The sequence below is a fragment of the Kitasatospora sp. NPDC059599 genome (assembly GCF_042735125.1).
Taxonomy (GTDB): domain Bacteria; phylum Actinomycetota; class Actinomycetes; order Streptomycetales; family Streptomycetaceae; genus Kitasatospora.
Window position 1 is genome coordinate 1 of the sequence record NZ_JBHWCL010000063.1, and the last position, 48,474, is coordinate 48,474.

At 71.4% G+C, this 48,474-nt stretch carries 40 protein-coding genes and 6 pseudogenes; 22 read left to right on the top strand and 24 right to left on the bottom strand.

Going from position 1 to position 48,474, the window contains the following annotated elements; all coding sequences use genetic code 11:
* From ACFV04_RS22175 to ACFV04_RS22185, 3 genes and pseudogenes are all read right to left on the bottom strand, one after another.
* Window positions 1-468 (bottom strand): annotated as a pseudogene (locus ACFV04_RS22175) (hypothetical protein); the annotation flags it as partial.
* Complete coding sequence (locus ACFV04_RS22180; protein WP_380531428.1) at window positions 381-1,127, bottom strand: HEAT repeat domain-containing protein; 747 nt, start codon at window positions 1,125-1,127, stop codon at window positions 381-383. The gene ACFV04_RS22180 and the pseudogene ACFV04_RS22175, both read right to left, overlap by 88 nt.
* 206 nt (window positions 1,128-1,333) lie before the next feature.
* Entirely contained in the window at window positions 1,334-1,765 is a 432-nt protein-coding gene (locus ACFV04_RS22185) for a hypothetical protein (RefSeq protein WP_380531431.1), read from the bottom strand.
* A 246-nt stretch (window positions 1,766-2,011) separates the two neighbouring features.
* Between ACFV04_RS22185 and ACFV04_RS22190 the strand changes: the two genes are divergently transcribed.
* A complete protein-coding gene (locus ACFV04_RS22190) occupies window positions 2,012-2,176 on the top strand; it encodes a hypothetical protein (RefSeq protein WP_380531434.1) in 165 nt (54 codons plus the stop codon).
* 121 nt (window positions 2,177-2,297) lie between these two features.
* Here the strand turns inward: ACFV04_RS22190 and ACFV04_RS22195 are convergent, their stop codons facing one another.
* Window positions 2,298-3,164: a methyltransferase domain-containing protein gene (locus tag ACFV04_RS22195; RefSeq protein ID WP_380531437.1), complete on the bottom strand. Its 867-nt coding sequence runs from the start codon at window positions 3,162-3,164 to the stop codon at window positions 2,298-2,300.
* 92 nt (window positions 3,165-3,256) lie between these two features.
* On the opposite strand from ACFV04_RS22195, the gene ACFV04_RS22200 reads away from it, so the two are divergent.
* On the top strand, window positions 3,257-3,865 hold the full coding sequence (locus tag ACFV04_RS22200; RefSeq protein ID WP_380348136.1) for a TetR/AcrR family transcriptional regulator: 609 nt from the start codon (window positions 3,257-3,259) through the stop codon (window positions 3,863-3,865).
* A 264-nt stretch (window positions 3,866-4,129) separates the two neighbouring features.
* Here ACFV04_RS22200 and ACFV04_RS22205 read toward each other — a convergent pair whose 3' ends face one another.
* From ACFV04_RS22205 to ACFV04_RS22215, 3 genes are all read right to left on the bottom strand, one after another.
* Window positions 4,130-4,828: a restriction endonuclease gene (locus ACFV04_RS22205; protein WP_380531440.1), complete on the bottom strand. Its 699-nt coding sequence runs from the start codon at window positions 4,826-4,828 to the stop codon at window positions 4,130-4,132.
* 60 nt (window positions 4,829-4,888) lie between these two features.
* A complete protein-coding gene (locus tag ACFV04_RS22210) occupies window positions 4,889-5,089 on the bottom strand; it encodes a hypothetical protein (protein WP_360268252.1) in 201 nt (66 codons plus the stop codon).
* Window positions 5,090-5,412: 323 nt separating this feature from the next.
* Window positions 5,413-8,337 (bottom strand): BTAD domain-containing putative transcriptional regulator, encoded by a 2,925-nt coding sequence (locus ACFV04_RS22215; protein ID WP_380531443.1) that lies wholly within the window; start codon window positions 8,335-8,337, stop codon window positions 5,413-5,415.
* Window positions 8,338-8,688: 351 nt separating this feature from the next.
* Here ACFV04_RS22215 and ACFV04_RS22220 point away from each other — a divergent pair, with 351 nt between their 5' ends.
* From ACFV04_RS22220 to ACFV04_RS22230, 3 genes are all read left to right on the top strand, one after another.
* A complete protein-coding gene (locus ACFV04_RS22220; RefSeq protein WP_380531446.1) occupies window positions 8,689-9,972 on the top strand; it encodes an FG-GAP repeat domain-containing protein in 1,284 nt (427 codons plus the stop codon).
* A gap of 56 nt (window positions 9,973-10,028) precedes the next feature.
* The gene (locus ACFV04_RS22225; protein ID WP_380531448.1) at window positions 10,029-11,132 is read left to right on the top strand and encodes an FG-GAP-like repeat-containing protein; all 1,104 of its coding nucleotides are present in this window, start codon (window positions 10,029-10,031) and stop codon (window positions 11,130-11,132) included.
* An 80-nt stretch (window positions 11,133-11,212) separates the two neighbouring features.
* On the top strand, window positions 11,213-13,774 hold the full coding sequence (locus ACFV04_RS22230) for an FG-GAP-like repeat-containing protein (RefSeq protein WP_380531451.1): 2,562 nt from the start codon (window positions 11,213-11,215) through the stop codon (window positions 13,772-13,774).
* A 53-nt stretch (window positions 13,775-13,827) separates the two neighbouring features.
* Here the strand turns inward: ACFV04_RS22230 and ACFV04_RS22235 are convergent.
* From ACFV04_RS22235 to ACFV04_RS22245, 3 genes and pseudogenes are all read right to left on the bottom strand, one after another.
* Window positions 13,828-14,268 (bottom strand): annotated as a pseudogene (locus ACFV04_RS22235) (phenylalanine 4-monooxygenase); the annotation flags it as partial.
* A gap of 158 nt (window positions 14,269-14,426) precedes the next feature.
* On the bottom strand, window positions 14,427-15,974 hold the full coding sequence (locus tag ACFV04_RS22240; RefSeq protein WP_380346052.1) for a DEAD/DEAH box helicase: 1,548 nt from the start codon (window positions 15,972-15,974) through the stop codon (window positions 14,427-14,429).
* Between the two features lie 366 nt (window positions 15,975-16,340).
* The gene (locus ACFV04_RS22245; protein ID WP_099897249.1) at window positions 16,341-16,544 is read right to left on the bottom strand and encodes a cold-shock protein; all 204 of its coding nucleotides are present in this window, start codon (window positions 16,542-16,544) and stop codon (window positions 16,341-16,343) included.
* A gap of 519 nt (window positions 16,545-17,063) precedes the next feature.
* On the opposite strand from ACFV04_RS22245, the gene ACFV04_RS22250 reads away from it, so the two are divergent.
* Window positions 17,064-17,291 (top strand): hypothetical protein, encoded by a 228-nt coding sequence (locus tag ACFV04_RS22250; RefSeq protein ID WP_380346054.1) that lies wholly within the window; start codon window positions 17,064-17,066, stop codon window positions 17,289-17,291.
* A gap of 333 nt (window positions 17,292-17,624) precedes the next feature.
* Entirely contained in the window at window positions 17,625-18,188 is a 564-nt protein-coding gene (locus tag ACFV04_RS22255; protein WP_380346056.1) for a hypothetical protein, read from the top strand.
* Between the two features lie 267 nt (window positions 18,189-18,455).
* Here ACFV04_RS22255 and ACFV04_RS22260 read toward each other — a convergent pair whose 3' ends face one another.
* Entirely contained in the window at window positions 18,456-19,340 is an 885-nt protein-coding gene (locus tag ACFV04_RS22260; protein WP_380531453.1) for a UbiA family prenyltransferase, read from the bottom strand.
* A 78-nt stretch (window positions 19,341-19,418) separates the two neighbouring features.
* Here ACFV04_RS22260 and ACFV04_RS22265 point away from each other — a divergent pair, with 78 nt between their 5' ends.
* The 4 genes and pseudogenes from ACFV04_RS22265 to ACFV04_RS22280 all read left to right on the top strand — a co-directional run.
* Complete coding sequence (locus tag ACFV04_RS22265) at window positions 19,419-20,483, top strand: type III polyketide synthase (RefSeq protein ID WP_380346060.1); 1,065 nt, start codon at window positions 19,419-19,421, stop codon at window positions 20,481-20,483.
* Between the two features lie 6 nt (window positions 20,484-20,489).
* Window positions 20,490-21,011 (top strand): isoprenylcysteine carboxyl methyltransferase family protein, encoded by a 522-nt coding sequence (locus ACFV04_RS22270; RefSeq protein WP_380346062.1) that lies wholly within the window; start codon window positions 20,490-20,492, stop codon window positions 21,009-21,011.
* Window positions 21,008-22,021 carry an NAD(P)/FAD-dependent oxidoreductase gene (locus ACFV04_RS22275; RefSeq protein WP_380346064.1) on the top strand — a complete coding sequence of 338 codons (1,014 nt, stop codon included), beginning with the start codon at window positions 21,008-21,010 and terminating at the stop codon, window positions 22,019-22,021. Before ACFV04_RS22270 ends, ACFV04_RS22275 begins: the two co-directional genes overlap by 4 nt.
* A 402-nt stretch (window positions 22,022-22,423) precedes the next feature.
* A pseudogene (locus ACFV04_RS22280) lies at window positions 22,424-22,501 on the top strand (AAA family ATPase); the annotation flags it as partial.
* 601 nt (window positions 22,502-23,102) lie between these two features.
* On the opposite strand, the pseudogene ACFV04_RS22285 reads toward ACFV04_RS22280, so the two are convergent.
* Both ACFV04_RS22285 and ACFV04_RS22290 read right to left on the bottom strand, forming a co-directional pair.
* Window positions 23,103-23,462, bottom strand: a pseudogene (locus tag ACFV04_RS22285) (ArsI/CadI family heavy metal resistance metalloenzyme); the annotation flags it as partial.
* Between the two features lie 268 nt (window positions 23,463-23,730).
* Window positions 23,731-25,212 carry an IPT/TIG domain-containing protein gene (locus tag ACFV04_RS22290; RefSeq protein ID WP_380531457.1) on the bottom strand — a complete coding sequence of 494 codons (1,482 nt, stop codon included), beginning with the start codon at window positions 25,210-25,212 and terminating at the stop codon, window positions 23,731-23,733.
* 389 nt (window positions 25,213-25,601) lie between these two features.
* Here ACFV04_RS22290 and ACFV04_RS22295 point away from each other — a divergent pair, with 389 nt between their 5' ends.
* Window positions 25,602-25,982, top strand: a complete 381-nt coding sequence (locus tag ACFV04_RS22295) for a hypothetical protein (protein WP_380531504.1) — start codon at window positions 25,602-25,604, stop codon at window positions 25,980-25,982.
* A gap of 29 nt (window positions 25,983-26,011) precedes the next feature.
* Here the strand turns inward: ACFV04_RS22295 and ACFV04_RS22300 are convergent.
* Window positions 26,012-26,882: pseudogene (locus ACFV04_RS22300) on the bottom strand (lyase family protein); the annotation flags it as partial.
* 912 nt (window positions 26,883-27,794) lie between these two features.
* A complete protein-coding gene (locus tag ACFV04_RS22305) occupies window positions 27,795-28,775 on the bottom strand; it encodes a GlxA family transcriptional regulator (RefSeq protein ID WP_380531460.1) in 981 nt (326 codons plus the stop codon).
* A gap of 71 nt (window positions 28,776-28,846) precedes the next feature.
* Between ACFV04_RS22305 and ACFV04_RS22310 the strand changes: the two genes are divergently transcribed.
* Window positions 28,847-29,521, top strand: coding sequence for an HD domain-containing protein (locus ACFV04_RS22310; RefSeq protein ID WP_380346074.1), 675 nt, complete (start codon window positions 28,847-28,849; stop codon window positions 29,519-29,521).
* Between the two features lie 49 nt (window positions 29,522-29,570).
* Window positions 29,571-29,993 (top strand): RidA family protein, encoded by a 423-nt coding sequence (locus ACFV04_RS22315; protein WP_380346076.1) that lies wholly within the window; start codon window positions 29,571-29,573, stop codon window positions 29,991-29,993.
* Window positions 29,994-30,108: 115 nt separating this feature from the next.
* Here the strand turns inward: ACFV04_RS22315 and ACFV04_RS22320 are convergent, their stop codons facing one another.
* Window positions 30,109-30,270 carry a hypothetical protein gene (locus tag ACFV04_RS22320; protein WP_380346078.1) on the bottom strand — a complete coding sequence of 54 codons (162 nt, stop codon included), beginning with the start codon at window positions 30,268-30,270 and terminating at the stop codon, window positions 30,109-30,111.
* A 360-nt stretch (window positions 30,271-30,630) separates the two neighbouring features.
* Between ACFV04_RS22320 and ACFV04_RS22325 the strand changes: the two genes are divergently transcribed.
* Entirely contained in the window at window positions 30,631-31,788 is a 1,158-nt protein-coding gene (locus ACFV04_RS22325; RefSeq protein ID WP_380531465.1) for a HEAT repeat domain-containing protein, read from the top strand.
* A gap of 162 nt (window positions 31,789-31,950) precedes the next feature.
* On the opposite strand, the gene ACFV04_RS22330 is transcribed toward ACFV04_RS22325, so the two are convergent.
* The 3 genes from ACFV04_RS22330 to ACFV04_RS22340 form a co-directional block, all read right to left on the bottom strand.
* Complete coding sequence (locus ACFV04_RS22330; protein WP_380531468.1) at window positions 31,951-32,775, bottom strand: hypothetical protein; 825 nt, start codon at window positions 32,773-32,775, stop codon at window positions 31,951-31,953.
* A 31-nt stretch (window positions 32,776-32,806) separates the two neighbouring features.
* A complete protein-coding gene (locus ACFV04_RS22335; RefSeq protein ID WP_380531471.1) occupies window positions 32,807-34,672 on the bottom strand; it encodes a serine/threonine-protein kinase in 1,866 nt (621 codons plus the stop codon).
* Between the two features lie 944 nt (window positions 34,673-35,616).
* On the bottom strand, window positions 35,617-36,459 hold the full coding sequence (locus ACFV04_RS22340) for a PH domain-containing protein (protein WP_380346086.1): 843 nt from the start codon (window positions 36,457-36,459) through the stop codon (window positions 35,617-35,619).
* A gap of 682 nt (window positions 36,460-37,141) precedes the next feature.
* Between ACFV04_RS22340 and ACFV04_RS22345 the strand changes: the two genes are divergently transcribed.
* The gene (locus tag ACFV04_RS22345; protein ID WP_380531474.1) at window positions 37,142-37,690 is read left to right on the top strand and encodes an RICIN domain-containing protein; all 549 of its coding nucleotides are present in this window, start codon (window positions 37,142-37,144) and stop codon (window positions 37,688-37,690) included.
* Window positions 37,691-37,713: 23 nt separating this feature from the next.
* Window positions 37,714-38,268, top strand: coding sequence for an RICIN domain-containing protein (locus ACFV04_RS22350; protein ID WP_380531477.1), 555 nt, complete (start codon window positions 37,714-37,716; stop codon window positions 38,266-38,268).
* 278 nt (window positions 38,269-38,546) lie between these two features.
* On the opposite strand, the gene ACFV04_RS22355 is transcribed toward ACFV04_RS22350, so the two are convergent.
* Entirely contained in the window at window positions 38,547-39,131 is a 585-nt protein-coding gene (locus tag ACFV04_RS22355) for a hypothetical protein (protein ID WP_380531480.1), read from the bottom strand.
* A gap of 197 nt (window positions 39,132-39,328) precedes the next feature.
* On the opposite strand from ACFV04_RS22355, the pseudogene ACFV04_RS22360 reads away from it, so the two are divergent.
* Both ACFV04_RS22360 and ACFV04_RS22365 read left to right on the top strand, forming a co-directional pair.
* Window positions 39,329-40,264, top strand: a pseudogene (locus ACFV04_RS22360) (IS256 family transposase); the annotation flags it as partial.
* A gap of 61 nt (window positions 40,265-40,325) precedes the next feature.
* The gene (locus ACFV04_RS22365) at window positions 40,326-41,318 is read left to right on the top strand and encodes a hypothetical protein (RefSeq protein WP_380346094.1); all 993 of its coding nucleotides are present in this window, start codon (window positions 40,326-40,328) and stop codon (window positions 41,316-41,318) included.
* A gap of 535 nt (window positions 41,319-41,853) precedes the next feature.
* Here ACFV04_RS22365 and ACFV04_RS22370 read toward each other — a convergent pair.
* The gene (locus ACFV04_RS22370; protein WP_380531483.1) at window positions 41,854-43,155 is read right to left on the bottom strand and encodes a hypothetical protein; all 1,302 of its coding nucleotides are present in this window, start codon (window positions 43,153-43,155) and stop codon (window positions 41,854-41,856) included.
* A gap of 219 nt (window positions 43,156-43,374) precedes the next feature.
* On the opposite strand from ACFV04_RS22370, the gene ACFV04_RS22375 reads away from it, so the two are divergent.
* On the top strand, window positions 43,375-44,049 hold the full coding sequence (locus tag ACFV04_RS22375; protein ID WP_380531486.1) for a DciA family protein: 675 nt from the start codon (window positions 43,375-43,377) through the stop codon (window positions 44,047-44,049).
* A 436-nt stretch (window positions 44,050-44,485) separates the two neighbouring features.
* On the opposite strand, the gene ACFV04_RS22380 is transcribed toward ACFV04_RS22375, so the two are convergent.
* The 3 genes from ACFV04_RS22380 to ACFV04_RS22390 all read right to left on the bottom strand — a co-directional run bounded on the left by ACFV04_RS22380 (window position 44,486) and on the right by ACFV04_RS22390 (window position 46,758).
* Window positions 44,486-45,304, bottom strand: coding sequence for a hypothetical protein (locus ACFV04_RS22380; protein WP_380531489.1), 819 nt, complete (start codon window positions 45,302-45,304; stop codon window positions 44,486-44,488).
* 464 nt (window positions 45,305-45,768) lie between these two features.
* Complete coding sequence (locus ACFV04_RS22385; RefSeq protein ID WP_380531492.1) at window positions 45,769-45,975, bottom strand: hypothetical protein; 207 nt, start codon at window positions 45,973-45,975, stop codon at window positions 45,769-45,771.
* A 429-nt stretch (window positions 45,976-46,404) separates the two neighbouring features.
* Complete coding sequence (locus ACFV04_RS22390; protein WP_380531495.1) at window positions 46,405-46,758, bottom strand: beta/gamma crystallin domain-containing protein; 354 nt, start codon at window positions 46,756-46,758, stop codon at window positions 46,405-46,407.
* 426 nt (window positions 46,759-47,184) lie between these two features.
* Here ACFV04_RS22390 and ACFV04_RS22395 point away from each other — a divergent pair, with 426 nt between their 5' ends.
* Both ACFV04_RS22395 and ACFV04_RS22400 read left to right on the top strand, forming a co-directional pair.
* A complete protein-coding gene (locus ACFV04_RS22395) occupies window positions 47,185-47,310 on the top strand; it encodes a hypothetical protein (protein WP_380531498.1) in 126 nt (41 codons plus the stop codon).
* Window positions 47,311-47,430: 120 nt separating this feature from the next.
* The gene (locus tag ACFV04_RS22400) at window positions 47,431-48,045 is read left to right on the top strand and encodes a hypothetical protein (protein WP_380531501.1); all 615 of its coding nucleotides are present in this window, start codon (window positions 47,431-47,433) and stop codon (window positions 48,043-48,045) included.
* Window positions 48,046-48,474: the final 429 nt, after the last annotated feature.

Consider the following 48,474-nt stretch of genomic DNA (forward strand, 5'->3'; position numbering starts at 1 on the left):
GTACAGGACCGGCGCCCCGGCGCGGTCGAGCACGCCCGCGTCCTTCGGCAGCCGGCCGAGCCGGGGCCGCAGGGTCACCGCGATCACCAGCACCACCGCGCCGACGCAGCGCTGCACGACGGTCCCGGCGATCAGCAGCCAGAACGCCAGGGCGAAGGTGCCGACGGTGACGAGGTGGATCACCCCGGCTGCGGCGGAGGCCAGCAGCCAGTCCCGGCGGGCAGTGGGGGAGCCGCCCCCGGCGGCCTGCTCCTCGTAGAGCCGGTCGGTGCGGGCGACCGCGACCCGCTCGCGCCGGGTGGGCTCGGGGGCGGCGTCCTCGCCGGGCACGAGGTTCCAGTCGCAGGCCGGGCACCAGACGAGGAAGCGCGGGTCGTCGGTCAGGGGGGCGACGCAGCGCGGGCACGGCGAACCGTGGACGGGCCTGTCGGCGGACGCCGCGGTGGGCGCCTCGGGGGAGGTGGACACGGTTGATCATGATGGCGGGCCGGGGCGCCGGTGGCCAGGGGGGTTATTCGTATCGTGACCATGCCCGTTCCCATTCGGGCCGCCCCCAGCTGCCGGGCGGCAGGCGCAGGGTGCGTCCGGACGGTGTGTGGCGGGCTCCGGCGGTCGGGGTGCCGGTGTTGATGGTCGAGGTCGATCGCTCGACCATGGCCCCGGCCGACGTCGCCGCCGTCGATCGGCCTGCCCCGGCTGCGCCGGTCGTCCTGGGGGCCTCGGTCGCTCCGGTCGCTGCTGCGCCGCGCCCCGTGGTCGAGGCCGGTCCGCATGGTGCGCAGGGTGTCCGGGACCGGGTCGTCGGTGAGGCACAGCCAGCCCAGGGCGGCGCTGACGCGGATTTCGGGCGGCCGGGCGGGGTCGGACCAGCAGGCGCGCATCCAGGCGGTGGTCGCTGTGTCCTGGTGTGCGCGGGACAGTTGGGCGATCGCCAGGACCAGGCCCGCGCGGACGGCGGGGTCGTGTTCGAGGAGCAGGCGGGTGTGGACGGCGGCCAGGATGTCGTGGGCGCGTCCGGCGGCGGCCAGGACGTAGGCGGCGGCGAGGCGCACGGCGGGGTCGGGGTCGTCGAGCGCGGGCAGGAGAAGGGCGGTGTCGGCGGTGATCGCCTCCCGGGCGGCCTGCACCGACCAGTTCTGCGGGTAGCCGGTTGGCTCGAAGAGCCAGTCGTCTCCTCTCGACCGGACCGCACTCCCGCATTCCCACTCACACCCCCCCGCTCACGCCATCGCACCATCATCGCAACCGGAACCGACACCAACCGCCGGGCCGGTACCCCGGGGAGCGGGCCCAGGAACAGCCTGTCGGCGACATGATCACGGACTCGCGGATCTCAGTAGCTGTAGCCCTCCTTGCAGAAGCTGGCGGTGACCTTGTGCGGCTTGAAGTCCGGAAGGACCGAGTGAAGGTTGGACACCTCCGGCGCGATGAGCAGCAGGTCGATGACGAGCGCGATCATCAGCAGCGGCTTGAGAGGCTGCGCCGCGGTGTTCTGACCCCGCGCCGCGGCCCACAGCAGCATGGAGAGGAACAGCGCAGCAAGTATGCCGATGGCAGGGCCGGCCCATGCGGCGACCTGTGCGGACACGGGTATCGCGGGGGTGGGAACGCACATCAGTCCGCCGACGTAGTGGCGCTGGGCCCAGAACGCGTAGACGGTGCAGGCCAGTCCGATCGGGACGGTCAGGATCGCCGTGGTGGTGAGCGGCAGCCATCGCGCGTTCGAGGATGAGCGAGCCGGGAGGGTGTTGGAGCTGTAAGCCATCTGACCAGTGCCAATCGGGATCGGGTTGCTTGTGCCCAACTTAGACTCTCGGCCGCGGCCACGATCTTCTCCCCTGCGGGCCGCGAGCCGGCAGACCGTCCCTTCGCCGAGACGGTCCGCCGGAGCGTGCGGGTCTTCGCCCACCGCACCACGACCGCGCACCCGGCGAGGCCTACCACGGCGGCGATGTCGCCGGCGGTGAATCCGGCCCGCGGGTGGGCCGCGGCCGGCGCGGGAATTCCGGCCATGGCGAGGGTGCCCATCGTCCGGATGACCGTCTGGTCGAGTGTCAGCAGCCGGCGCCGGGCGGCCGGTGGGAACTGCGCGAGGTGCGTGGACAGCGCGACCGCCAGGAACGGCGACGACGCCACCGTCCTCGGCAAGGTCGTCGCGGTCCTGCGCTGCCTTTGACGGAGATCGCGGTCCGGCGGATCGGATCCGAGAGTTCCGGTCGGCCGAGCCGCCCGGGGTCGGGGCGTTGCCGCGGCGAGATCCCGGTCTGCCGGATGTCGGCCGACGACGGCCGACCGGGTCAGGGACGGGCGGCGGTGACCAGCCAGGCAGAGGTGCGGAGCCGGACGCCGCCGGGCCCTTCGTACCCGGCGAGTGCGCCGGTCAGCGCGTCCCGGACCTGCCCGGCCGCGCTGGGGCCGTCGGTGCCGGCGGGATCGAGGAGACTCGCCAGGTGCCGCACCGGGCCCGAGCCCAGCAGGTGGTCGGCAGCGTCATCGATGTCGCGACCGAATTGTCCCCGGGCCTCGACGGGTTCGGTGCGCACGTCGGTGAAGGCTGCCTCGGCGAGGACCCGGTGGATCACCGCAGGGTCGGCGAGCGAGAACATCCCCGGCCCCGAGGGGATGCTGACGCCCTGCGCGGGGAGTTGCAGCACGGCGCGTACCGCGTCGAAGACCTGTACCCATTCCGTCCGGGCCGGGTCGGCCATGCAGACGAACGCGATCCGGCCGCCCGGGCGCAGGGCCCGGCCGATGTTGCCGAACGCCGCGACCGGGTCCTCGAAGAACATGATCCCGAAGCGGCTGATCGCGACGTCGAAGCCGGCGGTCGGCAGCGGGTGGATCTGCGCGTCGCCTTGCTCGAACGCGATCCGGTCGATGTCCTCCTCGGCGGCGAGGGCGCGGGCCCGGGCGAGCATCGGGGCGGAGAGGTCCAGACCCAGGGCCGACCCCGGCGTTGCCGCCAGGGCAGCGAGCCGGGTGGTCTGGCCGGCGCCGCAGCCCACGTCCAGCACGCGGTCTGCGGGGCGGATTCCGGCCGCCTCCAGAAGCGGGGCGTCGAACCCCTCGTTGACCGCGTTCCAGCGGTCGTGGTGATCGCTCCAGTGCCGGCCCTCGTCGCCGTTCCAGGCCTCGGACTGCTGGGTGTTGACGAGCTGACGCATGAGATCACTCCTGTCGGACAGCTAGTATGGGCATGTGCCCATATGAAGGTATGGGCACATGCCCATACATGCAACCCTGCCAGGAGGGCCTGATGTCACCACGCGGTGTAGCGATCGTCGATGTGCGGGAACGGCTCTTCGCAGCGGCCGAGCGCGTGCTGGCCCGGGAGGGGACCGCAGGCCTGACCAACCGTGCGGTCACCGCGGAGGCGGACTGCGCGAAGGGCCTGCTGTACAACCACTTCGCCGACCTGGACGACTTCATCGCGCAACTGGTCCTGGACCGCTTCGAGCGGCTCGCCGCCGAGGTTCGCCCCCTCCCGGAGCAGGCCGGACACGGCGACGTACGGGAGAACCTGTTCCGCGTGGCGCTCGCCATGCTCGGCACGCAGGGGCCGGCGCTCACGGCGACGGCGATGTCCAGGCAGGTGGTGGTGGAGCGGGTGCGGCAGGCCTGGGAGGCCGGGGCCCCCGGACCCGGCGCGGTCGAGGACGCGCTCGCCCGCTACCTGGAGGCAGAGCAACGGCTCGGCAGGATCCCCGCACACGCCGACTGCGGAATGCTCGCCCTCGCCCTCGCCGGAACGGTCCACCACCTGCGCATGCACGGCAGCACCCAGTCCGACGACAACCCCCGGCTGATCCACCGCCTGGTCGCCGCGCTCATCGCCGGACCGGACGCACCGGCCCCCTCGGCTTGACAGCCCCTGGCACAGGCGCAGCCGGCAGCGGTGCACCCGCCGCACACCGGATGCCGACGTGCGAGACGGGCGGCCGTCTCGGTCGCTGCGAGCCGGCCCGGGACGCGCGCCACCGCCCACCGGCGACGCTGCGAGCGCCGGCCACGCTCCCCGTGCAGGGCACGCCCATCCGGCGAGCGCGGCGTTCGTCGGTGGGACACCGCGCGCCGGCCGGCAGCACGGAACAGGGAGGCCGGGCCCGGACGGCGGTGCCGGATGTCCCGGTCAGTTCTGTCGGCCGTTGCGGGGGTGGGGGATGTGGGGCAGGAGGTTCCACAGGGGGCGGCCGTCGGCGGCCCAGCGGGCGAGGGCGGTGCGGTCGACGAGGTGGATGCCCTGCTCGGTTCCCCAGCGGTGGGCCTCGCGGGAGAAGCGGCCGTTGGTGACGACGACGGCGAGCTGGGCGTGGTGGGCGCGCTGGTAGGTTCCGGCGAGCGCGTACAGGACTCCGACTCCCACCGGCTTGCCGCTGATCGGGTCCCGTTTGTGCTTGCACTGCACGGCCCAGCGCCGTCCCGTCGGATCCTCGGCGAGCACGTCCACGCTCTGGTCGTTCGCCCTCCCGACCTTGCGCGCACGGCAGCCGTCGCGCTCCAGCAGGTCGCGCACCGCGAACTCGAACGCGTCCGGGGTCATGTGGTCGATCCCGCCCGGGCCGCCGAGCGCCAGGCGCAGCCGGGCGGCGCGCAGCCGGTCCTCGCGGGCGGCCAGGGCCCGGCTCCGCAGGACGACGACGGCGGCGGCGCCGGCCGTGAGGGCGACGGCGACCGGGATCCACCAGTTCGCGGCCAGCCACCGCAGGACAGCGGCCGCGGCACCGAAGGCCAGAAGTGTCAGGAGTCCGTAGGCGAGCCAGGTCGCGTCGTCGCGTCGTGCGGGTCCGCGTCCTCGGCGTCGTCGTGCCGGTGGCCTGCGGCTAGCCATGCGCTGCTCCGGGCCTGATCACGTGGGTGTCCTTCCTGCGGGCCGTCGTACCGGGAGGGGTCAGTGGGTGGCTTCGACGGCGATGCCGACGAGTTGGAGGATGGCGTGGCCCCAGGCGGTGGCGGCGATCAGGACGCCGAAGGTGACGGCGGTGAAGACGGTGAACGCCTCGTCGGTGCGGCTGCGGGCCTCGGTGCGGCGCCGGAGTCGGATGATGATGAGGATCGCGAGGAACGCCGTCGCGCTGATCGTGTACTGCACTGCCCACCCCGGCCCGTATTTGACTCTGTGTGAGGCCTCGGTCACCCGGAGCCTGCTGCATTCGGGTGAGCATGCCAGAGCGGCCACCTCGGCGGGGTCGGTTCTCTGAAATTGGCCGGACGCGAACGAGCGCGAGTTCGCGGCCGTCCGCTCCCCCCAACCGTCCTGCTTTGGTTCGCGCGGCACAGACTCGGTTCCAGGATCTCGTGGCGGCCGGGTCCGTGTCCGACTCGCCTGACCAGAGGCGATGAATTCTCCGGCCCCACAGGATGCGGGGCATGGCCCCGGCCGGGGGCGTTCGGTTCACCGGCCAGGGTCGCGTCCTACCCGCGGCGGAGCTCCAACTCCTCCAGTCCTTGGCGCGCCTGGTCGATCCAGGCCGTGAGCCGGTGCTGACGCGCGATCTGGAGAGCGCGGTCGAAGCAGTTCCTGGCGTCGTCCCACTGGGCGAAGTGAAGGTGGGCGCGGCCGGTGATGACCAGGCAGTCCGCGATGTAGCCGAAGTGTCCGAGGCGCTGCTGGATCGCCAGGGCTTCGCCGAGTGCGGTGAAGGCCTCCTCCCGGCGGTCGAGGGCGCGAAGCGCGTCGCCGAGATTGGCCAGGGTGATGGCGGTGTTGGGAAGGTTTCCGTGCGCGCGCCAGAGTTCGAGCGCACCGCGGAGGTGGGTCTCCGCGGCCGGGAAGTCGCGGGCCGCCAGGAGGGAGAGGGCCATGGTGCTCAGGACGAGGCCTTCGTCGTCGCGTGTGCCGCTCGCGCGTTGCCGCTCCAGGGCCTGCCGGGCGTAGCTCAGAGCCTGTGCGGTCCGGCCCAGCTGGTTGTGTCCGTTGGAGAGATCCGACAGCAGACTTACCGGGACGGATCCGTCGTCGATCTTCTCGAACAGAGCCAGGGCGGTATGCAGGGCTTCGACGGCCTGCTCGGTGCGGTACGCCATGCCGTGGCCGGCGCCGATCCGGCGGAGCAGCCAGGCCTGGCCCTCCAGGTCGTCGTGCCGTTCGGCGATCTGCAGGGCCAGGCGCAGACAGGCGTCCGCTTCGCCGGTCCACCAGTAGTGCCTCACGTATCCCATCAGCCCGATGGCGACGCGCCAGGCGAGGCCAGGGCGGCTGCAGTGCGCGGCCTGCCGGATCGTCTCCTTGATGTGGACGAGCTCCTGTACGCACCACTGCAGGGCTTGTTCCGCGCTGGTGAAGGCGGGCAGTGGGGCCGGGGGAGTTTCGGCTGCGAACGATGCACCGTGACCCTTTTGTATCGCGCGGCTGGCATCGGCCAGTGCCGCCGCGTACCAGCGCATCAGACGGATTCGGGCGGCGTCACGGGTTTCGTGGGTCTCCTCCTCCTCGACGCGTTCGGCGGCGTACTCGCCCAGCAGGTCGTGGAACCGGTACTGCAAGGGCCCGGGACTCTGCAGCAGGTGGACGTCGACCAGTTCTTCGAGCAGGTCTGCCGTCAGCCCGACGGAACGCCCGATGAGCGCGGCGGCGGACTCGACGGTGAACACGAAGCCCGGCCACAGTCCCAGCAGCCGGAATGCCCGGGCGGTTTCGAGCCCCGAGGAGTCGTCGCCGAGGGCGAGATAGCTGGAGGCGAATGTGGCACGCACACCCAGGTGGCCCGCCGACAGCGCCCGCAGCCGGCCGTCGCCCGCAGCCAGGCGCTGTGCCAGTGTCCCCAGGGGCCAGCCCGGCCTCGCGGCGAGACGGGCACCGGTGATCCGCAGCGCCAGGGGATGCCCCGCGCACGCAGCCAGCAGCCGCAGCGCGCCGTCCGGGTCCTGCGCCATCCGGCCCGGGCCGCACAGCGCGGAGAGCAGCGCGCGCTGCTCCTCGACGTCCAGCGGGTCCAGTCCGAACTGCGCGGCGCCGGGCAGCTCGGTGAGGGTGCTGCGGGTGGTGACGAGCACCGCGCAGGGGCCGCTGCCCGGCAGCAGCGGCAGCACCTGCTCGGCGTCGCGCGCGTTGTCGAGGACCAGCAGGACACGCCGGGCGGCCAGGACGGTGCGCAGCAGGGCGGAGCGTTCGTCGGTGTGTTCGGGAATCGGCCGGTTTCGGGTCTCGACCTGGTCCCCGTGGCCGAGACCGGTGAGGAAGCCCGCCAGGACGTCGTGCGGTTCGCGGGGCTCGCCCTTGCCGAAGCCGCGCAGGTCGACGTAGAGCTGCCCGTCGGGGAACAGGTGCCGCACCCGGTGGGCTGCGTGGACGGCGAGGGCGGTCTTGCCGATGCCACCCATGCCGGAGAGGACGAGCACGGCGGGGGAGCCGACGGTGGCGGCAGCCGTCAGACGGTCGGTCAGCTGCCTCAGTTCGTCCGCGCGGCCGGTGAAGTCCGCAGTGTCTGCGGGGAGTTGTGCGGGGGAGGTCGCGGAACTCGCCGCAGTGTCTGCGGCAAGTTGTGCGGGGGAGGTCGCGGAACTCGCCGCGAGCTGCTCGTCGGCGCTGCCGTCATCGTCGGCGGAGCTGTTCGCTGGTTCGTCGGGGACGGCGGCGAACGGTTCGGGTCGCCGGAGAAGCGCGGGGTCGCGAACCAGTACCTGCTGGTGGACGGTTCGCAGGGCCGGTCCCGGGTCGGTGCCCAGTTCTTCGGCAAGCCGGACACGGACCTCCTCGAAGACCGACAAGGCGTCGGCCTGGCGCCCGCCCTGGTAGAGCGCAGTGATCAACTGCACGTGGAACTCCTCGTGCAGCGGATACTCGGCGACCCGACGGGCGAGTTCGGGCACCGCCTCCGCATGCCGCCCCTGACACAGCTCCGCCTCGAACCGCCACTCCAGTACCTGCAGGCGGGCCTGCAGCAGATGCCGCACCTCGGGGTCGAGACCGAGAACAGCGGGCAGGTCGGACAGCGGCTCACCGCGCCAGAGCGCCGCCGCGGCCGCGGTGTGCCGGCTGACGGCCGGCCAGTCCCGCTCCTCGCGGGCGGCCCGGGCACGACCGAGCAACGCTGTGAAGTCCCGGACATCGAGCTCGCCGTCGTCGACCCGCAGCAGATAGCCGTTCGGCACCGAGCGAAGCCTCCCGCCCTCTGCAGCCAGGGCCTGACGCAGCCGCCTCACGTGGTTGTGCAACGACGCGGTCGCACTGGCCGGTTGTTCCTCGCCCCACAGCGCGTTGCGCAGGCTGCCGAGTGAGACCGGCCGGTTGGCCTGGAAGAGCAGTGCGGCGAGCAGCGCCCTGCTCTTGGCGCCGCGCACCTCCAGAGTCCGCTCGCCGTCGTGCACCGTCACGGTACCGAGCAGTCCGAACCTCATCCCTGTGCCCCCGTCGCCCCTGTGTCCCCACAGCCCGTCGCCCCCTGTGCCCCCACAGCCCGTTGCCCCTGTGTCCCCACAGCCCGTCGACCTTCGGCCGACAGCACACGTTGACGATCAGTTAGCCGGATGTTAGGTCCAGTCGAACGGCCCTGGCAAACCGCTCTGCCCGCGGCCCACCGAGCCGGTGAAAAAACCGGGATGACCGCCCTGACCAGCATCGATCCAGGCTCGACGACGCTGCGCGGCCCGTGGCGGCACTCGTTGACGGGTTGTTGTCGTGATGTGCGCGAGCGGCGTCAAGATCGTTGTGTCGGCTCCAGCCACCACCACCGAATCAGGAGTACTCCCTTGCCCGCCAAGACCCCCAAGCTCGTCCGCATAGCCCTCGCCGCCGTCGTCGCGGCCTCCGGAGCGATCGCCACCACGGCCGTCACGACCACCGCCGCCCACGCGGTCGGCACGTCCTCGACCGGCGGCCAGATCACGCGTTCCGAGATCATCGCCCGCGCCCAGTCCTGGGTCGACGAGGGCGTGCCGTACGACCAGGACAGCGACTGGAGCGACAGCAACGGCAAGTACCGCCAGGACTGCTCCGGTCTGGTGTCGATGGCCTGGCACATCGACACCAGCGGCACCAACTACGGTTTCACGACCGAGACGATGGAGCAGTTCGCCACCCAGCTCGGCAGCCTGGACGACCTCAAGCAGGGCGACGCCATCAACAACGTCAGGACGCACACCGTGCTGTTCGACCGGTGGACCGACTCCAGCCACTCCACCGCCATGGTCTACGAGGAGGCGCACAAGGGCACGAACGCCCGGTACCGGGCCATGGACCGCAGCGAAATGACCGCCGGTGGCTTCCTGCCCTTCCGCTACGGCAACGTCCTCGACGTCACGCTCCACTACTCGCAGACGGCGGCGGCGGACTTCACGGGTGACGGGAAGGCGGACATCATCGCCCGGGACGATTCGACCGGGAACCTGATGATGTGGGTGCACAACGCGGGTGCTTCGTACTCCTCGCCCAAGGTGGTGTCGGGTGGTTGGAACTTCTCCGGGACGACGGTGGGTGACTTCAACGGCGACGGGAAGGCGGACATCGTCGCGAAGGGCACGGACGGCAGCCTGTACATGTGGTACGGGAACGGTGACGGCACGTTCGGTGCGCCGCACAAGGTGACGGGTGGTTGGGACTACACGCAGACCGCTGCCGCCGACTTCGACGGGGACGGCAAGGTCGACCTGATCGCCAAGGGCTCGGACGGCAATCTCCGCATGTGGCCGGGCAACGGCGACGGCACCTTCGGTGCACCGCACGTGCAGACCGGCGGCTGGGACTACACGGAGACGCGGGCCGCCGACTTCAACGGCGACGGGAAGGCCGACATCATCGCCCGTGACGCGGGCGGCAACCTGGTGATGTGGCTGCACAACTCCAATGGTTCGTTCGGGGCGCCCCAGCAGATCACCGGCGGTTGGAACTACAGCCAGACGGCCGCCGCCGACATCGACGGCAACGGCAAGGCCGACCTGATCGGCCGTGACGACACCACCGGCAACCTCATGGTGTGGGCCGGCAACGGCGACGGCACCTTCGCCCGCTCCTTCACCCTCACCAGCGGTTGGTAGCACACCTCGTCATCGACTGACGCATCGCCATGCAATCCCTATCGAAGGAAACACAGTTGAAGAAGTCCACTGCAGCGCCCGTCGTCGCCGCATTCGTGACCGCCGCACTGGTGGGGGCCGCCGGGTCGGCGAACGCCGCCTCGCTGAGCACCTGGGACAAGGTCGCCCAGTGCGAGAGCAGCGGCCAGTGGGACATCGTCGATGTCGTCGGTGGAGTCACCTACTACGGTGGTCTGCAGTTCGACAGGGGAACCTGGGAAGCGTACGGGGGCACCGCGTACGCGCCCTACGCCAACCAGGCGACCAAGCAGCAGCAGATCCTGATAGCCGAGAAGGTCCTCGCCAAGCAGGGCGAAGGCGCGTGGCCTCAGTGCGGCCCGAAGTCCGGCCTTGGCGCAGACACCGCGGACCCGTACCCGGGGACGGTCCTCCACTACTCGCAGACGGCGGCGGCGGACTTCACGGGTGACGGGAAGGCGGACATCATCGCCCGGGACGATTCGACCGGGAACCTGATGATGTGGGTGCACAACGCGGGTGCTTCGTACTCCTCGCCCAAGGTGGTGTCGGGTGGCTGGAACTTCTCCGGGACGACGGTGGGTGACTTCAACGGCGACGGGAAGGCGGACATCGTCGCGAAGGGCACGGACGGCAGCCTGGACATGTGGTACGGGAACGGTGACGGCACGTTCGGTGCGCCGCACAAGGTGACGGGTGGTTGGGACTACACGCAGACCGCCGCTGCCGACTTCGACGGGGACGGCAAGGTCGACCTGATCGCCAAGGGCTCGGACGGCAATCTCCGCATGTGGCCGGGCAACGGCGACGGCACCTTCGGTGCACCGCACGTGCAGACCGGCGGCTGGGACTACACGGAGACGCGGGCCGCCGACTTCAACGGCGACGGGAAGGCCGACATCATCGCCCGTGACGCGGGCGGCAACCTGGTGATGTGGCTGCACAACTCCAATGGTTCGTTCGGCGCGCCCCAGCAGATCACCGGCGGCTGGAACTTCAGCCAGACGGCCGCCGCCGACATCGACGGCAACGGCAAGGCCGACCTGATCGGCCGTGACGACACCACCGGCAACCTCATGGTCTGGGCCGGCAACGGCGACGGCACCTTCACCCGCTCCTTCACCCTCACCAGCGGCTGGTAACACACGGTCGGCTGCCTCCCCGGACCGCCGGGGAGGCAGCCGGCCGTACCACTGATCGCCACATCACCTCGAAGGACCGTATGAACATCCTCCGCCGAACACCTCGCGCCGCCGAACGCCCGATCGCGGCGCTGGCGGCGCTGTCCGCCCTGGGCGCCTGCCTGATGTCCCTGGGAGCGGCCCCCGCACTGGCCGCGACCCAGGGCAGCCCGCTCACCGCCCTGTTCGACAACACCGCCGTCACCGCGGACACCGACACCTCGGCCGGTGACCTCGACGGCGACGGCGACACCCTCTCCGCCTCCGACCTCGACGCGGCGGGCTGGTCCCGGAGTGCGCGGATCACCGTCAGCGGCGCCACCTTCTCCCGGGCCGATGTGGATCCCGGCCGCCCGGACAACGTCCTCGCCTCCGGCCAGACCGTCGCGGTCAGCGGCAGCGGCAGCGCGCTGAGCTTCCTGGCCACCGCCGCCAACGGCCCCGTGACCGGCAGCGGAACGGTGCGCTACAGCGACGGAACGAGTAGTGGCTACCGCCTCACCGTGGGCGACTGGGCCCAGGGTGACGCCGCCGAAGCGGCTCTCACCCTCCCGCACCGCAACACCGCCTCCGGCCCGCGGACCGCTGACGCCCGGCTCTACGCGGTCTCAGTCCCGATCGTCCGGGGCAAGGCCGTCACCTCGGTCACCCTGCCGAACGTCGGCGGGGTACTCGGCAGCGGTAGGCCGTCCCTGCACGTCTTCGGCCTTGCCCTGCGCGACACCACGTCCGCCCCCGACGGAAAGACCTGGGAGGCGAGTTGGGCGGCAGCGATGGGTGTGGCCAGTCCCGTGCCGCAGAGCGGCGGCTGGACCGGGCAGACCCTGCGGATGACCGTCCACCCGAACCTCGCGGGGGACACGGTCCGGATCAGACTGACCAACGCCCTCTCACCGTCTCCGGTCACCTTCGGGCACGTCACCCTGGCCGTCCAGGCCGATCACGGAACCCCGAAGGCCACCCCGGTGTCGCTGACCTTCGACGGCTCCCAGCAGACCGTGGTGCCGGCCGGCGGCGAAGTCCACAGCGACCCGATCGCCTTCCCGATCAGCCAGGGCGACAACCTCCTGGTCAGCGTCTACCTGCCCGGACCGGTACGGGTCGCGCCGATGCACGACTGGGCACTGAGCACCTCGTACACCACCGAGCCCGGCGCGGGCGACCACAGCGCCGACGCCGACGCGACCGGGTACCCCGGGCAGTTCCAGTTCTGGACCTTCCTCACGGGTGTCGACGTCGCGAACGACAACGGCGGCGGCACCGTCGTCGCGCTCGGCGACTCCCAAACCGACGGTGGTCACACCGCCGTGGACGCCAACCATCGATGGCCCGACTACTACGCCGCCGACGTTCGCGCCGGCTCACCGAACACAGGCGTGGCCAATGTCGGTCTCTCCGCGAACTCGCTGCTCACCGACACCGCCGGCGGGGCCGGGGTGAGCGCGCTCAACCGCCTCGACCGCGACGTCTTCGCCCAGCCCGACGCCCGGACCCTGGTGCTGTACGAGGGCATCAACGACATCGGTCTGCACAACGCCTCCGCCACCGATCTGATCAGCGGAGTCCGGCAGGTCGCGGCCCGGGCGCACGCCTACGGGATGCGTGTGCTCGTCGCGACCATCCCGCCGTTCGGCGGCAGTACCCACTACAGCGACGCCGGGGAGAACGTCCGGCAGGCCGTCAACGGCTACCTCCGCTCCTCCCACGACGTCGACGGCTGTGCGGATTTCGACCTGGCGGCACGCGATCCGCTGATGCCCAGCCGCCTCCGGGACGGCCTCTACGACCGGAACGACAACCTGCACTTCAACGACACCGGCACCAAGCTCCTCGCCGACACCCTCGCCCGGGGCACCCCTGGCGTCGCCACCGCGATGTCCCAGACCGCGATCGGCGACATCAACGGCGACGGTGTCGCCGACCTCATCGCCCGCGAGGACTCCACCGGCAGCCTGAAGGCCTGGTACGGCAGTGGCGACGGAACCTTCAGCGGCCCTGCCGTCGTCACCGGCGGTTGGCGGGACTTCTCGGAGACGACCCTCGCCGACTTCACCGGCGACGGCCTGGCGGACATCCTCGCCAAGGGCCCGGACAACGTCCTCCACCTCTGGAAGGGCAACGGCGACGGGACCTTCGCCCACCCCGTCCAGGTCACCTCGGGCTGGAACTTCACCCAGACCACCTCCGCCGACTTCGACGGGGACGGCAAGACCGACCTGGTGGCCAAGGGCGCGGACAACAACCTCTACATCTGGCCCGGCCACGGCGACGGCACCTTCGGCTCCCCTTCCAGACTCACCTCGGGCTGGAACTTCACCCAGACCACCTCCGCCGACTTCAACGGCGACGGCCAGGCCGACCTCGTCGCCCGAAGCGCCGACGGCATCCTGTGGATGTGGACCCACAACCCCGGCGGCTCCTTCAACACCCCCGTCAAACTGACCGACGGCTGGACCTACACCCAGACCGTCGCCGGCCGCACCACCAAGGGCGGCAAGGCCGACCTCCTCGCCCGCGACGACTCCACCGGTGTCCTGAAGCGGTGGCCCGGCGACGGCAACACCGGCTTCGTCCGGCCCACCGACCTCACCGCCGGATGGTGACCGCTGAGCTTCCCCGTTGAGCGGGAGGCGGTGACTACCCGCAGGCCGAGGGCGGAGAGCAGGGCCGCGCCGTAGGCCCTGGGCTTGCCTTTCTCCTCCAGGACTCCGTACTCCAGGGTGAACCAGTACGCGTCGCTGATCATCTGCAGCACGTCCGGGTTCTCGATTCGCACCGCCGCCTGCCCGATCAGCCGGTAGAGGTCGGCGAACTGCGGGTGGGCGAGGTGGATGCCGTGGCCGAGGACGTCGTGGATGACATCGGGTTCGGGCGTGTACAGCGGCACCGCCGGGTGGCGGACGAACCGCACCGCGTGGAAGTACCCGCGGGCCATCGACCCGAAGAACCGCTCGTTGGCGACCGCACCACCTGCCAGAGTGAAGTCGAAACCCGTCAGGGCCCGCAGCCGCGCGCCGACCTCGGAGTGCTGCGGGACTCCGTCCGGCGGGCTCGGGGCCCGTTCCCTTGTGCGAGACCGGCCGGCGGTCGAGGACACGTCGCACCAGCAGGCATCCGGTGAAACGTCAGCCGGGCATCAGCGTGGGCCACCAGGACCTCCGAGGTGAGTGAAGTCGGCAAACTCCACTACGCCCGGAGGTCCTCCCGTGATCAACGGCCACCGGCTCCTGTCACCGACGTGTCGACCGAGTACGACTAGGCGGCGAGGGCGACGCGCCTCGGTGCCCGGCGGCGGCCGGAGGAGCCCTGGTTGTCGCGGCCCGCGACAGTCGCGCGGGTGTCACCGGCCGCGTGGGCGGGGCGGTTGCGGCGGTTGCGGCTCGTGGACGGGCTGCGGCGGGGGCGTTCGACGGCGGGGTCGGCGATGACGACGGGCACGCCGGTGGGGATGCGGGCGCCGGTGATGCGGGTCAGGTCCTCGTCGCCGGCGCTGACGCGGGTGGTGACGGGGGTGATGGCGGCCGTGTTCATCAGGCGGGCCATCGCGCGGCGCTGGTTGGGCAGCACCAGCGTGACGACGGTGCCGGACTCGCCGGCCCGGGCGGTGCGTCCGCCGCGGTGCAGGTAGTCCTTGTGGTCTGTCGGCGGGTCGAGATTGACGACCAGGTCGAGCCCGTCGACGTGGATGCCCCGGGCGGCGACGTTGGTCGCGATCAGCGCGGTCACCTCTCCGCTGCGGAACTGCTCCAGGGTGCGGGTGCGCTGGGGCTGGGACTTGCCGCCGTGCAGGGCCGCGGCCTTCACTCCGTTCGCGAGCAGGTCCTCCACCAGGCGGTCCGCGCCGTGCTTGGTGTCGGTGAACATGATCACTCCGCCGTCGCGGGAGGCGATGTGGGCGATCGTGGCGTTCTTGTCGTGGTTCTGCACGTGCAGCACGTGGTGCTCCATGGTGCTGACCGCTCCTGCGGACGGGTCCACCGAGTGGGTGACCGGGTCCTTGAGGAAGCGCCGCACCAGGCGGTCGACGTTGCGGTCCAGGGTGGCGGAGAACAGCATCGTCTGGCCGCCTTCGGCGACCTGGTCGAGGAGTTCCGTGACCTGCGGCAGGAACCCCATGTCGGCCATCTGGTCGGCCTCGTCGAGGACGGTGATGCCGACGCCGTCCAGCTGGCAGTCGCCGCGTTGGATCAGGTCCTTGAGCCGGCCCGGGGTGGCCACCACGACCTCCGCCCCGCGGTTCAGCGCCTGGGCCTGGCGTCGGATCGACGTCCCGCCCACCACGGCCGCCATCCGCAGTCGCACCGCGTGGGCGAACGGAGTGAGGGCGTCGGTGACCTGCTGCGCGAGCTCGCGGGTGGGGACCAGGACGAGGGCCAGCGGGCGGCGCGGTTCGGCGCGCCGGCCGGCGGTGCGGGCCAGCACGGGGAGGCCGAACGCGAGGGTCTTGCCGGACCCGGTGCGGCCCCGTCCGAGGAGGTCCCGTCCGGCCAGCGAGTTCGGCAGCGTCGCGGCCTGGATCGGGAACGGTGCGGTGACGCCGTGCCGGGTCAGGGTGGAGAGCAGTGCCTTGGGCAGGTCCAGTTCGTCGAACGCTTCGACGGCCGGGAGCGCCGGGGTGGTGCTCACCGGCATCGCGAACTCGCCTTGCGGAGTGGAACCCTGGCGGCTGCTACGACCGCGGGCGGGGCGGTCGCCGTAGAACGAGCTGCCGCCGGAGCGGGATCCGTAGGTGCCGCTGGAGCGGGAGGATTCCGAGGAGCGGGAGTCGGCGTTCCGGTACGGGGAGCGACTGGAGCGGTTCATGTGAAACCTTCCTGGGGCGGCACGTCGCGAGGATGCTCCGCAGCGCGGTGCGCCGGCAGGAGGCCGCAAGGGAACGGGCCGAAAGTGTGAGGAACGGGCGTGGACGGTGGAACCGTGCGGCACGTCACCGACGGTCGCCGCTCACCGCGGAGGGCGGGAGCGAAGAACCTCGAACCGTGAGCTGTCACGGCAGGGCGGCGATCCGGACGCGGCGCCGTGCGTCTCGCGTGGGGATGGCCGCCGGTGGCGGAGCCAGGGGCCGGAAACGGCCGGGAAGCGCGTCGTGGCGCAATGCGGAGGGGCCCGCACCGGGCATCATGTACGCGGTGCGGGCCCCTCGCTACCAGGCGGGTGCCGTGGCAGGAACTACAGCGGACGGATGTTCTCGGCCTGCGGGCCCTTCTGGCCCTGCGTGACGTCGAACTCCACCTTCTGGCCCTCGAGCAGCTCACGGAAGCCGTTGGCGTTGATGTTCGAGTAGTGGGCGAAGACGTCAGCGCCGCCACCGTCCTGCTCGATGAAGCCGAAGCCCTTTTCCGCGTTGAACCACTTCACAGTGCCATTAGCCATAAAGAATTCTCCTTCAAGGGGCTGTCCGAAGCGAGCACAGCGCGCGCTTCGAGTCGCCGCGATGAGCACCCACCCGGGGAAGAGCCGGGAAACAAAAAGGCGCCTGCGAAACATCAGCAGGCGCACACAAAGTTCATGGGAACCACTACTGCAACTAGAACGACTCTAGCAGGCCCAGGCCCGCAGCGGGCGGAAATTCCACCCGGACCCTTCCGGACCCCTTCCCCCGGGGCCGCCGGGTGCGGGGCGAGAGGGCCGTCAACACCCTTGCAAAGATGACTGGTTGGGCATGAATACCGCCTCCTGGGAGCCGACCGACCCGCGCTCCCCCGGAAGGGTGAGTCGTGCGGTAGCTGAGCACCCGCCCCCACCACGACAGACCCGCGAAAGCGACGCACCACGCCCACCGGCCCCATCCGGGGGCGCACTGGACGGTTTGCGCAGAATTCCTGTCGCAGCTCCGGAGGCGAGTGCACCGAGAAGACCCGCTCCCGGGTTTTTGGGCGCATACTGCAGGAAATGACGAAACCTGCAGCAGTCCGCCGCGCCCTGCCCACCAGTCCCTTCAAGCCCCCGGCTGAAGCACCGCGCAAGCGCTTCGCAGTCGGCGACCGCGTCACCCACGACACCTACGGCCTCGGCCGGGCCGTCGGCGTCGAAGGAGACAGCGACATCGCGGTACTCGTCGACTTCGGATCGCGGCGGGAACGCATCACCCAGCCCTACGCCACGATGTTCAAACTCTGACCCAGGACGCACGCGGTTCTCCGCCGCGTGCGCCGCACATGGTGCGAGCCCTCCGTGTCGGGTAGCCGTGGTCGGGTGCGGGTGCGGGTGCGGGTGCGGGTGCGGGTTCGTCGCTGTGGCGCTCCAGGCCTGCCGGTCGGCTGATGCCCACGGACGTCCCGGCTGACGGTCGGACCCCCGCGACCCTTGGTCACCCGCACGAGTGAAGGTGGGCGTGGGGCCGGATCACTGGCGGAAGCAGGTCGGGCTTCGGTGCCTAACGTGGTTCGGAAAGTCACCGTCGGTGAGCCGCTCGACCGGCGTCGCCGCGTCCCCAGGGCCAAGAGGTATGTCATGAATCGTTTCATCGTCCTTACCGTCGGCGTGGTTGCCATGGTGGCCACCGCCTCCGGCTGCAGCAGTTCCGGCACCACGGCTTCCTCGACCCCGACTGCGGGCACCAGCACGCCCACGACCGCCACCGGCTCCGCCGCTCCCAGCGGAAGCGTCGCCACGGTGAAAACGGCGAGTTCGCCGTTCGGCCAGATCCTGGTCGACGGTTCCGGTAGGACGTTGTACCTGTTCAAGGCCGACACGGGGACGACCTCGACCTGCAACGGCACCTGTACGCAGAATTGGCCGCCGCAGACCACGACCGGAGCACCCAGCAGCAATGGAGTGACCGCGTCCCTCGTCGGAACGACCACCCGTTCGGACAACTCGACCCAGGTGACCTACAACGGCCACCCGCTGTACCACTTCTTCAAGGACACGAAGCCCGGGGAAACCAACGGCCAGGGCGTCAACGCCTTCGGCGCTTCGTGGTACGTGGTCAGTCCGAGCGGTGACGCGATCACCAGCGCGGCCTCCGCGTCGGCTTCACCGTCGGCCAGCTCCACCGGCGGCGGCAGCTACTGAGACCCGCTCCTGAACCTGTGCAGTTCGAGAGCTCGGCTCACGTGGCTGACCCCTTGCAGGCCCCGCATGAACATGCCTGCCCGGCGCTCGGAATTCGAACGGACCGCAGGCTCGTGGTCGGCTCCCGGGCGTCGGGGGCCTGGGGGCGCCTCGCCCTCTGGTCGACCAGTACCGTGGTCGTCCGCCCCCGCCGTCCCGTGGTCGTCGTACCGGCGGAGCACGACACCCGCCTGCCTGGCCGCCGACTTCGGGCGGCCCATGCTCCGATCAGGTGAGTGCGGCACCGCGGACCAGGAGCAGGCCGACGTCGAGGGTGGCCAGGGCGAGGGTGGCCAGGAAAGGCAGTCGGCTGCGCGGGTCGGACCGTGGCGGTCGCGCGACGGCCAGTGCCAGCGCGCCGGTGAGGGCGAGTGAGGTCAAGCCCGCAGCGCCGAACCGCCCTGACGGCCCGAGGACGAGGACGAACGCCCCGGCGAGCAGCAGCACGGCGGCCAGGACCCTCGCCGGTCGCGGGCCGAGACGCTGGGGCAGGCCGCGGACGTCGGTCGCCAGATCGTCGTCGATGTCGGGCAGGACGTTGGTGACGTGGGCGCCCGTGCCCAGCAGTGCGCCGGCGACCATCACCCATCCGGCCGGCCAGGGATGTCCGGGCAGGGCGAGGGTGACGAAGGCGGGCAGCAGCCCGAAGGCCGCGGCGTAGGGCAGCCACGAGAGCACCGTGCGCTTGACGCCGAGGTTGTACGACCAGGCCGCAGCGACCCCGGCCAGGTGAGCCGTGCCGGCCGCGAGCCCGTTGGCCAGCGACAGCGGAACGCACAGCGCGAGCGCGCACCCGGAGGCGACGGCCGCGGTCCGCGGGCGCACCGTGCCGGCCACCAGTGGCTTGTCACCCCGACCGGTGGCAAGGTCCCGGCGCAGATCGACGCGGTCGTTGCACCAGCCCACCGACAGCTGCCCGGCGAGCACCGCCGAGGCCGCCAGCGCGGTGCCCGCCGGGCTCCGCCCGGAAGCGGCCGCCAGGGCGGTGATCACGGCGGTGACGGCGATCGAGGGGAGGGCGTGGGAGGCGGCCAGCAACCCACGGACCGGGCCGCCCGCGCCGGGACGGGACTGCCCGGCCGCAGGCGTGTGCTGGGCTCCGGCGGTGTGCACGGTCCCATGCTAGATCGGGCAAACCGCCGAATACATTCCATTTCGTGATGAATAGTCAGATAGCCGTAGTCTGGCCGGATGAGCAGAGTCGCCGCCGTCTACGGGGTACTCCCGCCGCACCGGTACGAGCAGGGCGAGATCACCGAGGCCCTCGCGGCGATGTGCCTGCCGCCCGATGGGGACCGCGCAGTGTTGGAACGGCTGCACGCCACCTCCACCGTCGGCACCCGTTACCTGGTCCTGCCGCTGGAGCGCTACCTGGAGCTGGACGGCTTCGGGCAGGCCAACGACCTGTTCGTCGAAGCCGGGCTGGAGCTCGCCGAGCAGGCGCTGACCGGCGCCCTGGCGGCGGCCGGCCTGGCACCCGACGAGGTCGACCTGGTGATCTCCACCTCCGTGACGGGCATCGCCACACCCTCGCTGGAGGCCCGGCTGGCCGGGCGCGTGGGCCTGCGGCCGGACGTGAAGCGCGTGCCGATCTTCGGACTCGGTTGTGTCGCGGGCGCGGCGGGCCTCGCCCGGCTGCACGACTACCTCGAGGGACATCCCGGGCAGGTCGCGGTCCTGCTCTCGGTCGAGCTGTGCTCGCTTACCCTGCAGCGCACCGACACCTCGGTGCAGAACCTGGTGGCCGGTGCGCTGTTCGGCGACGGCGCCGGCGTGCTGGTGGCCGTCGGCCGGCAGCACCCGCGCCACCAGGAGTGGGCGGGTCCGGAGGTGGTGGCCACCCGCAGCCTGCTGTACCCCGGCACCGAACGCGTGCTCGGCTGGGACATCGGCGACACCGGATTCAAGATCGTGCTCGGCGCCGAACTGCCCGAGCTGGTCCGCCTGCACGTCGGCGAGGACGTCAGGGCCTTCCTCGCCGAGCACGACCTGAAGCCGCCGGACGTCACCGGCTGGGTCGCCCATCCGGGCGGGCCCAAGGTGCTTGACGCCCTGGGCGAAGCACTCGGGCTGGACGCGCGGGCGCTGGAGCTGACGCGGCGTTCGCTGTCCCGGGTCGGCAACCTCTCCTCCGCCTCGGTACTGCACATCCTGCGGGACACCCTCGAACTGTGCCCGCCGCCGCCCGGCACGCCCGGTCTGCTCCTCGCCATGGGGCCGGGCTTCTGCTCCGAACTCGTCCTGCTCCGCTGGTAGGTCCATGTGCTCCCTTACACCCTGCTGATCCTCCTGGTAGCCGCCGAACGCCTCGCCGAACTCGCCGTCGCGCGACGCAATGCCGCTTGGAGCCGTGCGCTTGGCGGCGTCGAGTTCGGCCGCAGCCACTACCCCGTGATGGTCCTGCTCCACACCGGGCTGCTGGCCGGCTGCGTGGCCGAGGCCCAGCTCGCCGACCGCCCGTTCCTGCCCGCCCTCGGCTGGCCGATGCTCACCCTGGCAGTCGGCGCCCAGGCACTGCGCTGGTGGTGCATCGGCACGCTGGGGCCGCGCTGGAACACCCGGGTCATCGTGGTACCCGGACTGCCCCTGGTGACCACCGGCCCCTACCGACTGCTCAGCCACCCCAACTACCTCGCCGTCGTCGCCGAAGGGGCCGCTCTGCCCCTCGTCCACAGCGCCTGGCTCACCGCGACCGCCTTCACCCTGCTCAACCTGCCCCTGCTCGCCACCCGGCTGCGCTGCGAGAACGCCGCCCTGGCCGACTGCACCGAGGTGCCAGCGTGATCGACCTGTTGGTTGCCGGCGGCGGGCCCGCCGGCCTCGCCACCGCGATCCACGCCGCCCTGGCCGGGCTCGACGTGCTGGTCGTCGAACCACGGCCGGCCCCGATCGACAAGGCGTGCGGCGAGGGACTGATGCCCGGGGCCGTCCGCGCCCTGGCCGCGCTGGACGTGGCCTTGACCGGCCACCCGATCCACGGCATCCGCTACCTCGACGACCGCTACCGAGCCGAGGGCAGGTTCCGACACGGAGCAGGGATGGGCGTACGGCGGACCGTCCTGCACGCGGCGCTGTCCCGCCGGGCGGCCGAGCTCGGCGTGCCGACGCTGCAGAGGAAGGTCACCGCCGTCCACCAGGACGGCGACAGCGTCACCGCCGCCGGTCTCACCGCCCGCTACCTGGTTGCCGCAGACGGCCTGCACTCGACCATCAGGCGGCAGCTGGGCCTGGAACGCACCGACCCGCGACCACCGCGCCACGGGTTGCGGCGGCACTTCGCGGTGGCGCCCTGGACCGACTGCGTGGAAGTCCACTGGTCCGCACTCGGCGAGGCCTACGTCACCCCGCTGGGCCCGGACCTGATCGGCGTCGCCATCCTGACCGGCGAGCGGATGCCGTTCGACGCGCTGCTGCCCGCGTTCCCCGCACTCCTTCACCACCTCGCCTCCCAGGCCGCCTCGGCCGTCCGGGGCGCCGGACCGATGCGCCGGCGGGTCGGGGCCAGGGTGGCCGGGCGCGTCCTCCTGGTCGGCGACGCCGCCGGCTACATCGACGCACTCACCGGAGAGGGCATCTCGCTCTCCCTCGCCGGTGCCGCCCACCTGGTGCGCTGCGTACACGCCGGCCGACCGCAGGAGTACGAGCAGGCGTGGCGGCGGGCCACCTTCAATCACCACCTGCTCACCGGCGCGCTGGTACGCATCCGCGCCAGCCCGCTACTGGCCCCGCGAATCGTCCCACTGGCCAGCCGCGCTCCTGCGCTCTTCACTGCCCTGGTCAATCGCCTCGCCTGACCGCAACGACGGTGCCGCACAGGGCAGTGCCACCGCCACGCAAGCAGCCCGCGTCACCCTCGTGGACCACTCGGCAGCTGACGGACTCGCGAGGGCCGTCACCACGACGACACGCGGGCTCGACCGAGCCTCCGACGTCCGACACCGACGCTGGGCCGCCCGCCCGCCCGCCCGTCGGCGTCCGGCCGGGTCTCCCGTTGTCTGCCCTGTCCACGGAGCAGTCCCACGCATTCAGTCCTCTGCAGGACGAGATGACGGCTTCCGCGACGAGCAGTGCGCGGGTGTGACGTTGGGGTTGGCCGTGTAGTCGAAGTCGGACAGCCACTTCGAGCGTGGGAAGCCGGCCGCGCGGACGCGCCAACCGGGTGCTTTCCGCGCCCGTTCGACAGACAAGCAGAACGGGCTGAACCGCTGTTCCGGGTTCTGACCGAGCGCGAGGTGAAGAACAGCGTCGCCATCGCCTCCAACGAATCGTTCGGCAAAGTGCACATGTCCCGGCGAACCCGTGCGAGGCGCCGCCGAAACCTCACGGGTTCGACCTGCGTACGGTCCGGAAGTCTTGGTACTCGTCGCAGACGATGCCCTGGTTGACCCAGCGCTCGGGGTCAGCGGCGAGATCGCGCTCTGCCAGCTGGAGTGCGTCCTCAGGGGTGGGCAGAACAGCGATCTCCCGGCCCCACGTCTCGTCCTCGGGATCCAGGGGTGGGAACTCGGTGATGTCGAGAAAGGTGTCGGTGCCGACGTCCTCGACTTCGCTCAGGTAGACGGTGATGCCCGTAGAGCCGGGGCTGAGGGCGATCCAGCGCAGGCCGGGGCCGGAGTCGCTTTCGATGGCGCCCAGGAACTGCTCGATCTGCCTCCCGCGTCGGAGGGCGCCGAGGGCCAAGGCGGGGGCAAGGTGTCGCATGTCAGTTCCTCTGCTGGTGCTGGTCGGGCAGACGAGTCGGATCGATGTGATCAGCAAGGTAGATGAGGGTGGCCTGCGGGTCCATGCCGAAGGCGGCGGCGACCGGCTTGGGGTCCATGGTGTCGACGAGGTCGACCAGACGGGTGCCGCGGACCATCCGTGGTGGGTAGCCGCAGTCGCGTCCGGCGCGGTGCCGGCCTTGTCGAGGGTGTCGGCGTCGGCCTTGACGACATGGACCTCCCAGGGCTCCTTGCCGGGGCCGGCGACCCAGACCTTGTCCTGGAGCGCGTAGCAGCAGGAGGTGTCGTTCTCCTCGAAGGTGGCCAGGCCGGTGTCCTTGAGGCGGGTGGCGGCGGCGGTGACCTGCTCGCTGCTCTCGATTTCGACGCCGAGGTGGTCGAGGCGGGTGTCCTCGCCCGGCTCGCCCTCGATGAGGACGAGCTTGAGCGGCGGGGTGGCGATGGCGAAGTTCGCATAGCCGGGCCGGCGCTTGGCGGCCGCGGTGCCGAAGAGCTTGGAGTAGGAGGCGCTCATGTCGGCCGGGCCGGTACTTCCGAGCGGACGACGGCCGGCCGTGATCGCCTTGATCCTCTTGTTCGCAGGCTTCACGACCCCCGTCAACCTGAGGATCCTCGGCCTCGGCCGGTGGTCGGCCCGCGGGGCGACCACTTCGAGCCGGTGGAACGGTGCCCGGAGCGGCGGGCTTGAGGCATTGGTCCGAGGTCCGGTTCCGGGTCGGGGTTGTCGGCCGCTGCTCGACGGTCCACGCCGCCCGGCACCGGACCGCGGACCGATTTCCGGGTCAGCCGGTGTGGGTGAACTCGTCGACCGGGACGGTGGGAGACAGGTAGCCGTTCACCCGTACCCGGACGTCGATGGTCTTGGGCTGGAGGGGATCCGGCAAGGGCACCGTCGCCTTGATCTGGGTCGGCGAGACCCCCGTGACGGTTGCGGTGCGGCTGCCGAAGTACACGGTGGGCGTGGTGCCGAAACCCACGCCGTTGACGGTGACGGTGTTTCCGAGCTTCCCGCTGTCCGGGACGATGCCGGTGACCACCACGGGCTCCGGGCCGCCGTAGGCGAACTGCCCGAACGGCACGGCCGGGGAGGTGCCCAGGTCGTTGGTGACCCGGACATCGACGACGCCGACCCCGTCGGGCGCGATCGCGGTGATCTGGGTGTCACTGACGAGGTTGGGCGGCACGCACGGGACGGTACCGAAGTCGACCATGCTCTCCGAGTCGAAGCCGCTGCCCGTGATGGTGATCAGGGTGCCCGGGGCACCGACACGGGGGCTGATGCTGTCGACCACCGGCGCGGGAGCCGGTACGGGGGAGTTCAGCAGCTTCAGGTAGGTCGAGTTGGAGTGCTGGAAGGCGACCTGGGCCAGGAAGTCCTGGGTCGTGCTCTTGAGCACCTTGGGGTCGTAGGCCTTGTAGTCCGCGTTCAGCGGGGAGAAGGCGGTGGTCGGCTGGACGTACTCGTTGGTCCCGCTGAGGCCCTTGATCACCGTGAGGAGGTCCTTGACGGCCGGGGGCGCGACCGGACCGGGGGACGGGTACCACTGCTTGGCGGTGTCGAGACCGGCCCAGGCCAGCGGCACGAGGTCGTACTTGTTGACGTAGCCCTGGTACAGGGCCCACTTCACGGAGTTGAAGCGGTCGGCGAAGTCCTTCAGACCGGCGGTGGGGGCGGCGAAGGTGCTCACGGCGAACTGCGGCGAGTCGTTCCAGGTCTGGGCCTGCAGGTACAGCGCGAGCATGGTCGCGATGCAGCCGCCCAGGCTGTGACCGACCACGTAGACCGTCGCCCCCTGGGCGGGCTTGAGCAGGGAGGTGAGCGCCTCCACGAGGCCGGAACCGGCCGCCGAGGACTCGTCGGTCATGGCGACGACCTGGGTGAACGCCGTCATGGCCCCCTTCGAGACGGAGACCGGCGACGGCCCGCCGACCGTGAACGGGACCACCGTGCCGACGTCGAGGTCCTCGACCGTGTCGATCGCGTTGCCGACCGTCCCGCGGACGACCACGGCGAACTGGCTCGACGGACCCTTCGCGATGTACGCCATGTTGGCGTTGTCCGGGCTCAGCCCGAGCCAGGCCAGCTCCCAGTTGCCCTGCGTCGCCAGGGTCTTGTCGGAGAGCTGCTGGACGATGCCGTCGGAGATGCGCTGCTTCTGCACCGCCAGGGTCTCCCCGGACGGACGCGGGGCCGCCCCGGTCGCCGCGATCGCGGCCAGGGTCATGGTCACACCGGGCGGCAGCGCGCTCGGGTCTTCCGTCATGATCACTCCTCGGGTGTTCTGCTCGGTCGTCGAACAGGCCAGATAGGTCGTGTCCAATGTATTTTCTGGCGTGAACACCTGAGCGCATATCGGCTCCGCGACTTCCCGGTGTCGACCGGTAGCCGGTCGGACTCGGGGCCGTTCTCCACGACTGACCCGACCGGACGCGCCGGCCCCCGACGTGGCGTCCGGTGTCTTCGCGCTCGACGACAAGGACGTCGAGGCCATCGGCGACGAGCTGGGCCCGGTCCTGCCTCCGGGCGCCCGGGTGGAGGCGTGGCACACCTACGGCGGCGACCTGGAGCTCCGAGCCCTGGGCGACTTCGCCGAGATCCTGGAGATCGCCTGCAACGAGGCCGGAGTCGACCACGAGGACGGCCGGGCCGCGCTTGCCGAGCACACCACGTCCCAGGACGTCGTGGCCGCCCTCGTCAAGGACCTCACGGCCAAGTCTCCCCAGGCAGGACCTCGGCAAGATCGCGGCGGAGCTGGAGAAGTTCGCCCCGCTTCTGGACGGCGAGCCGGACGACGACCAGTACGACGCCCTGGTGCACCGGCTGTCGAAGTTCTTCTACTTCTCCACCGACGAGATGCTCCCCGGTGAGTGCGACCTGACCGCGCTCGTGGCTCGGGCGAAGGCCGACACCGCCAAGGACGGCGACCACACCATGCTCACCGGATCGAGGGCGGCAACGACCTGCCTCTCGCGGCGGCCCGCGACGCCAACACCGCCGCCCGCGTGCGGAAGCTGCTCGCCGGGATGTGACTGAGTGTTTCGTCCCCACTCCGGGGTTCGGGTTCCGCGCCAGGTGGGGGTGGCTCCGCCGGTGAGGCGGCGGGTCATGAGGTCGATCATCGCGACGTGGATCACGGCCTCGGAGCGGGCCGGGAGGGCTTCGTAGTCGCGGGAGAGGCCTCGGTCGTGCATGAGCCAGCCGGTTGGTGCGCTCGACGACCCAGCGACGGGGCTGGATGCGAATCCCCTGGTGATGGGGTCGCGGCGGACGATCTCGACGTCGATGCCCAGGGTGGCGCGGTGTTCGACGACGGCGTTCTTGTAGCCGTGTCGGCCCAGGCCTTGCGGACGGTGGGGTGCTCGGCGGCGATCGTGGTCAGCGAGTGCAGGATGATCGGCGCGAAGGCGTTGAGCTGGAGCTGCCCGGCCTCGGCGGCCATGGTGACGTCGTTGCCGATCACCTCGGGGGCGACCTGGTTGACGGCTTCGGGGATCACCGGGTTGACCTTGCCGGGCATGATGCTCGAACCGGCCTGCACCGGCGGCAGGTTGATCTCGCCGAGGCCCGCGCGCGGCCCGGAGGACAGCAGGCGTGGGTCATGGCAGGTCGTGGAGAGCTTGACGGCGATGCGCTTGAGCACGCCGGACATCTGGACGAACGCGCCGCAGTCCTGGGTGGCTTCGACCAGGTCGGCGGCGGTGACCAGGGGCAGCCCGGTGATGTCGGCGAGGTGGCCCGGGCGGATTCGGCGTAGCCGGCGGGGAGTTGAGCCCCCGTGCCGATCGCGGCGGCGGCCTCCTTCACGGCGGCCGGGGCGTCGATCAGGTGCGGATACGCGGAGACGGGCGTGCCCGTGATGGGGAAGTTCTCCATGGCGCGCAGGGTGCGGACGCCCCAGTACGCGTCGGCGGGGACGTTGCGGTCCCCGAGCAGGTCGTGTTCGCTGCGGGTGGCGGCGACCGCTGAGCTTCCCCGTTGAGCGGGAGGTGGTGACTACCCGCAGGCCGAGGGTGTCGACCACGGCATGTCGTTCGCGGCCATGGATCGGTTTGCCGCCGTCGAAGCCGCGGCTGTCATGGCCGACGACGGCGTCGTACCAGGTCGTCGACCGCGTCGGCCGGGGCGGCTTCGAAGGACCGCGCCTCGGTGGCGGTCTCTGCCAGGACGTCCTCGTCCGGGCCGTCGAAGGCTCCCGTCGCGGCTCGGCGCGCTGCTCGAACTCCTCCGGGACGGTGCGCAGTTCGGCGTCGACGGTGGCCGGTGACTACGAGGGCGGTGTTCGGGGAGGGCCGGCGGTGCCGGTCAGGACCCGGTCGGCGCCGGGGTCGAGCGCGCGTCGGGTCCGGCCGGGCCGCGGTCCCGGCGCTGCCGCGGATCACCGTCCGGGTCGGTGGCGGCGTGCGGTCCGACCGGCTCGGCGCCGGCCGGGAAGCCGAGACCTCGTGGGTCTGCACCACGTGTGACACTCCGCCAGGACCCCGGCCGAGCCACCCGGCCGGCCGGGGCATCCTCGAAACCGACACCGGTGCCCGTCGGATGCGCGGCGGCGAGGTCGGGCGGTGTGTTGCCTCCGTCCAGCAGGATGGACCACTGCTGTGCGGTGGGAGCCGGATCGGTGCGCCGACGGTGGGGGATCCCCCGGCTTTGGAGATCGCCCCCATCAGCGGGGGTCCGACCGCTCAGCGGGGGTCCGACCGCCTGGCGGCGGACGTTCCGTGAACACGGGCGACGCGACCCCGGGCTTGTCCTCCTGACCGCTCGGGTCCGAGGTTTCTCCTTGCCCGCTCGGTGGCCCGGACGGCAGTGACCCGCCTCCGAAGCCCTTCGGCGTCGCGGTGGCCGTCCTCAGTCCGAGCGCGGGACCGCGGGTGAACCGGCCGGACCGTGCGACGTCGAGCGTGTGAAGGTGCGGCGGTAGGCGGTGGGGGTGGTGTCCAGGGAGCGCCGGAAGTGCAGCCGCAGGTTGGCTGCCGTGCCCAGCCCGCAGTCCCGCGCCACCTGGTCCACCGAGCGGTCCGTGGTTTCCAGCATTTCCCGCGCCCGGCCGAGCCGGGCGTTGAGCAGCCACTGCAACGGGGTCGTGCCCGTCTCCTCGGTGAACCGGCGCATGAAGGTGCGCTGCGAGAGGCCCGCGTGCCGGGCGAGCACGCGCAGTGTGAGCGGCTCGCCGAGCCGTTGCAGGGCCCAGCCCCGGGTACCGGAGAGCGACGCCTCACCGGCCACCGCGACGGGAGCCGGCACGTACTGGGCCTGCCCACCGTCCCGGTGCGGGGCGGCGACCAGACCGCGGGCGATCTGGTTGGCCACCTCCGCCCCGAGGTCGCGGCGCACGATGTGCAGGCACAGGTCGATGCCGCAGCACACCCCGGCCGACGTGAGCACCTCGCCCTCGTCGACGTAGAGCACGTCGCGGTCGACCGTGACGGCCGGGAAGCCCCGCTCGAACTCGTCGATGTGCTTCCAGTGGGTCGTGGCGTGCAGCCCGTCCAGCACGCCCGCCGCGGCCAGCGCGAAGGCGCCCGTGCAGATCGATACCACGCGCCCGCCCCGGCCGCGGGCCTCGGCCAGTACGTCGAGCACGGCGTCCGGCAACGGGAGGAGCGGTTCGAACCCCGGTACGACCACGGTGTCGGCGGCGCGCACCTGCTCCAGACCCCCGTCGGCGAGCAGGGCGAAACCCGCGCTGGTGGCCACCTGCGCAGCCGGCGCGCACAGGGTCATCTCGTAGGGGGTCTCCGGCCGGGTGGTGAAGATCTGCGCCGGGATCGCCAGGTCGAGCGGGGTGACCCCGTCCAGCGCCAGGACCGCGACTCGATGCACTGCCATGGCAAGATTCTAGCGAAGTATGGAAATTTTGCCTCTCACCAGGTCAGGGGGGTCGCGGCCAGGCTGAAGACATGACCGGACCCACCCACGAGACGATCGCCGACCTGATCACGCTGCCCGGCACACCGCTTGCCGACGCCGTCGTGAACCTCATCCGGCCGGTGGAAACGCCGTCCGTCTTCAACCACAGCATCCGCAGTTACCTGTTCGCCCGGCTGGTGGCCGACCGCCTCGGCCTGGCCGCCGGCCACGACTACCAGGACGACCTGTTGTTCGCCGCGTGCGCGATGCACGACCTCGGCGTGGCATCGGACGGCCCGCACAGCCAGCGGTTCGAGGTCGAAGGCGCCGACCGGGCCGCCGCGTTCCTGACCGACCGCGGGGTACCCGCCGCCGACGCCGACCAGGTCTGGCAGGCCATCGCCCTGCACACCTCCCCGGGCATCGCGGAACGCCGCGGCACGCTGTGCCTGCTCGTCCGCGAGGGCGTCGCCCTCGACTTCGGCCGCTCACCGGGCGCCGACCACCTCGACGCCGTCACCGACGAGCAGGCCGACACCGTGCACGCCGCCTACCCGCGGCTGGACATGATCCGCGCCCTCACCGACGCGATCGTCGCGCAGGCCGCGAAGGACCCGAAGAACGCACCCCGGTACACGACCCCCGGCGAACTCCTCCGCGAACGCGAGACCTTCGGCCGGACCCGGCTGGAGCACACCGGCCGTTCGTCCCGCTGGCGCGACTGACTCCACGGAAACCCGCTACCCCCGTCAACAAGGAAGAGGAAACACCGCAATGACCGTCCACACCGTCGAGGTCCCCGAGGACAACGCCGTCTTCGGGCAAACCACCAGCGCCTTCGCGAGTTTCGGCTACTCCGCCGCGGTCCGCGCTCACGGCCTCCTGTTCATCGCCGGAACGATCGGTCGCCGCGCCGACGGAACCATCCCGGACACCATCGAAGAGCAGACCGAGATCGCCCTCCGGAAGATCGAGGAGATCCTTCGGCTGGAGGGCCTCGACACGTCCGCCCTCGTCGACGTCACCAGCTACCACGTCGACATCCACCGGCACCTCCCCGGCTTCATCGAGACCAAACAGCGCCTCGTCGAAGCCCCCTACCCGACCTGGACGATCATCGGGGTCAGCGGCCTCGCCAGCCCGGGACTCCTCGTCGAGATCCGCGCGACCGCCGCGTACCCCGACGCATCCCGGTAGACCGCTGCTCCTGGGCCCGCTCCCCCCGGGCCCAGGAGCAGCCGTCCCGGGCGCCACACTCCAGCGCCTGCCCGGGCTCCTCCTACCTCGCGTGGGACTCGTGCACCTCGGGCTCCTACACCGAAGCCCACATCACCACCACCAACTGGACCAGGGCCAACGGCCTCATCGAGGTACGGAACTCCTCCGGCGGCTCCTCCCGGTACGGACCGGCATCTCCGACGGTGGTGTGGGACGGGACGGCCTGGTGGGACTCGTTCCACCCCGGCGCGAGCAAGCCGTCGATCCACTCCTACCCCCCAACGACCGCCTGTACTACGGGATCGCCGAGTTCAGCGGCTGTTCCCGGGAGGGACACACGCCGGAGTGGAACCTCTCGAACGGCTCGGTCGTCGACAGCGGCCAGGACATGGTGTGTGAACGAGCCACAGTGAACCCCGCAACGGTCTCCCGGTGCCTGCCGTGCCCCGGCCCGGGCACCGGGACCGCTGCGCGCACGCCAGAGCCCACAGTCCGCGCGCCGGACGCTGCCCGGCCGGTCAAGTGACCGTCGCCCGCCCTCCACGTCCGAAAGGCCGCGGGGTGGGGCGGTTTCGGCTGGCGTGGGTTGTCGGAGGCCGAGTGCAGGATACGGGTCATGTCCTCACACGAGATCTCCGCCACGGCGGGCCCGGACCCGACCGCCGTGGTTCGCAGCACCGACTGGGCGGCGCTCGCCCACGCCTACGGCCCGGCCGTCACCACGGCGGACGACCTGCTCGGGCTGCTGCAGGAGGATCCCGAGGTCCAGGCGGAGTCGTTGGGCCGGCTGGAGATGTCGGTTCTCCATCAGGGCTCGCTCTACTCCGCGACCGCGCCCGCGGCCCTGTTCATCGCCGGGATCCTCCCCGATCCGTGCACGCTGGCCGTCCACGAGAGCTTCTTCCCCTGGGACGACCGCCGGCGGCCGCTGAGGGCGGCGTTGCTGGACTGGCTCGGTCAGTTCGCCGAGTCCGCGGCCTGGGACGACGAGGACCTCGCCGATCCACAAGACACGGACGAGGCGGAGGAGTTGGAGGCCGTGCACGCCTGCCGGGCCGTCCGGCCACAGATCCTCGATGCCGCCCTGCGCTTCCTCGACGACCAGGACGAGACGGTCCGCGAGGCCGCGCTCGGCGCCGTCACACACCTCCTCACAGCCGACGACCTCGCCGACCGCATACCCGCCGCCGCGGACCGCCTGGAACACATCGCCCGCAACCGGGGACGACGCCGCGAACGCGCGGGCACACTCCTCACCCTGGCCCACTGGGGACGGGACACCGCACCGCTGCTCACCGACGACGACCCGGCCGTGCGCACCTGCGCCGCGCTCGGCACCGCGGACCCCTCGGCGGCCGGCGTCCTGCTGGCCGCGCTCACCGATCCCGTGGCGGTGGACAGCTGGTTCGAGGAGCCGCTGCCGCAGACCGACGGCCGCTTCCGCTTCACCGTCCTGCGGGCACTGCTCGACCGCGCCGAGGACTTCGAGCAGATCCTGCCCGCCGCCCTCGCCCTCGTCCCGCTGTGCAGCCAGCACACCGTCGACCGGGATTGGGGCCCGCTGCTCGCCCTCGCCTTCCCCGAGCCCCACACACCCGCGACCCCGCTGACACACGCGCAGAATGCCCTTCTGGCAGCCCTGGTGGACCAGGACCGGTGCTGGGGGCCGATCGCCAACCGGGACGCCTGGCTGCGTTCGGCCGGCCTGCCCGCAGACCGCAGGGACCTGCGAGCCCTCGTACACAGCGCACGGGACCGAACCACAGCGTCCTGACGACACGACCGACCGGCCGCCTGCACCCGTGCCCGGCCGGGCACGGGTGCTCGGCGGAACTCGGTCACCTGGCAGCGGGCAGGGCCTTCGCGACCCGGCGATCCGGATACCCGGCGACCCGGATGCCCGCTGACGGTGACCGCGCCGCCCGGCGGCGACTGTTCAGCCGGTGCAGGCGTAGTCGAAGGTGGCCGATCCGCTGAGCTGCTGCGGGGTCAGGATCTCGACGGTGGCGGTCGCACGCAGGGTGCCCGGGCCGTCGAAGGTCCAGCGCAGGACCAGGTCCACCCGGCGTTCGCCGGACTGCACCGGCTGCACGAGTTCGCCGGAGGACGTTCCGTCGCTGCGCAGCCAGCGGTAGTGGATGGTGCCGGGGTTGCCGTTCGTGGTGACCGTGGCGGTGAGGACGGCCGTTCCACCGCAGGTCGGTCCGGCCGCCGGGGCGGCGGTGACGGAGACGCCGGTGAGGCCGAGCGGTGGATCTGCGCGGCAGCGGGTGAGCAGCACGGCCAGCAGGACGAGCAGGACGGCGGCCCAGACCAGCCAGCCGAAGGCCCGGCGTCGGCGGGCCGGCGGTACCGGGTCGCCGGCCGGCGCTTCGCCGCGCCACACCGCGGCGGCCTGCGGTGGTACGCCGGGGCCGAAGCGGCGCAGCTCCGGCGCCGGTGCGGGAGGTGCGGGAGGTGCGGGAGGTGCGGGAGGTGCGGGAGGTGCGGGGGTCGGCGGGGTGGGGGCGGGGGTGGAGTCCCAGACGGTCGGGTCGAGGAAGGTGGCGCTCTCGTGGTCCTCCCCCGTGGGTGCCTGGGGCGGCTGCACGGGGGTGGGCCGGGCGGGGGTGGAGTCCCAGGCGGTGGGGTCGAGGAAGGTGGCGCTCTCGTGGTCGTCCGGGGCGGGTCCGCCGCGGTCGGACGGCGCGGTGCGGCCGGGCGCGCCCGGGGCGAGGCGTTCGGTCGGGTCCTGGTCGGGTGTGGATCCTGACGGGGGCACGGGTGGACCTCCTGGGGCGGTGGGGTGCGGATCAGCCGGGCTCGTGGCAGGAGGGGGAGTACAGCTCCCGGTAGGCCGTCGGGGTGCTCCCGGCTGCGGGTGTGGTGGACACCCGGACGCCCCACTGGAGGCGGCTGTCACCGGTGCCGAACTGGTGGTGGACGGTCAGGGTGGTGCGGCCGGTGCCGAGTTTCACGGTGTCGGTGGCGACGGTCTCGCTCGGGAACTGGGGGGCCGAGTTGTGCATCCAGCTGAGGACGAGCGTGGCGCCGGGCGGGCCGGAGGTGACCACGGTGACGGTGGCCTGGATGCCGTAGCCGCCGTCGCAGGCGATCGAGTCGACGTTCACCGACGCCACCCGGACCGGCGGCGGGGTGGTGGGCGGTGTGCTGGTAGGGGGCGTGGTGGGCGGGGTGGAGCGGCTCGCAGGAGGGCTGGTCGGGGCGGTGTGGGGCGGTGGCGGCGGCGGTGGGGGCACGGAGGTCACGCGATCGGTGGGCGCACGCGACGGGGTGGGGGCGGGCCGCCCGCTGGGGACGGGGCCGGGGCCGGGGCCGGGGCCGGGGTCCGTCGTGGGGGTGGGGCCGGGCGCCGGGTCGGTGGTGGGCGGGCCGGAGGGCGGGGACGTAGGAGAGATCGGCGGCGAGAGCGAGGGCGACGGCGAGGGCCGCCCGGTGGGGGAGGGCGTCGGGTCGGGCGGCGGTGGGGCGGTTGCCCGGGCCGGGTCCAGGGTGGTGGTGATCCGGGGCATCGGACTGCCCGTCAGCGTCCGCTCGCCCCGGTCGGTGACGCCGGCCAGCGCGACCCCGCCGATCACGGCCAGCGCCAGGCCGCCCGCCACCACGCCCGCCGTCAGCCGGGCCCGTCTTCGCGGGAGCGGTCGCCGTACGGTCCCGAGGACGCCGGGATCCGCGGGTGCGGCGGGTGCGGTGGGAGGCGCGGGGACGGCGGGGGCGACGACGGCTCCGGCGAGCTGGGTGTGCGCCAGCGCCGTCGTCCCGGCCGGCGCGGGGCCGCCGGGGCCCCGCGGCAGGAGCAGGGCCAGCAGGGCGACCAGGGCGGCGAGGTCCTCGTGGCCGCGTTGCTCCCACTGCTCGCCGTACCCGGCCGTCGCGGCCCGGTCGAGCAGCCGGACGAACTCGGCCGCGCCGGCCGGCCGGTCCTGCGGCCGTTTGGCGAGCCCGGCCAGGACCAGCGGGCGGACGTGGCCGGGCACCAGCTCGTCGGGGATCCGGGACTCCCGGTGCTGCACGGCGAGCGCGCCGATCGTCCGCCCGGTGAAGGGTCGCTCGCCGGTGAGGCACTCGAAGAACGTGACGGTGGCCGCGTAGACGTCGGCGGCGGGCGAGGCCGGGGCGCCGTCCCACTGCTCGGGCGCCAGGTAGGCGGGGGTGCCGGAGATGTCGCGGCCGGACCCGCGGGGGACGGCGATGCCGAAGTCGACCAGCTTGGAGGTGCCGTCGGTGGCGACCAGGACGTTGGCGGGCTTGTAGTCCCGGTGCACCAGCCCGGCCGCGTGGGCGGCGGCCAGTCCCAGGAGGGAACCCTTGAGGACGACCAGCGCCGCCTCGGGCGAGGTCGCCGCCTCCTGCTTGAGAAGCGTGCGCAGTGACACGCCGTCGACCAGCTCCATCACCAGGGCCGCGTGCGGCCCGCCCTCGACGTACTCGTAGAGCCGGGTGACGTACGGGGAGTCGAGCCGCGCCAGCGTCTGCGCCTCGGTGCGCAGGGCGGGGCCGGCGGCGGTGTCGATCAGGTACTTGATGGCGACGTGCGTGCCGGTGGGGTCGTGGAGGGCGAGCACCACGCGGCCGTAGGCTCCCGCGCCGAGCTCCCGCAGGTGGGTGTAGTCCGGCAACTGCCAGTCGCCGGCTTCCCGTACCGCTTCGTCGTCCATCGCCAACCCCCACGCCTCGTCCCGTCCGGCGGCCGTCGCCCGGATCGCGGCCGCTGCGATCGACGCGGCCGTGCAGGCCCGGGTTCCCGCGTGCGGTGCCGTCCGAACCGCCGGTGCGGCGGGGCCGGCGACGGCGGGGACGTTCCCGCAGGCAGACCGCCCGTCCGGCCGGACGGCGATCGGAAACACACGGGCGCACAAGGGAGTTGTGCGCCGCTGCGGCCCGCGCCGGGGGCGCGCCGCCGCACCCCCGGGCCGGTCGCCGGCCGGGAGGCGGGCCAGCCGCCGGGGCGGGGGAGTGGGCTCCCGGGTGCCGCGCGCATCAGCCGGCGGATCACCCGCCTCTGACCTGTCGGTCCGGCGCTCGTGGCCGAGGGCGAGGTGACGGCCGTCCCTGGCCTTCCCGCCGTGCCACCCGGCGGCACCCGCGGGCTGCTGCACGACGGGCAGATCCGGCAGTACAGGCTCTGACCACGGGCGACGGAACGGCGTGCGAGCGCGGCAAGGCTGCTCGGGAAGTCCGCGAGCCCGTCCGGGTCGGGCGGAGCGGAGAAGACACCGGACACGGACCGGCTGCGGGCGACATCACCCGGCGACTCGGTGGTGAAGTCAGCGAGTGAGTCACGGAACGCGCCAGTGATCGACCAGCCGACCACTTCACCGCTCCACCTGCGGCAACAGAATCAAGTACCGGACGATCCCCAGGAGTTGTACGCGGTTCAGTGGGACTCGCCGCTCTCCCGGTGGCGATCCGGAGCGACCGTCACCGGACCTGCGCACATGCTGGTCGCCGACCGACGAGGAGCCCGGCCGGCGGTCGGAGAGGTCAGCGACGTCGTCACCGCGGCATTGCTCCGGAGACCACGCGCCCTTACCGCCGCGCCCGTGCCCCGCACGCCCGCGCTCGGATCCAGGCCCCCGCCGTCGTGCCGACGCCCACGGGGTCAGCGAAGCAGCGGCGCCGCTCCGTGCTCGCCGATCGCGGCTTCCAGGTCACGGGCGTGCCGCACGGCCTGCTCGCGGGAGACGAACGGCAGGGTGAGCGTGCGCGGCTCCGGGCCGCCGACCTCGACGGTCAGCCGGTAGCCCGGCTTCCTCCGCACCCGGCGCACGACGGCCGACACCAGCCGCCCCGCACCGATCAGCACGGCGGCCACGAGGCCGACGATGAGGCCGCCGGGCTGGACGGCGCCGGCCGTCCAGTCCTGGCGCACCCCGTCGGGCCCCCGCAGCCGCAACACCACCGGCACGCCGTCGGGCCCGACGACCGGCTCGTGCAGCGGCTGACCGGACATGCGGTCCGGATCCCCCGGGATGACGCCCAGCCGGGCGCCGTTCGCGTTCTCGCTCCTCTTCGCGTTCCCATCCCCGAGCCCGTCGGCCCGCAGTGCCAGGAGCCGGTGCCCGACCTCCTCAACGGCCTTCCGGTCCCGGCCGGTCGTCGAGTGCAGCAGCAACTCCTCACCGTCGCGCAGCCGCAGCACGATCGACCAGAAGTCGACCCCGTCGCTCCCCCGCCCCTCGCGGACCGCCACCTCCTCGACGTCCTGCCAGGGGGTGCGGCGAGCCCGCCCCAGCGACCGTGCGGTGATGCCGTTGCGGTCGATGACCAGCCCGGCCCGGGCCATCCGGACGCACCACACCGCACTGATCACCAGGAGCACGGCGGAGAACGCCTTCCCCCCGGGCGGCGCGGCGGACACCCCGGCGAGCGCGATCACCAGGTACAGCGCACCCGCGGCGACGAGCACCACTCTCGCGGGCTCAAGACTCTTGACCGGCTCCATCGGACCCCCGTGAACTCCTCCGACGACACACCACCACTGACGCGTCGCCAGATCGGACGACGCCCGCGCACTCCCGGTTCCCGGCCCGAGCCGGCCCCCTTCTCCGTGCGCGGGGGATCCGCTCTCCGCTGGAGAAGAAGGACACCGAGGACCAACTCGGCGCCCCAGCAGCGCATCAGACAACGTTTGCCCGGTCACGGGAGATCGCTTCATCGACCGGTGGGAGAGTGTGGCCATGGAGACGGCCGACCGCGCGCCGGCGGCGGACGCGACCGTGGTTGAAGAGCCGTGTCCCGACCGTGACCGTGCCGGTCACGAGGATGGGGAGCACCGTGCCGGGAACGACCGGCCACCTGCGAGCCGTGGCGCGGTCACCGGCCTGCATCTATGGCGTCCCCGTGCCGGCCGGTCTCCCCGCGGTCCTGATCACGACGCCAGTGACGTGCGGTGACGCAGACCTGAGCACGGGTACTCGGATGTGGGCTCAGGCGGTCCGTCGCCTGCCGCCCGACCCTGTTCGGCCTCACCGACTGGCCGGGCCGGGCGGCACACGGGGTGGGTGGACCTGTAACGGCGACCCCGCGCGGCCGTCCATCATCTGTCTACCGGTTCTTCGTACTTTTTCCTCACCTGGTCGGCGACGCGAGGGCGTCGCCCGCAGGACGAGAACGAGAGGAAGACAGTGAAGAAGAAGAAACTCGCCGGCACCTTGATGGCCGGCGCCGCACTGGCCGCCACCGTCACCATGGCCACGCCCGCCGACGCCGTGGTGCAGCAGGGCTGGGCGCACGTCCTGAACCTGGGCACCGGCCAGTACCTGGACGACTACGCGCACAACACCAACCAGGGCGCCCCGGTGTACACCTACGCGCAGACCGGGCAGTCCAACCAGTGGTGGTGGGTGGCCAACAACGACGGCAACACGGTCACCTTCTCCTCCTACGAGACCCAGCAGTCCGGCGGCCTCGGCGCCTGGTGGTACCGCAACCTCACCCGCGACAGCGGCAACGGCGGCGTCCTCGGCCCCCAGCAGCGCTGGGGCGCAGGCATCGGCTTCGGCACCCTGCCCGGTGAGGAGCGCTGGTGGTACGCGAACGGTGACGCCGGGACGTACATCCACTCCAACGCCTGGAACGGCGACTGCCTGACCGCCCACGCCGGAAACCAGGTGACGGTCGAGGGCTGCCGCACCGGCGACCACACCCAGCAGTGGGTCATCAGCTACAGCTGACACACCAGAAGGGAAATCCCGTCGTGAAGAACATCAGAAGGATCCTCACCGCTGCCGGGCTGTCCTTGTCCGTCCTCGCCGGCGTGTTCGCCGTGGAGGCCCCCGCACAGGCCGCCGTGCCCCGGGGCTGGGTGCACGTCCTGAACATGGGCACCGGCCAGTACCTGGACGACTACGCGCACGACACCAACCAGGGCGCCCCGGTGTACACCTACGCGCAGACCGGGCAGAGCAACCAGTGGTGGTACGTCACCATGACCTCCACCAACACCGTCGTCTTCTCGTCCTACGAGACGCAGACGTGCACCGACTTCTTCTGCACCACCAAGACCTACCAGAACCTGCGCCGCAGCTTCAACAACACCGGCGAGCTGTCCGAGAAGAACCCCTGGTACGACCCGTACGACAACACCGCGACCAGGTCGCGCTGGTTCTACGCGGCCGGCGACGCCGGGGCGTACATCCACTCCGCCGACGGCGACCAGGGCTGCCTGACCGCCCACGCCGGAAGCCAGGTGACGATCGAGGGCTGCCGCACGGGAGACCACAGCCAGCAGTGGGCCGTCATCTACAGCTGACCCGCTGCGGTGGGCCGCGTCCCGCACACCGGGCGCGGCCCACCCGCACGTGTCGATCACGCCTGCCGGATCGAGGCGTTCCCGCTCCGGCCCGTCCCCGCTCCGGCCCGTCCCCGCCGGGTGCGTCCTGTCGATTCGGACCGGCCGGGAGTGGCCGCCGGACACGATGCGCCCGGGTGTCCGACTCTGCCGGCCCGAGCCGGTCCCCGCGAACCGCGCCGCCCCGGCACGCCGCGACGCCGTATGTGTCGGGGTCGGGCACCGACTCCGAGGTGGCCTCAGACGCGTGGCGGTAGGACCTCGATGATTTCGGCAATGCCGGCGGCTGGTCCGGCCTCGTGCATGGTGATCACATCGCCGGGCTTCAGATGCTGCCACTGCTCGGGTCGCAGGGGAGCCAGTCGGACATCGGCGGTCTCTCCCGGGCCGAGCTGCGGTGCGAACTCCACCCAGAGCCGCGCGATGTTCAGATCCTGCCGCCCGGCGGCGTCGCGGTGACCGATGTCCCACATGGGCCTGAGCCGGCCGTCTCCCGAGAAGGCGCTCCGGCGTCCGCCCTCGTCCGAGCCCAGCAGGGCCAGGGTCGCACGGATCGTGCCGTGCCGGACTTCCCAGCCTCGCCACTCGCACCAACGGCGGCTCCGGTCGAGCATCATCTGCCGAGCGGCCTCGGAGAGCATCTCCCAGAAGGTGATGGATACCGGATGGACATCCGCGATCTCGATGAGCATGTCGAGCGCCATCTCCCATTCCTGGAGCTCGATCTCCCCGCGAACGTCTCCGGCTGTCCGGCCGTTGTCCGCCACGGCGTCCTCGGGCAGGAGGTCGGTGGCTCGCCGAAGGAGTGTGAAGGCGTCATCCATGTGCTGGATTGTTGCCCGTCCCGGGCGCTTTGTCACAGGTGACCGGGCAGGGCGCAGCGGCGCGCTACACGCCCGGACACCCGGCGCGGACGGAGCCCGACGTCGACGGGCGGGTGCGGACGGGAGGACGAGCTCGAACGGCTCCGGGCGCTGATCACCTCGGCGGTCCGGACCGGAAGCGGGAGTTCGGCCTGAACCGCAAGTCCCCGGAGATCGCCGAGGTGCTACCCCTGCTCTACCTGCACGGCCTGTCCTCGGGCGACTTCGTCCCGGCGATGGAACGGTTTCTCGGCTCCTCAGCCGGGCTGTCCCCAGCGACGGTGACCCGGCTGACCACCCAGTGGCAGGCCGATCATCAGGCGTTCCAGGAGCGTGACCTGTCCGGTACCGACTACGTCTACGTCCGGGTCGATGGCATCCACCTGCGCATACGTCCGGACGAGGCCAAGGCCGCAATCCTGGTGGTCATCGGAGTGTGCGCGGACGGCACCAAGGAACTGGTCGCGATGGTCGACGGCTACCGGGAGTCCTCGGAGTCCTGGGCCTCGCTGTTGCGGGACTGCGCGAGACGGGGCATGCGCGCGCCCGTGCTCGCGGTCGGCGACGGCGCACTCGGGTTTTGGAAGGCCCTGCGCGAGGTCTTCGCCGGCACCCGCGAGCAGAAGTGCTGGGTTCACAAAACCGCCAACGTCCTCGACGTCCTGCCGAAGTCGGCCCGGCCGGCGGCGAAGAAGGCCCTGCGGGACCTCTACAACGCCGAGGACCGCGAACACACCGAGCAGGCCATCAAGGCCTTCGCCAAGCTCTACGGAGCGAAGTTCCCCAAGGCCGTCAAGAAGATCACCGACGACCAGGACGTGCTGCTGGAGTTCTACGACTACCCGGCGGAGCACTGGATCCATCTGCGGACCACCGACCCGATCGAGTCGACCTCTGCCACCGTCCGGCTCCGCACCAAGGTCACCAAGGGCGCCGGCTCTCGCGCCGCCGGGCTCGCGATGGTGTTCAAGCTCGTCGAGTCGGCCCAGGCCCGCTGGCGGGCCGTCAATGGCGCCCACCTCGTGCCACTTGTCCGCGCTGGAGCCCGCTTCGAACGCGGAGCCCTGATCGAGCGTGACCGGGCGGCGGCATGATTGCCACGATGCGCGGAAGTCAACGGTCTCTCCGATGTCAGCCGGGCGATAATGGTCCGCCATGACGAGCGATGAGTACTCAGCCAGTCCGGCGCTGCGCCGGATTCTGGCTAAGGCAGGCGGACCGGAACTGTTGGATCTGCTGGCCAAGGGGTTGACCGGGACGGATCTGACCACGCTGCTGCTGGAAGTCTTCCGGCGCCGCGCCGATCGGCTCACCCCGGCCGAAGTGATGCGGCGCTATCGCACCGACCGGTTCGTGATCCCAGCCCCGACAGAGTTCGCGCAATTGCGACGAGCCGAAGACTCCCTGCTCTCGGCGCTGCCCGATGACTTCCAGATGCTCACCTTGGCCCCGCTCGTACCCCTGGCGGCGCATACAGCTGTCGCAACCGTCGACCCGCGCAAGGTCGTCGCCACCATCCGTGGCAGCGAGGTCGCAGCCGACCCGACCAACGCACTGGCCCTGGAGGCAGCCCAGCGGAGATCCCAGGCCCTGGCCGCCGATCCCCGCTCGGCCGTGCCAGTCCGGCTAGCCGCCAGCCAACGAATCGTGCGCGCCCAGCACTTCGGCGCGCCCGGTATGCTCGCCCACTTCCAACTATTCGCCCTGGTGACTGCCGGCCGGGACACCGGCAGCCGGACCTTCGAGCAACAGCACCTGGTCGAGCACCTACATTTCGCCGTCCGGGCGATGGCACGTGCCGGAGTAAGTCAGACCGAGATCCACATCACCTGCCTCGACGAGGCCGCCGCTCCGATCCTGGCGCGCACGCGCACAGAGCTGGCCGGAACACCGGGCGTTGACATCATCGACGATCCCAACCGGGTGACCGGACGCGGCTACTACACCGACCTGTGCTTCAAGATCTACGCCACCATCCACGGCCGGCAACTGGAGATCGCGGACGGGGGGTTTGTCGACTGGACCCAGTGCCTCACCGGAAACCAGAAAGAACGCCTCCTGATCAGCGGATTCGGCGTCGACCGACTCGCCACAACGCTGACGCCACCCACCGACACCGACCCGTCACCTCCGCGCCAGACCAGCTAGCAGATCCACAGGTATTGACAATTGCTCGACCATGGCCAGCAGGGGCAGGAGTTGGGTGACGTCGTTGCGGTTGCCGCGGGTCAGTGACAACGTCGGTCAGCTCGGAGGCGCCGACCTTGGCCGGTTGACCCCCGCGGGTGCGGGGAGGAGTGTGCTGGAGCCGGTGAAGGGCTTCATCGACGCGATGCTGCGCGAGGACCTGGACGGGCCGCCGAAACACAGAAGCACAGGATCGTGCGGATCATGGAGCGTCTGGCCGCGGAGCACGACTTCGAGCCAGGTGTCCTCCTCCCCGCCTGCCGCGGCCCGTACACCGCCGCCAGCCAGGTGAACGGGCCGCGCGGGGCCGATCGCCGCCCGGCTGCCGGCCGGTGGCGCCGACCAGTGCCGGGACAACCCACTCGCGGGGTCCCTCGCCGCCATCGACCCCTGATCAGCTCGACTCCGCTGGCCGTGACTTCGCCGCGCGACCGCGCGGTGCCGGGGGCGCTGACAGCGCGGACGTCGCACAGCGCCCCGGGCGCGCCGATGGCCTTCACCGAGGCGGGCAGGGCGTCAGGTCGCCGATGACTCCGATCCGGATGCCCAGCCATGGGTAGGTGTGGTTGAAGAACACGTTGTCCTGGGGCTGCAGTCCGACTGCCGACGGCCACATCTGGTACGCCGAAGCGTTGGAGATTCCGCCATGCAGCCGCCGCCAGACGCGCTTGGAGTTCTGTCCGGACGGGGGCGCCGTGATCGTGTCGGTCCATTCGACCGCGTTGCCGCCCTGGTCCAGGGTGCCCCACGGTGACGTCGTCCTGGCCTGGCCGACCGTACTGAGGCTGCCCTGGTAGACCTCGGCGTAGGCGCGGGGGTCGAGCCCGATCGGGTTGACGGTGGAGCAATCCTGCGGCCGGACCTGCGCCGGGCACCAGCTCGGTGCGGGCATGCCGGTGGCGTGGTAGGAGGCCAGTGGCTGGGTCGCGGCGTTGGTGACGTCGCCGGTGGCGGGATCGAGGACCGTGGGGTGCGGAGCAGTCGCTTCGCCGTCGCCGAACACTCCCGGGTTGGTCGGGTACTTCCAGTACGAGTAGGTGCCACCACCACGCGGGTCGTAGTAGGCAGCCTTGATCCACTCGTCCTGGCTCGGCAGCACGAAACCGGAGTCGCGGGTTCTGGCTGCGTCCGGGCGAGCGAGGTCGTACATGCCGTCCTCGGTCCGCGGCGACAGTTCGACCCGGTAACTGACGTAGTGGAAGTCTCCGCTGGTGCTGGTGGTTGTCGAGAGCAGCCGACCGTTGAAGAGCGAGTTGACGAAGCGCGCGGCTCTCAGGAAGTCCGCGAATCCGTAGGGCTTGTCAGCCCACTGCGGGTAGGCCACCGAGTAGTGCCGGCCGGCGCCGGCACCGGAGGAGAAGTTGATCTGCCCGTACTTCGGCCACAGCGTCGAGCTCTCGGTCTCGTCGTAGAGGCCGTGGGGGTCGCGTCCGTTCGGATCGGCCGTGTTCAGGAACGCCACCCACTGTTCAACCGTGACCTCGAACTGCCCGATCTGGTAGGGGTAGCCGACGCCGCCGACCATCAGGCAGTCACCCAAGGTGGCGGGGGCGTCGGCACACGACTGGTAGATGGCGTCCGTGAACGGCACGACACCAACCGCGGGATTGCCGGGCGAGCCGACCACCGCGGTGGTCATCGTGACCACCGCGCCCGCGCCCACGGCGCTCCCGGGCAAAGGCTCCCCGGCGGCAGCCGCACCGGTGCCGGCCAGGGCGGCCGGGGCCAGCAGCGCCGAGGTCCCGCAGATCGCCGTAACGGCCCGGCGCAGGCGAGATCGGCTGGAAACGAATGGCATGGGGGCACACATCCTCTTCGACCACGGGACCCGCCCCGACACCAGGACGGCATCGAGCGGTCTGGACGATCCACTTGTGACCGAATGTATCTGCATAACCACTCCACGCACTCGATTGGCGTGCACAACCGGCGCAGACACCCGAGTAGCCCCTCGAACCGATGGCGCCTCACCTCTCGGGCACGCCAGCGGACGGGGCCTCGGCCACGCTGGTTGCGGGTGGCGGGCGGCGCGCACCAGCGGCAATGCCCCGTCCACCGCACTGCCCGGCAGACCACGGTCGCGCAGCGGCGCGGCCCGCGCGAACCCGAACCGATCGCCGACGTGTTCCTCGCCCTGGTGGCCGCCCACGGCTGGACCCTCGGCACCGCCGGCGGAGGCCTGCGCGACCACTGGCCCACCATCGTCGGCCCCGCCGCCGCCCACTGGCACCTCGCCGGCTACGACCCCACCACCCGCCGCCTACGCGTCGCCGCCGACTCCCCGCCCTGGGCCGCCCAGCTGCGCCCCAACGTGCGCCGCATCGTCACCGCACTCGACCGGCTGCGGCCCGGCACCGTGACGGCCATCGACGTCCGTGTCGGCCCCGCTCCCGTGGTGCAACACGACCAGGACCCCGACGACCGGCCCACCCGCCGTGACGAGCGGCCCGCCGCGCAGCCGGCCCGGCTCCCGCTCGCCGACGACCCGCGCGAACGCATGATCACCCAGAAGATGCCCGGCACGGTCGCCCAGCGCCTCTACGCGGCCCGCGACGCCGGCGCCCCCCGGGCCCAGCAGGAGGCGATCCTCGCCCAGGCCCTCGGCGAGCACTACTTCAAGGACGGCGGCCGCCGCGCCACCGGCCTCGACGTCGAACTCAACGACATCGCCTGGATGGACGTCGAGCTGTAGTCCCAGGGCCGGCCACGGGTCGTCACAGGCACCTGTGACTGAGCGCTTCAGCTAGCCAGTGAGCCGTTGAGTCGGCCACCTGAGTGGCTGGTGGTCCCGTGGTCGTGGACCACCAGCGCGCCGTTGTCAGTGATACCGGATACGGTGCGGCTCGTTGGGCCGGACGGAGATCGTGAGGGACTCGCGGCCATGAGGGGTGGGTGGGAAGGTCCCCGGCATCCAGCTCGGGACTGGATTGGTATCCGCGTCCCCACCCCCCGTCTCTATTGAGCCGGGACACGAGAATTGGAACCAGGGCCGTGCGCTGACCTGGCGAGTCTGAGCTTGCGGGACACGCTTGCTGGAACCACCTGGTCATGCTTCTTGCAACCCGTGGTGGCCTGCCATTCACGTTGGAACCGGCGAGATCCGCAGCGGAGCGTCTGGCGGCGCCCTGTCAGGAGCGGCCGAACCAGCGGCGCTTTGGCCGGGGCTGGGGAGCGGCGTCCTTCGCCGGGGCCGTAGACGGGTCGTCGTACTCGCGGGAGATCACCTGGACCTGGCCCGACTCGGGGTCGTGGCGCACGGTGTCCAGGCCCTGGTGGTCGAGCTCGGCGATGGTTTCGGCGTGGGTGGTGGTGTTCAGGGCGAGCATCCCGACCTTCGAGTGCTTCGGGCCGAGCTCCACCTCCTCGCGGAGCAGGATCTGCATCAGGCGGTTGGCGGAGGCCGATGGCAGGTCCTCGTCCACGGCCACGTGCAGCATCAGTTGTTCCTCGCCGCTGGTCGGCCACCGGACGTGCGCCACCCACGCCGAGCGGACGGCGGGGAACTCGCGGACCCGTCGAGCCAGTGCGTCTCGCAGGGCGACCGCCACCGGGTCGGTGGACCAGTCGAGCTTCATCTCCGCCCCGGACCCGTAGGTCGCCCAGTCCCGCAGCACCTGCTCGGGAAAGATCGCCTGTCCGTTTCCGGAGCGGACCCCGAGCACGGCGACGCCGGTCTTCTCCAGGATGTCCCTCAGTCGCGCCGCGTCGCAGTGCACCATCCCGGCGGCCGCCGGCAGCAGTTGCGTGCCGAGCGCCGCGTCGGTGAACCCGAGCAGCGTGGGCGGCTGCTTGTCGTCGGGGAGGAACATCACCGATCCGGTGTCGGTGACGGGAACGAACGCCCCGCCTTCGAACAGCGCGGTGAGCACCGCCTCCGGCGCGGGCTCGTGCCCGTCCGCACGACGGTCGAGAAGGTCGGCGAGACTTACGTTCGAATGCTCGATCACGCGTGCAGCGTAGTGCCCGGACGGCCACCGCCGGCCCCGCCCCATCGGCATCCGACCGGCGCTCCGGTTCCAACAATCGTGACCGAGTTCCGACTGACGTGTCACGGCTCATCTATCGGCCTGGCCAGTCGTCGCTCAACTGGCCAACCCCCACCGCTCACTGGCCAACTAAAGCGCCCAGTCACAGCACCGGGGCCGGGGACGCCGAGCCGGCGCATGGCGTGCCCGCACCGCCGTAGGCGTCACCAGGGCCATCGAGACGACCGGCATCCAGGGCCCGGGTTTCAGGAGGGGAACGGGGCTGGGTGTGGCGAGGTAGGACGGAATTCAGTTGCGATGAGGATCCGGGCCCCGGTACTTCTCCCACAGCGGCGTCCGGTCGGAGCTGCGCCGGTAGCGGTCGCCGCGTCGGTTCGGCGCGCATCGGCCTCGCGTGAGCAGTCCGGAGCTGTCACGCGCCCGGGTCACATCTTGTGCACCTCGACCGAGAAGCCACGGGCGAGGACGCCGTTGAGGTGTTCCGCGTGGGCGCCAAGCCACTGCTCGGTAGGGACGCCCGGGGCGCTGATTCCAAGGAGTACATAGTCGTCGGAGTTGGCGGCGCTCTGGCCACAGATACAGCACAAGAGACGCTCGACCATGGTGTTCGCGGGGCTTGCGACGTTGGGCACGAGCGGCAGAGTAACGCGCGCAGGTCGTTTGGTACGGGGGATTATCGCTCTCGGAGGTCCGGGTCAGCCGCTGGATCAGCCGTCGGCTGCTCCGGCTGCCTGCTTCGGCGACGCCACCCCACCGCTGGGGCCGTCGGCTGCCAGGCCGCGGCGCTGGACGGGCCGCCTGGGCACGCAGGACGCCGAGCCGCTCGCCATGGCCTGCTCGAAGCCCAGGCCTGGCCCGTTTCCTCGGCCCGCTCCAAGGAGGCCCTGGTGTTTCCGGTGGCATTTCTGGGGCGGCGCCAGCCTGGCCGCCGCCCCGCCGCGTTCGGTGGCCCGCTGCGGCGCCGGTCTGTCGCCGGCTGAACCGCCCCGCACACACCCCGCCGACCCGGCCGGCCAAACCGAACGCAAGGCTTGCGGCTCAACTCATTCTGAAACGATCAGTTACTCGATCTTGATCCACTCGATCTTGTACGCCACGAAGGGCTCCTTCCACGTGTCACTTCCGGAGCGCAGGGGGTAGGTACTCCACTTGCCGATGCCGAACTCGATCGCCGGGTCGTTGATTCCGGGCTTGTACCGGACCCTCACGACGTTGTTGCCGGAAGCGACGTAGGAGACTCCGTAGATGGCGACATTCTGTTCACCGGCGTTCGCGAAGCAGATGGATCCGCCCGGAGCCTGGATGCTGAACACCTTGAAGAGGTCGGTCCTCGCCCCGCAGCCCGTCCGGGTGAGGGCGTGTGCGGGAATGGCGGTCGCGACGGTGGTCAGCAGCGCCAGGGCTGCTCCATCCACCCCGCGTACAAGGCCGCGACTTATCTGACGTTTCATCACAAGGTCCTCTGGTTGGGTTTGGGAGTGACGTAGATCTGCTGGTTTCACGCGGTGGCAGCGCAGCAGGGTTGCCCGCTCGGTCCCGTGATTTGCCCGAGGTCGGTCCAGAGGAACTGACGCTGTCTCAATTTCTGCAACACCGGCAACGGGCGCGCCGAGCACTGCCTCGCAGTCTGGAGACCGAGGTGGCTGCATAGGTGGGTACCGAGACCACTTGTCGGCTGGTCTGGAGAGTGCTGGTCGTCCGTGCGCGTGGGGAATGTTGGTGAGCTCCTGCAGCACCGGTTGCCGCCGCGGGCGAGGCCCGTGCGCACTGGCAGACCGAAGCCCTCCGCCTTCAGCAGGTAGCTTGCCGGCGGCCACGCGGACCGCACCTGGGACAAGCGGATGCGCGAGCTGATCCGACCCGATGTCCTCATCCTGGACGACTTCGCGACCGACTTCACCGCCGAGCAGGCCGCGACCGACATCGGGGCCACCTGGAGCCGGTACTCCGCTGAGCGTTGGCGATGATGGCGCTCTCCGAAACTGGCTCCGACCGTGCCTGCGTGAACGGAGCCGAGTCGCACCCCGTCAGGCCGTGGACTGGCCGTTGACGTGGTACTCCTCGGAGGGCAGCGAGTCCCATTCGGTATGGTGGCCCGGCGACTGGCGGCCGCATCTTCCAGCGAGCGCACAGTGTTCGCGGCCGGCGTTGCTGAGCGGCTGCTGGGTGCGCACGAGGCGCTGCCCGAGAACGAGCAGGCGCCCTTCACCCTGAGCCTGCGTCCGCTGCTGAACTCCGTCTGGGAGGGCGCGTTGGGCCACACGACGGCCTTCAAGGCCGTCAACCGGGCGATGGCCGACTACATGCTCAGCGAGTACTGTCACAACGACGGCCAGGACGGCCCCGACGACGCCGTCGAGGACGCCGCCGCGACGGTGCTGCTCGCAGCGGACACCTACCTGCACGGAGTCGCGGAGTTCGCCGTCTGGGCCAGCCGTCGCGCGGTGGAGATCGTTCATCGGGGTGCCGAGTCGCATTCGCCCGAGCAGCTCCTCGCACACCTCCACGACGGGGCGGACCTTCCGGACCCGGAGAAGGCGCTGGTCCCGGATCTGCTCGTGGAACTCCGCCGCCAGCTTCGCGATCTCGACCTGATCGCGGGCCGGGCCGAGGACCTTCGATACTCCCGGCTGGGGCTTCCGATCGACGTCTCGATCCGCCTGCGCGTCGAGCTGCGTGGTCCGCTCTCGGTGCGGGACTGAGCGGCCCGGGCCAGGTTCGCCAGGACGCCTTCGGGTCATGCGGTAGCTGCCTCTGTCAGTGGGGCGGCTGCGGGAATGGCGGTGTTCTCGTCGAACCGTTCATGGTGCTGGAGGCAGTTGCGGAGCTGTCCGGGCAGGCGGTTGAAGAGATGGCGTTGGGCGGCGGCGTGCCAGTGACACCGTCGTGCAGCACGGCGGCGACATCCTGGTGCAGCACAGCGCGTCACCCTGCTGCAGTGCGACGACATCCTGGTGCAGCAGCGGCGACACCGTCGTGCAGAACCCCCCTGACCCCACCGGCGGCGGTGTTTGCCGCAGCCGCGGTCGCCGATGCTCCCGTTCGTGGCGGACAGTCCCGGGATGGCCACGAGCCTGCGCTGGACCTTCGCCGTGATGGGCGCGGTCTCGCTCGCCACGATCCGTCAAGAC

Bases quoted from the DNA above. Each gene is read 5' to 3' on its own strand.
- ACFV04_RS22185 (WP_380531431.1), bottom strand. From the start codon at position 1,765: ATGGCTTACAGCTCCAACACCCTCCCGGCTCGCTCATCCTCGAACGCG.
- ACFV04_RS22190 (WP_380531434.1), top strand. From the start codon at position 2,012: ATGGCGAGGGTGCCCATCGTCCGGATGACCGTCTGGTCGAGTGTCAGC.
- ACFV04_RS22195 (WP_380531437.1), bottom strand. From the start codon at position 3,164: ATGCGTCAGCTCGTCAACACCCAGCAGTCCGAGGCCTGGAACGGCGAC.
- ACFV04_RS22200 (WP_380348136.1), top strand. From the start codon at position 3,257: ATGTCACCACGCGGTGTAGCGATCGTCGATGTGCGGGAACGGCTCTTC.
- ACFV04_RS22205 (WP_380531440.1), bottom strand. From the start codon at position 4,828: ATGGCTAGCCGCAGGCCACCGGCACGACGACGCCGAGGACGCGGACCC.
- ACFV04_RS22215 (WP_380531443.1), bottom strand. From the start codon at position 8,337: ATGAGGTTCGGACTGCTCGGTACCGTGACGGTGCACGACGGCGAGCGG.
- ACFV04_RS22230 (WP_380531451.1), top strand. From the start codon at position 11,213: ATGAACATCCTCCGCCGAACACCTCGCGCCGCCGAACGCCCGATCGCG.
- ACFV04_RS22240 (WP_380346052.1), bottom strand. From the start codon at position 15,974: ATGAACCGCTCCAGTCGCTCCCCGTACCGGAACGCCGACTCCCGCTCC.
- ACFV04_RS22245 (WP_099897249.1), bottom strand. From the start codon at position 16,544: ATGGCTAATGGCACTGTGAAGTGGTTCAACGCGGAAAAGGGCTTCGGC.
- ACFV04_RS22250 (WP_380346054.1), top strand. From the start codon at position 17,064: ATGACGAAACCTGCAGCAGTCCGCCGCGCCCTGCCCACCAGTCCCTTC.
- ACFV04_RS22255 (WP_380346056.1), top strand. From the start codon at position 17,625: ATGAATCGTTTCATCGTCCTTACCGTCGGCGTGGTTGCCATGGTGGCC.
- ACFV04_RS22265 (WP_380346060.1), top strand. From the start codon at position 19,419: ATGAGCAGAGTCGCCGCCGTCTACGGGGTACTCCCGCCGCACCGGTAC.
- ACFV04_RS22290 (WP_380531457.1), bottom strand. From the start codon at position 25,212: ATGACGGAAGACCCGAGCGCGCTGCCGCCCGGTGTGACCATGACCCTG.
- ACFV04_RS22305 (WP_380531460.1), bottom strand. From the start codon at position 28,775: ATGGCAGTGCATCGAGTCGCGGTCCTGGCGCTGGACGGGGTCACCCCG.
- ACFV04_RS22310 (WP_380346074.1), top strand. From the start codon at position 28,847: ATGACCGGACCCACCCACGAGACGATCGCCGACCTGATCACGCTGCCC.
- ACFV04_RS22315 (WP_380346076.1), top strand. From the start codon at position 29,571: ATGACCGTCCACACCGTCGAGGTCCCCGAGGACAACGCCGTCTTCGGG.
- ACFV04_RS22325 (WP_380531465.1), top strand. From the start codon at position 30,631: ATGTCCTCACACGAGATCTCCGCCACGGCGGGCCCGGACCCGACCGCC.
- ACFV04_RS22335 (WP_380531471.1), bottom strand. From the start codon at position 34,672: ATGGACGACGAAGCGGTACGGGAAGCCGGCGACTGGCAGTTGCCGGAC.
- ACFV04_RS22340 (WP_380346086.1), bottom strand. From the start codon at position 36,459: ATGGAGCCGGTCAAGAGTCTTGAGCCCGCGAGAGTGGTGCTCGTCGCC.
- ACFV04_RS22355 (WP_380531480.1), bottom strand. From the start codon at position 39,131: ATGGATGACGCCTTCACACTCCTTCGGCGAGCCACCGACCTCCTGCCC.
- ACFV04_RS22365 (WP_380346094.1), top strand. From the start codon at position 40,326: ATGACGAGCGATGAGTACTCAGCCAGTCCGGCGCTGCGCCGGATTCTG.
- ACFV04_RS22370 (WP_380531483.1), bottom strand. From the start codon at position 43,155: ATGCCATTCGTTTCCAGCCGATCTCGCCTGCGCCGGGCCGTTACGGCG.
- ACFV04_RS22395 (WP_380531498.1), top strand. From the start codon at position 47,185: ATGCGCGAGCTGATCCGACCCGATGTCCTCATCCTGGACGACTTCGCG.
- ACFV04_RS22400 (WP_380531501.1), top strand. From the start codon at position 47,431: ATGGTGGCCCGGCGACTGGCGGCCGCATCTTCCAGCGAGCGCACAGTG.